We start from the raw sequence: 57671 nt of genomic DNA, 5'->3' as shown, positions 1-57671 counted from the left end.
AAGAAAAAGAATATTTGGATGCTATTCATTGGTTTGATGAATCGTTGAAACAGAATCCAAAATTTGCGGATTCTTACAATAATCGTGGTTTGGCGTACCAAAAAATTGAAAAAATAGATGGTGCTTTAAAGGATTTTGACAAAGCCATTGAAATTGACAAAAAGTATTGGGAAGCCTATTACAATCGTGCAGAGGCACTTTTTTTGAAAGGCGATTTTCAAAATGCGATGTTGGATTACGACAAATTGGCGATTCCCTTCAAAGATTCATCGTTTTATTATGTGAGTCGGGCGGATGCGAAAGTTCAGTTGGGAAATACTGCGGGTGCTACCGCCGATTATGAAAGAGCCATTTTATTAAACCCAAAAAATGCCGAGGCTTATACAAATCAAGGGTATCTTTATTTTGAAAATAAGGACTATATTTTGGCAAAAAACAACTTTCAAAAGGCGATTTCGTTGAACCCAAAACAAGATTTTGCGCTGAATAATTTAGCTTTTATTTTAAACACCGAAAAGAAATACGACGAAGCCTTCAAGTACGTAAATTTAGCTTTAGGTCAAGAACCCGCCCAACCGTTCTATTTGAATAATAAAGGCTTGATTTTACTAAATTTAGGTAAATTTGAGGAAGCTAAAGAATTAATTGAACGGTCTATCCGATTGAATGATAAAAATGGATTGGCTTATCAAAACTTAGGACTTTATTATCAGAAAAAAGGGGATAATTTAAAGGCGAAGGAAAATTTTGATATGGCGAAGGGGTTGGAGTGAGGAAAGCGTTTTTTCATTCAAAAACTGTAATTTTTAACAGTATAAAAAGTACGACAAAACTTTCGTATATTATCTTCTTGGTCCGTAGAACAACATTATCCCGTGGTTTGGTGTCCTCACCAGCCAACTTGCGAAAGCAAAAACCCGAATTTTAATATATATATATATTTAATTGATGATCAGACAGTTGTATTGCTTTCGCCAGTTGTCGAGCGTGATACTCGCCAAGGAAGCGCATATTACAGAGTTAGCGGCGTTAGCGGCAAGGCTAAAAGACAACCCTACCATAAATGGAGTACATCATAAAAGATGAAAAACTTGAATTAAAGTACCAATCAGGCAAAGGTGCTTGGACATACCATTTGCGTATCCCAAATTCAAAAAATATAGAAGGGAAATGGGGCGATATTAAAGTTTCTGGTTTCATTGATAACTTTAAAATTGAATCAAGAAACCTTGCCCCAATTAAGGGCGAAGACAAAATGCTTTCGATAAATGGTGAAATACGAAAAACAATCAATAAAAAAGGTGGCGACTTTGTTATAGTTACACTTTATTTATTATCAAACAAAGAAAGAATAACTGAAAGTCAGATTTTAGAAACCTTTAATGAATCGAATGTTTTAAAAGCCTTTGAAAAGCTGAATGAAGTAGAAAAGAGTGAAATTTTAGACAGTATAATTTCCAAAAAAAACGAAGAAAAACAGATTAAGCTAATAATAAAACATATTGATAAACTATGTAAGCAGAATGATTAAACAAACATTTTTAAAATTTTTAACTGAACTCAAAAATAATAATTCATGAGAGTGGTTTGAACAAAACAAAGTAATGTATCAAGCCTACAAGGAAGATATGATTCAGTTTAAAGAAAAATTATTGTTAGAATTAGCAGAAATCGACCTTTCAACATCGAATGCCAATTTAGTTCCTAAAAAATGTTTGACAAGAGTAAATAGGGACTTGCGATTTTCAAAAGATAAGTCACCATATAAAAACTATGTGTTAATCGTCTTTAACAAAAATGCCCCTCACGGAAATACAGCAGGATATTTTGTTCATCTTGAACCAGACAATTGTATGGTTGGTGGTGGCATTTGGCAGACAACCCCCAAATATTTAAAAAAAATAAGACAAGAAATAGATTACTCTTTCGAAGAAATTAATAAAATAGTTTCAAGTAAGCATTTTAAAGAAATATTTCCAAGCGGCTTACAGGGACAAAATAATTCTAAAAAGTTTATTGATTTTTATGACCAAAGTGAGTCAGTTGTTGAATTACTCAAAATGAAAGGTTTTTGTACCAAAGAAATAATCAGTGACAAAGTTATGACAAGCAAAAACGCTGTAAAAACCATAATAAACTCGTTGTTGTCAGTGTCTTTAATGACAATCGGAATCCATTTGTCAGTGAAGACACTGACATCAACTGAATTGAAAGGCAAATACATTGAAGTTTGATTATCCATCGAAACGAACTAACAAAAAAAGGCCGTTGAAAATAAATCAACGACCTTTTGCGAGTAGTTATAAATCAAATTTCTCGAACCTTAATTTTACGCCATTTTACTTTTATGCCTCCGCCACTGTGAATCTGCAAGGCAATTATTCCATCAACCGAACCAATTTTATCATCGGTCAGCGTAATCATTTCTTGTCCATTGAGATACGTCGTTACGTTATTTTCCAGCACTTTTATACGCATTTCATTCCATTCGCCCATTTTTAAGGCTTTGTCTTTGTCGTCCGTCGGTTTAATAATCCAACCTCGGCCGTAAGATTCATATATTCCGCCCGTCCAATGTCCTGGAGGAGCAACTTCCGACTGCCAACCCGTAATTTTTGTTCCTTCAATCGAAGAATGAAAAAATACGCCGCTATTTCCATCCGCTTCCTGTTTGAACTCCAAACTCAATTCAAAATTTTTAAATTTTTGGTCAGTCCCTAAATAGCCGTATTCTTTATCAGGCCCACTCTCGCAGATAAGTTCGCCTTTGTCCACGTACCATTTTTCGGTACCGTAGATTTTCCAACCAGTTAAATCTTTTTTATTGAATAAATTAGTCCATTTGCCATTTTTTGAAGATTGAGCAAAAGTGTTGGAGAATAGTAAAATTGAAAGGCAAAATAAAATAAGATTGGCTTTTTTCATGGATTTAAGGTTTGTTTATGAATGAATTATATTTTTAACAAATATAACGCAATAATTAGGATTTGAATGGGCCTTTAAAACGGATTCCCTGACAAAGAAGGGCAGGAAATCTTGATTCAAATGAATCCTTAATTACGATCAATAAAATCTTTGAAGGCTTTTCGGTAGGTATCGCTGATGGGTAAAAACACTTTTCCAATCTGTACTTTTTCCCGTTGAATTGCTTCGATCCATTCCAAAGCCACAATAAAAGAATTATGAATTCGGATAAATTGTTTTTCGGGCAAGGTAGATTCTAAGGACTTAATGGTTTGCAAAGAGACTACTTTTTGGTGAGGCGTATAAATAGCCACGTAATCTTTTAAACCTTCGATGTACATAATTTCGTTCAGTTTTATCTTGACTAATTTTGTACCATCTTTTACAAAAATATACGGTTGAACAGCTTCCGCAACCGGATTTACGGCAACGATTTCATGCATATTTTTTTCAGTTGAAACGCCCTGTTTTGCATTTAAACGCAACGAAGCCTTTTCGACCGATTTCAAAAACCGTTCAAATGTGATGGGTTTTAAAAGATAATCTAATACATCTAACTCATATCCTTCAATGGCGTACTCAGAATAAGCCGTTGTTAAGATAATCAGCGGTTTTTTCTGCAGAATTTTCAATAAAGTAATCCCCGTAATTTCAGGCATTTGTATGTCAGAAAACAAAATATCAACCGTATTTTCACGGAGAAATTCTAAGGCTTTTAATGGGTCAGAAAATGATTGAACCAATTGCAAGTAGGGTACTTTTTGGATGTAATTTTCCAACAAACTACGAGCCAAAGGTTCATCTTCAACGATGATGCAGGTATGAGTCATTTTCATGAATTTTATTTACGAAATATTCAATGTCAAACGAATTTTATAATCATTTTCTTCGTCAGATACCTCCAATTGATATTTATTGGCATAACTTAATGCTAATCTTCTTTTTACATTTTGTAAGCCAATGCCTGATTTTTCGTGATTTTTAGAAGCCAATTTACTGTTTTCTACCGTGAATACCAACTCATTATTTTGCACCAATAATTTTAGAGTAATATAAGCATCCGTTGAATTATTGCTTACGCCATGTTTGAAGGCATTTTCTAAAAAGGTAATCAAAATTAAAGGGACAATCTTCGCTTGATTCACGTTTCCTTCCACTTCAAAATTAATGGGAATTTCACTATTAAGTCTCAATTTTTCTAAACTGATATAATTTTCGATGTATTCAATTTCCTTACTCAATTGCACCTTGTCATGATTAGAATCGTAAATCATATAACGCATCATTTGCGATAATTTTGCAATTACTTCCGTCGTATTCGGCGAATTGGTAAAGGCCAAATAGTAGAGATTATTGAGCGTATTGAACAAAAAATGCGGATTTATCTGGGCTTTCAAAAATGTCAATTCGGCCGTTAATTTCTCATTTTCCAGTTCTTTCCTTTTGGCTTCCAAGGCTAACCAATCTTCGGCAAATTTTAACATTCCAACAAATATAGCAATAAAAAGGGTAATGGTTACGTGTTGTAAAACGAACTTAGAAGAATACAAAAACATCCTTGATTCGCTCAAATCGACATAAATATATCGTTTCAAGTAAATATGGAGCGTGACAATTACGATAAAGGGAATCGTAAATTCAAACAAGTATTTTAATATATTTTTATGGATAAGAAATCGGGGAAGTAGGTAAAAATAATTCAGATAGCTCATTGCTGCCATCATTAAAATATGCGTTGAGGCATCAAAAAACGCCCTCGAATAATTAACTTCTTCACCGTGACGAGTGAACGAGATTTGATAATAAAAGAAGGAAAAATATAAACACCAGAAAGAAAGGTGAATTAATAGTATTCTATTTTTTTGAATGAAAGATTGCATATTCTCAATTTTAAGTTTTAAGATGGGTGTTTTCAATTCAAATTTCAATAAAAAATATGGTAAATAAGTATTTATAAAAACGATAAGTCCTTAAAAAACAAAATATTAGATAAACGGGCAATAAACTTCGATACTTTGACCACAAAATCCGACAATTGCCATTTATGGTTAGTAGCAGCGACCTGTCGAGTAGTTTATCCTACTTATCTATTATGGTTTTTCCCTTAATTTTTATATAGTTGTTTTGTCACAGAAATTGTTTCTCTAAACAAGAAAGCACAATTCAAACAAACAGAAATCATGAAAAAAATTATCAAATTTACCTTATTTTTACTCCTTATGAGTAATATAGTATTCGCACAATTTGGACCGCCAATGGGTGGAGGTGGAGGCGATGGTAACGGTAGAAATAAAAATAATGCCCCACAACAGAATACACCAAACTTGGAAGGAAATGCTCCAAAAGGAAATTCAAAAATTGTAGGCTACATCATTGATTCAGCGGCAACAGTTGCGGTCGAATACGCTAATATTGCTTTGATAAATACCGATACCAAGAAACCCGTTGACGGCACGATAGCAGATGAAAAAGGGAAATTTTCGCTGACAAAAATTGCCGCCGGTAACTATAAATTGTTGATTTCGTTTATTGGTTTTGAATCGAAAACGATTGAAAATATTACCATCGAAAAAGGAAAAGATGTGGACTTAGGTGTCTTGAAAATGGCAACCTTGAACAAAATGTTGGACGGCGTTACTGTTACGGCGGAGAAGGCAATGATTGAAGAAAAAGTGGACAGATTGGTCTATAACGCTGAAAAAGATATGCTCGCCAAAGGTGGAGATGCCTCGGATGTATTGAAGAAAGTCCCCATGTTGTCGGTGGATTTAGATGGAAACGTTTCTCTAAGAGGAACCACAAATATTAAGGTGCTTATCAATAACAAACCTTCTACAATTGTGGCAAGTAGTATTGCCGATGCCTTGAAAATGATTCCTGCCGATTTGATTAAAACGGTGGAAGTGATCACTTCTCCATCAGCAAAATATGATGCAGAAGGCTCGGCTGGTATTATCAACATCATTACAAAAAAATCTACGATTGAAGGATTAACTTTGAATTTGGATTCGGGCGTTGGCCTTAGAGCTTCAAATTTGGGTTTGAACGGAAGTTATAGAAGTGGTAAATTTGGCATGACTTTAGGGGGATTTGGAAGAGCTTTTTATAACAAAGCAAATACAACTTTAGACCAAACAACCGTTAAAAATGGCGTATCATTATTGACCCAACAAAGTGCAGATGCTTATGATAATGGTTTATTTGGCAGATACAATTTAGGTTTTGATTACGAAATTTCTAAAAAACAATCTATTACTGCTTCGTTAGCCTTCGGAACTCGAAATTTTGATAGAACCCAAGACTTTGTAACAAAATCATTCGTCAATTCAGCTTTAAACAGTAGTGGATTAAGAAATGTTGATAGTAAAGACAATTCAAATTCAGTTGATGTAAATATTGATTATATTCGTACTTTTAAACCGCAACAAGAATGGTCGATTTCAACGCAATTCAGTAAAAACGTTTTGACCAATAATTTTGATGCCGATATCTTAAATACTTCCAATGAATTATTGAGTCGTCAGAAAAATATTAACGGAAATGCCAACCAAGAAGTCACCATTCAGACCGATTATCAAACACCAATCAAACAAAATCAAATGTTTGAAGTTGGTTTAAAAACCATCAACCGACAAGTAGATAGTGATTATCAATATCTTTTTGCGGGTAGCACGGGACAATTTAGTACTGATGCCAGAAATCCGGCGGGTTTATTGAATTATCGACAAAATATTTCGGCAGGATACGTATCTTATACTTATTCAACCAAAAATAAATATACATTCAAAGTTGGTACTCGTTACGAACACACTACGATTACGGCAAATGACCAAAAAAGTGATATTTCGATTCCAGATTACGGAAATTTAGTACCAAGTGTTAATGTTTCTAAGACTTTTGGAAATTCAACGATAAAGTTTGCGTACAATAACAGAATACAACGTCCTGGTTTACAACAACTTAATCCTAATTTTAACTTGGCGAACGCTCAGAATATTTCTTACGGAAACCCAAGTTTAAAGCCAGAAATTACCAATAATGTTGAACTAAGTTTGAGTACAAATATTAACAGAACTTACTTAAATTTATCATTGTTTGGTCGTGTAACCAATAACTCAATTATCCGTTTGAGTTCGCCTTCTGATACTTTAGCAGGTGCAATTGTGACGACATACCAAAACATTGGAAAGCAGCAAACTTTTGGGACAAATATTTTTGGAAATACATTTATTACGCCAAAATGGTCATTAAACGGTGGAGTTGATATTTTTTATACCTATCTGGATGGACAAACTCAAAATGCAGCAGGTACATTTTCAACGGTTAATAATGCGGGAATTGTTGTAAATGGAAGATTGATGACTCAATATTCATTCAATAAAGGTTGGGGACTTCAAGCATTTGGTGGATTCAGAGGAAATCAAGTTCAATTACAAGGAATCCAAACCAATACCGCCATGTATTCAATTGGTGTGAAAAAAGATTTTACCAATAAAAAAGGAAGTATTGGTTTAGCGGCCGAAAATTTCTTTGGCGGAATGAAAATGACTTCGACGTTGGAATCTCCAGTATTTAGTCAAGTAAGTGTGAATAACATTTACAATCAAAATCTAAAATTAACGTTTAGTTATAAAATAGGTAACATGAAATTTGTCGAGAAGAAATCAAAATCGGTTAAAAATGATGATGTGAAAGGTGGTGAATCGAATAATTAATAAAACGCTGTATAATCAATTTAATCATAATCAAATCAATAAAACAATGAAAAAAATCGCAATTTTAATCAGCATTTTAAGTATCTCTTTATCAACATTTGCTCAAAAATGGAATGCTGATAAAGCGCATTCAAAGGTAGGATTCACGGTTACGCACTTGATGTTATCGGAAGTTGATGGTAATTTCAAAAAATTTGATGCCAGCATTATGTCAGAAAAGGAAGATTTTTCAGATGCAGTTTTTGAATTTAGTGCTGATATAAACAGCGTCGAAACTGGAAATGATATGCGTAATGGTCACTTACAAAAAGAGGACATGTTTAATGTCGAGAAGTTTCCAACTATTAGTTTCAAAAGCACTTCTATCACGAAAGTAGATGCGAAGAAATTTAAATTAAATGGAAATTTGACCATGAAAGGAGTTACAAAGCCAGTGGTTCTTGATTTAGTTTTGAATGGTATTGGCAAAAATGCAAGAACTCAAAAACCAATTGCAGGATTTAAATTAACTGGAACTGTAAAAAGAACTGATTTTGGCGTGGGTGGAATGCCTTCGGCAGTTGTTAGCGAAGACATCGAAATTAGAGCGGTGGGAGAGTTTGGGAAAGAATAATTACTAAATATATTTTGCTAAAACGGTTAAAAAATTCAAAGAATTTTTTAACCGTTTTTTTGTCTACTTATTTTTAAAATGAAAAGGCTAATTTGTAGGACTTTTAGAAGATTTATTGAACTAAAATATTATTGGAAAATTAACGCTGACAAAAAAATTAAAATATTTTTTGCCCAAAAACTAACCAAATAATATTTTGTGAGCAAACATTATATTTCACAAAAGTCATATCATCAAAGCTAATAATTTTTGATACAGATATTATTTAATATTGTGATGGATGTGTACTATTTAAATTAAAAAATATAAAAATAACGTTTACTCAAAGAATCAAACCCTTGAAAAACAACAACTTAACTCCATTTAGTTCAATCATACATGATTGATACATTTTTGATTTGGCTTTACACTATATGATTATAATTGCTTATTCAGCCCGATAATTATATTAAAACCACAAAAGTAGAGGACAATATACTTGCAAAAGTCTCAATTATATACACCCCTAACTTTTAGTTTTGGTGCAATTTCTTAATTATTTTGTGATTAAAATCCAGCTTTAAAATCTTTAAAAATAATAGCATTTTGAACGCTATCCGTTTCAATTTCTAATAATTGAGGCTTAGCACTTTTTGAAACAAATTCTAACAAACTTTCCGCAAATTCTTCCTGATTTTTAGAGAAGAAATAGGTTAAACCTGCATCATTGGCTGTATTTTTAGCATTCATTGGTTGAACGGTTTCAAAATAATCAGCTAACTCTGCTTGTTTATTAGGTCCATCAATAATTCTAAAAATTCCACCACCGTGATTATTTAATAAGATAATCCTCAAATTATCAGGCAGATAACGATTCCAAAGACCATTTCTGTCATAAAAGAAAGCGACATCTCCGACCAGAAGAAATACTAATTTATCGGTAGTCAATGCTTGCCCAACGGCCGTACTCACGCATCCATCAATTCCACTAGTACCACGATTGGCAAAAACTTCAATATTTTGATTAAAATCTATACCAATATAATTAGCATAACGCACCGACATGGAATTTGCCAAATGCAATTGAGAACCCGCTGGAATTGAATCCATTAGTATTTTGATAACAGCAAATTCATTAAATTTCTCTTGGTGAATATTTTGATTAAAAAACTTCTCCAGATAAATAGTAGCTTTCCTTTCCTGATTTATCCATTCATTTTTATAATTTTCGTCTCGTTCCTCCCCTCCTGCTCGGAATTTTTCAAAATCTAAATCTTCATAAAGTTTGGTAAAAAAATCAATGGGTTTCATCGGAATAATTTTCGTCAACGATTGAAAGGTATCAATTAAATGTTCGTCTATTTGCAACTGCCAATGTTCGAGTGCTTTGTTTTTTCTTAAAAATGTTTTTAGCCCTTTAGAAATGAACGACTTACCAAAAGTTATTAATAATTCTGGACGAAATTGTTCATTTTCAGGTTTCAAGAAAATATCATGTTTTGAAATTGCCTGAAAACCCAAATTAGAAATGGTGTCACCAACGCAAACTACTCGAAATTCATCTTGGAGTTTTTGCAAAATATGCGTCAATTTATCATCCTTTTCATTTTGACCTCCAGCGATTAGAATATTATCATAATCTTGAAATTTATTCAATAATTTGTGCCATTGCGTCTTTTCTAAAGTTCTCTCGGTTTCAAGAACTTCAATAATCCTTGGATTTGAAGAAAAACTAACATTCTCATTTTCATCTGGATAAAACGGTTCTCTTAAAGGAATATTAATATGTACTGGGCCTTTTGGATATGAGTTTGCCAAATTGATAGCCTCATTTACCATTCTCTCAATATACCAAATCGCATCAGGATGTTCATAACCCGCCCCTATTTCAAAACTCTGTTTGACGTGTTTGCCAAAAATATCCGTTTGGTAAATCGTTTGCCCATCGTGTTGATGAATCCACTCTTTAGGGCGGTCTGCGGTCAGGATTATCAAAGGTACTTCTTGAAAAAAAGCTTCGGCCACCGCCGGGGCATAATTATAAGCCGCCGAACCCGAAGTGCAACAAATCGCAACGGGAGCTTTCAAATTTTGAGCCATTCCCAAAGCTATAAAAGCGGCCGATCGCTCATCTGAGACAGATTTTGCAATAATTTCTGGATGTCGAACTAAAGCAATTGTCAATGGGGCATTTCTTGAACCAGGGGAGATGATGGCATTATTTACGCCTTTTTTGGCAAGAATATTAACAAGATTAAGGATGGGTTGAAGGAGCATAATGATTAAATATTTTCAGCAAAATGTTTTTGGTTTAAGGTCAGATTAACTTTGTTCCAATCAATCGTAGTGGTTCGTGGCGATTGACGAATGGGACAATTGGGAACTTTACAATAATGACAGCATTCAGGCATACACGGGTCGGCATGAATAAAAATCTCAACGTGTGAAGGAAATTCAAGGCCTAAAATATCTTCAAATTCGTGTACCGTCTCGTGTACTTTTTCAAGCGTCCAATACTTGGGCAAAGTCAAATGACAGTCAATATGGATGTCCGAGCCATATTCTTGTATTCTCATATTATGAATATCAATCCATTCAGTTTTTTGATTCGTTTTGAGAATATCTACCACTTTTTCCAAAACCTCCTCGTTGGTTTCATCCATCAAACCACCAATGGATTTTCGGATAATTTTCACACCATTCCAAGCCATAAATACGGCAAACAGTATAGACGCAAAACCATCAATCCAATAGATATCAGTAATATATACAATTACCACCGCCGAAACCAAAATCAAACCGCTTATGGCATCTAATTTCAAATGTTGTCCATCGGCAATTAAGGTTGGGGACATTTTAATAATTCCCTGTTTTTCAAGCATATAACCCAAACCATAATTAATAATTGTCCCTAAACTAATGATGGTTAAACCGACTTTCAAATCTAAAATTGGGTGAGGGCTTAAGAGTTCTTGCGTAGCGTGAAATACAATAAAAACACTTGCTAATACAATCAAAACACCTTCTAATCCTGCCGAAAAAAACTCAATTTTCCCGTGTCCATACGGATGATTCATATCCCGTGGTTGGGAGGCTAAATAAATAGCGTAAAAGGCAAAAGCACTCGCAACAACATTGATAATTGACTCTAAGGCATCCGTCAAAATGGCACTCGAATAAGTGAGGTAATAAGCAATAAATTTTGCGATCATCAATACTAAACTGACCACAAACGAAGTTAAAATTAAACTATATTTTTTTGGGAACATGACAAAAGTTGTAATATGCTAAATGATTGATATAAGGTGGAAAGTACAATTTTATTAAGTCATGAAATTGACGTATAAAGTTCGCATGAGTAGGAAAATAATTTTGCAATGGAGACTAAAACCTTATTTCTTCAAAGTTACGAAATTCATATTTTATAATTCATACCTTGTGTTATACCTTTACAAAATGAATAAATTTGAGAATCCTTGGCAAAAAATATCGTCTCGTGAAGTTTATGATAATCCTTGGATAAACATTAGACACGAAGAAGTTATCAAACCAAATGGCGAATCGGGCATTTACGGAGTAGCCCATTTTAAACTATTGGCCGCCGCAATTGTTCCATTAGATGATTTTGGAAATATTTGGCTTGTGGGTCAATATCGCTATACTTTAAATAAATATTCATGGGAAATTCCGATGGGCGGCGGTAATTTGAACGGCAACAGCTTAGAAGCGGCCAAACGTGAATTAAAAGAGGAAACTGGTTTATCGGCTTCAAAATGGACAAGTTTAGGAATATTACATACTTCTAATTCTGTAACTGATGAAGTTGGCTATATGTTTTTAGCTGAGGATTTAACTTTGGGTGATTCAGAACCAGATGATACTGAAATTCTACAAGTAAAAAAAGTAAGTTTAATCGAAGCGATAAGAATGGTAATGGATTCAGAAATTACAGATTCTTTATCAATTGCCGCAATTTTGAAAGTTGCCAGATTAAAAAATATTTAAACCTACCATAATGTTTCAAGCTATTCTATTTGGATTTTTATACGGATTTTTTCTTTGCTTTACGTTTGGGCCTGTTTTTTTCAGACTAATCCAGACCAGTATTGACACTGGCTACAAAAGAGGAATTCTAATTGCCCTTGGGGTAACAGTTGCCGATTCTATTCTAATGTTTTGTGCTATATTTGGCACCAGTTATTTGCCGCAATTAAAGTATTTTGATGATGTAATTTCGGTGATTGGAGCAAGTATTTTATTTATTTTAGGCTTTATCAGCATTTTCAAACAAAAAGCTCAAATCATCTATCCTTCTTCAAAATTGAGTTCATTTCTCTATTATTTTACCTCTGGAATTTTCCTAAATCTTCTAAACCCTTCCAATTATTTAGCCGTTTTTGCTACGTCTGCTTATTTAGTAGCCAAAGGAATGACTTTAAATGAACGTATTATTTTCTTTTTGTTCAGTTTAATCGCCACCATGACCGCCGAATCATTAATTGCTTTTTATGCCAATAAAATGAAAAGAATTTTAACGGGAAAAGTCCTGAAAAGAATCAATCAAGTTGCGGGCGTGATTTTTATCATTTCAGGACTTTTGATACTTTATAAACAGTTTGTTAGTTAAGATTTTTGCAACAAATAATCTTCCCATTCTTTAATCAGTTTTGCATTTTTCAAAACCCTTGGGAATTTATTTTGCCCCCCAGTTTTCCCTTTTGATTCCATAAACTGATAAAAGGTTTTGGTCGGTAAAATGCTAATTTTCAATTCTTTAAGTAAATGTTTACGCTCTACTGGATAATCATCGTTAATCTCACAGAGTGTTTCATCAATGTCTCTCATCAGCATATGAGTTGCTATTTTATCGTCCGTACCAATGTACCAATGATGCCCAAATACATCCCCAAATTTTTGACCAACCACCGTAAATTCTCGAATATCGATATTGAATTTTTTACAAGCCAACTCAATCGCTTTATTCATATTATCCACCGAAAGATGTTCGCCACAAAGGCTCAAAAAATGCTTGGTTCTACCCGTAATGATAATTTGAGCTTTCTTTTTATTGGTAAATTTAATGGTATCGCCAATCAAATAACGCCAGGCACCCGAAACCGTTGAAATCAATAGTGCGTATTCAACCCCTTCTTCGATTTCATCAATCATTAAAGTCTGGGGTTTTTCAACCATCACGCCATCATCATCAAAATTCTCATCGGTAAATGGAATAAATTCAAAGAAAATACCATTGTTCAAAACCAATTCCATATCCGTATTTGGAGCAGTTTGAAAAGCCATAAACCCTTCCGATGCTAAATAAGTTTCTATGTAAGTAATCGGGCGACCTAAGAGTTTTTCAAACCCTTGTTTATAAGGTTCAAAACTAACTCCTCCGTGACAAAATATTTCAAGATTCGGCCAAATTTCGTGGATATTTTTAACGTTATATTCCTTGATAATTTTTTCCATTAAAATTTGAATCCATGCTGGCACGCCTACAATAAATCCAATATCCCAATCTTTGGCTTCTTTGGTAATTTTATCCAATTTTTCCCCCCAATCTTTAGTTTCGGCAATTTTTTTACCAGGTTTATAGAATCTTTCAAACCAAAATGGAATTTTTCCTGCGGTTATCCCACTCAAATCTCCCTCAAAATAATCACCCATGTCTTGCAATTTTGTGCTACCACCTAACATCAAATAACCCTTTTCAAATAAAGTTGGAGGGAGATTTTTATATTCAGAAAGGGCTAAAATCTGACGAATTGAAGTCCTATGAATGGCTTTAACCATATCTTTCGTCACAGGAATATGTTTTGAAGCTGCCTCAGAAGTACCCGAACTTAACGCAAAATATTTAATTGACCCCACCCAAGAAACATTTTTTTCACCTTCTAAAGTCTTGTGCCACCATTCATTATACATTTTATTGTAATCGTAAACAGGAACTTGTTTTTTGTATTTGGTATAAAATTCTTTGTCATTGGAAAACAAAGCAGCATTCATGATATCCTCAAAGCCAAATTTTTCTCCAAATTGCGTAAATCGTCCTTTATTCAGCAATTTGACGAGCGTCTTACGTTGAAGTCTCTCCAAATTTGTCTTGGGACGTTTCATAAATCCTGAAAGTCTGATTCCCCTTTTTAAAATATTTCCTACAATTGCAATTGCCATGTTTTTTGTTTTGAAATGTGAGCTATGAGCAATCAGATGTGAGCTATGAGTTTTTAGAAATCAGCATTAAATTTGAAATTAATGTTGGTCAATGCGCATAGCTCAAAACTCAATGCTATACTAAAACCAAGATTCTAAGGTTTTAACTGCTTGATAATCAGTTAAGTCAAATTTTGCGGGAACGATTGAAACATAATTTCCTTTCAACGCATCTTCATCCGTTCCACCCCCTTCATCTTCATTTTTAAGGAAACCGTCCATCCAATAATAAGGTCGGCCATAAGGATCTTTTCGTTCTTCGAAAGTTTCTTTAAAAACTGCATCCGTTTGACGGCAGATTTTTATGCCTTTGATTGGTTCTTCCGAAATTTTTGGAAAATTAACATTTAAAGCCAAGCCGTGAGGTAAGCCGTTTTCAAGTACTTTCAACGATATTATTTTGATATATTCTTTGGTATGAGAAAAGTCAGCATCGTTTGAAAAATCACTTAACGAGAAGCCAATGGCAGGAATGCCTTCGATAGCGGCCTCAATCGCTGCCGACATTGTGCCACTGTAAAGAATTGAAATAGAGGAGTTTGAGCCATGATTCACGCCTGAAACGACCAAATCAATTTTTCTACCTTTTAATAAAAAATGTTTCCCAAATTTCACACAGTCAGCAGGGGTTCCGCTGCACTTATAGGCTTCAACATTTGGAAGATAGTTTTTTACTTGGGTTACCCGTAATGGGCGGTCGAGCGTGATGGCGTGTCCCATTCCTGATTGGTGTGTATCGGGGGCAACCACGACCACTTCACCGATTTCCGACATCACTTCTGCCAATACTCTAATGCCTTTTGCGGCAATAGAATCATCGTTTGCAATTAAAATTAAAGGTTTTTGCATTCTTAAAATTATAAATTAATGGTTTCGCTTGAAACCGAAATCAAATATAGGTAGATTTACTTTTGAGACCAATTCACACAAGCATTTATGTTAAAATTCATCGGTAAACTTATCCTTAAAGTTGCGGGTTACAAAATTATTGACACCACGCCCAACGGCGTTAATTCGTATCAAAAAGCAGTCATGATTGCTGCACCACACACCTCCAATTGGGATTATGTTTATACAATGGCCGTTTTTTATACGCTCGAAATTCCGATTAAATATCTTGGAAAAGACTCATTATTCAAATTTCCGTTGGGAATTTTAGTTAGAAAATTGGGCGGAATTCCAGTTAGACGGGAACAAAAAAATAATTTGGTGAATGAAATGGCCAAATTAATTAATGATTCATCCGAGCAAATTCAACTCATCATTCCTGCCGAAGGAACTCGCTCATATTCTAAGGAATGGAAGTCTGGTTTTTATCACATTGCCAATACCGCTGGTGTACCCATTATTTTAGGTTTTCTTGATTTTGGCAAGAAAGAAGTTGGTTTCTTGGATGTATTCATGCCTACTGGCGATTACGAAAAAGATTTAATCAAGATACAGAAAAAATACGTTGGCATCACGCCAAAATACCCAAAACTGTATTCATTAAAAGATGTTAAATTTGATTAAACCATTTTAAATTTCCACTATGCAAAAGCGAAACCAAGTATTATCGTATTTAGTCTCCTTATCTGTAATAACTTATATTGACCGTACTTGTATTTCACTCGTGGCATCCGACATGAAAGCCGATTTAGGCATCGAAAATGATGCTTGGGGTTGGATTTTAAGTGCATTCGCACTTTCCTACGCTATCTTCGAACTCCCAACTGGTGCATTAGGCGACAGAATTGGACCTCGAAAAGTTTTGACAAGAGTCGTTATTTGGTGGTCGGGATTTACCGCTTTGACGGGTACAGCTACCAGTTGGCTTTATTTATTAATCGTTCGTTTTTTATTTGGTGCGGGAGAAGCAGGTGCGTATCCAAATGCCTCAATTGTGGTTTCTCGGTGGTTTCCAAAATACGAAATTGGTAAGGCCCAATCGTTTATTTGGGCCGCTGGTCGCCTTGGAGGTTCAATTGCTCCGTGGGTAATTATTCCAATATCCGCAAGTTTTGGCTGGCGATTTTCATTTTTTGCCATGGCAGGTTTTGGAATTATTTGGTCAATCATTTGGTATCAATGGTTTCGTGACTTTCCGCATGAATCAAAAGGAATTAAAAAAGAAGAATTAATTTTAATTGAAGAGAATCGTCGTTTTAAAAGCAGTAATCACCACATTCCTTGGAAGAAACTTTTGCAAAATCGTAATATGTGGGCGTTGATGATGATGTTCCATTTTTTCATGTACGGCGCTTATTTTTTTACGGGTTGGCTACCAACGTATTTAAAAGAAGGAAGACATTTTGATAAATCTCAAATGCAATTATTTGCTACACTACCCTTTGTTTTAGGAGCGATTGGCTGTTTTACGGGTGGTTTTTTAAGTGATTGGTTGTCAAAACGTTATGGCTTAAAAATTGGCAGAAGAAGCGTAGGAATTGTTGGAATGGGCGTTTCGAGCGTGATAATAACCTTGGCCGCCTCCACAAAAGATAACCAAACAGCCGCCTATTTATTGGCGATTGGCATGGGATTCAAAGACTTGACTTTACCGATTGCTTTTGCCGTTTGCATTGATATTGGCAAAAGCAAATCAGGCTTAGTTTCGGGAGCCATGAATATGGTAGGACAAATGGGAGCGGTATTTTTAGGCGTATTATTTGGGTATATCGTGCAAGCGACTCATAATTTCAACTATCCTTTATACATGATTGCCTTTTTACTTTTCTGTGGATGTTTGTTGTGGTTTGTCATTGACCCTGAGAAAGAAATTGATTTTTAAGTAAAAAGGATGTCATCTGTAATAAAGATGACATCCTTTTTACTTTTTTATGCCAATTTTTGCAACGCAAACCTAATCATGCTATCTACTTGTTTATCAGGTTGTTGCGAAAACACGTTTGTCATTCTACTCGCCACAATGGCACTAATTGAAAGTACCTCATGACCCAATATTTTTCCCATCAAATAATAACCAGCCGTCTCCATTTCTAAGTTTGTTAATCTGATACCATCTTGAGAATAGGCATTCATTTTCTGCAAAAGGTTTTCAATTTTAGGATTATATCTCAGGGTTCTGCCTTGAGGCGCATAAAACCCTGGACAAGTAACCGTGGCGCCATAAAACCAATGATCGGGCGCATTTTCCGTAAATAATTGAAATAATTTAGCACTTGATGAATTACAATACGGCATAAATTCTAAGCCAATTGCTTCTTTGATTTGTGTAGTCATTTCATTGGGCTGTGTTTCATAAAAAAAGCCTAAAGCATCAAACCCAATTCCCCATTCCGAAATCAAAAAGCTATCAATCGGAACACTCAATTGCAAACTCCCAGAAGTACCTAAACGAATGATATTCAAAGACTTATGCACGGGTTTTACTTCCAAAGTGTTAAAATCAATATTTGCCAACGCATCCAATTCATTCATTAAAATCTCCACATTATCTGTCCCAATCCCACTCGAAATGACCGACAATCTTTTTCCGTTGAGATAGCCAGTATGCGTGACAAATTCTCTTTTACTCACTTTCAACTCAATTGAATCAAAATATTGAGACACAAATTTCACACGGTCAGGGTCTCCAACGGTGATGATGGTATCTGCAATTTGTTCTGGAAGGAGATTTAAGTGATAAATCGTGCCGTCGGAATTTATAATGAGATCGGTTGGGAAAATTTTCATCGTTTATTTTATCTTTTTATTTTCTAAAATGATGGTACAAGGCGGATTTAATCCAGATAATTATAATGTGCTAAAATGAAAAATAGTAACGTTTATGAAAATGAAACCATCTTGGTACGTTGACGACTTTTAAAACCAAACGCAGGAGAATAATTATCCGAAAGTTTAGAATAATATCCTTCGGCATTATATGGTCGCTTGCGGGGATGATTTTTACAGGCATCTGAACAAGCACCATCCATCGCTTTCAAACAGCTCGGACAAATGGCTAAATGAGCGTTACACTCAGGATTGGCACAATTGACCATAAAATCAGACGTAGTTTTACAAATATGACAGGTGGAAATAACGGCAGGATTAATTTCATTCACCTCCGTAGTAACTCGGTTATCAAACACATAACATTTCCCTTCAAAATCTTCACCGCCTTGTTCCAAACCATATTTTATGATTCCTCCGTGCAATTGATATACGTTTTCAAAACCTCTTTCTAACAAGTAAGCCGAAGCTTTTTCGCATTTGATTCCACCCGTACAATAGGTAATAATTTTTTTATCTTTCAAATGTTCAATTTCTTGAATATGGTCGGGTAATTCCCGTAGATTTTCCATATCAAAAGTGATTGCGCCTTTAAACTTCCCCACGTTGTGTTCGTAATTAGAACGCATATCCACCAAAACTACATCTGGGTCATTCTGATACATTTCTTTGAAATCGGCGGGTTCTAAATGCTTTCCTGTTCGGACAAGCGGATTTACCCCCAAGTCAGAATTCACAATTTCTTCCTTCACTCGCACGTGAAGTTTCACAAAGGTGTGTGATTCATGAGATTCTACCTTGAAATCGAAATTTGTACCCGTAAAAAGTGGGTCTTTTTCGAGCCAAGTCATGTACTTCTGACAGTCCTCGATTAGTCCTGAGACGGTTCCGTTTAATCCTTCTTTGGCAATAATTATTCTGCCCAAAAGATTATTTTCGATACAAAACAAATGATGTTTTTCACGATACGCCTCCGCATTGGGGATTGGCGTATAATTGTAATAGAGAATTACGCTGTATGGCTTCATCTTCAACATGAGTAACAGAGTTTTGGGTTTAAAACTTACGGTTAGTTTTTTGTAATCAGTTAATTTCTTAACGAATAAAACTTAACAAACACAAAGTTACGAAACTTTAAAAAATTGCCAATCAACTATTTAGGAATAACAATTTACCTGTAACTTATCACCTGCAAGTGTTTGATAATCAGTGATTTCAAAATTAAATCAAATTCAGACTAATTTCTTCCACATTTTTTACGGAAATTTGCACTCAATACATCAACAATCCACTATTCAACCATTAGAAAAAAATGCACATAGCCATTACTGGAAATATCGGAGCGGGTAAAACGACATTAGCCACAAAATTAGCCGAACATTTTGGTTGGGAAGTGTTATACGAAGCTGTAGAAGGCAATCCCTACCTTCCACCCTTTTACGAAGATATGCCACGTTGGGCGTTTCATTTGCAAATGTATTTCTTGAAAAGTCGCTACGAACAAGTATTACAAATTCAAAAATCCAACCGTCGAATCATTCAAGACCGTACGATTTATGAAGATGCACATATTTTTGCGATGAATTTATTCAAATCGGGTATTATGTCAACCCATGATTATGCTACTTATAGGGGTATTTTTGACTTGATGATGCGTTCAGTAAAAGCACCCGATTTAACCATCTATTTAAAGGCAGATTTACCAAAATTATTATCCCAAATAAAAAAGCGTGGGCGTGATTTTGAGGTCAATATGTCGGAAAAATATTTAGGCGATTTAAACGAACATTACGAAGAATTTACGAGTAATTATAAAGAGGGAAAACTGTTAATTTTGGATGTAAATAATCTTGATTTTGTAAATAATCCAGCCGATTTTGCCAAAATTATTGCCAAAGTTGATAACGCTTTGTTATACGATAAACCTCTACAATTATCGTTTGAAAATTGAGAATTTTAGTCAATTTTAGTCATAAATAATAGAACTTAGCAAGGTGAAAAATTGTTGTAATTATACAAAAAAGTCCCTCCAAAATTAATTGGAAGGACTTTCGTGACGATGAGGAGATTCGAACTCCTACAGGATTGCTCCCACTACCACCTCAAAGTAGCATGTCTACCAGTTTCACCACATCGCCATTTTTGATGTTGTAAAATTAGGCAAAAAATAATTATTTGCAAAGAGATTAAAGGTTGATATTCATGATTCGATGTTAGATTTTCGTTAAAAGGGTCGTTATCAAAGACTTAAATTTTAGTTTTAGTTTTAAAAAATACATTTACATTAAAATAAAAAGAACAATGGCTTTAGAATTTGAAGGAAATTTAGTTAAAGTATTGTCCGAAGTGACAGGACAAGGGAAAAATGGTGCTTGGGTAAAGCAAGATTTTGTATTGGAAACCGAGGATCAATATCCTAAAAAAGCCTGTTTTACGGCTTGGGGCGATAAAGCCGCAGATTTGAAGACATTTTCAGTAGGCGAGAAATTAAGAGTAACCTTTAGTGTAGAATCACGTGAGTATAACGAACGTTGGTACACAGATTTAAGAGCATTTAGAATTGACCAAGTGAGCGGTGGTGCATCCTCTGCAACATCCTCTGCACCTTCACAAAACCAAGGGTCATCAGCTCCAAGACAAGCACCTCCAGTGGCAGATTTGCCATCATTTAGTGCGGACGACCAAGACTTACCATTCTAAGAATTTTGTGAAGTAAACGGGCGTATTTTGTATAGAAAATTTAATATAAAATACCTCTCAGTACAAGAAATCTCATTGAAATTGATTCAATGAGATTTCTTGTATTTCAAATATTCTACACAGTAACCGAACAAAGCCATTCTGGGCGAGAGGTTACAACTTTAGCCCGCAACTCATTCAGAATCGAGTACAAGCCAAAATAGGTACGGTTAATATAAAGTCCATGTTGCGAACCTCTGGCTACTTTTGATGTTTTCAATTCCTCCAAATTCTGCAATTTCTCAGCGTATTTATAAACACTTTCAAAATAGTCATCATCGGAAAAATCAAACTCGTCTGAAGCAAATGGTTTACCCAACAAATAAATCATTTCTCTGAATAAATCCGTAAAGAAAATGGCTTCTTTGTCGTTATCGTATTGCGTAATAAACTCTAATTTTTTGAAAATATCAACCGTTTTTTCATTATCCAACAAAGTATCAAAATTGAGCAAAGCGAAATAGTTATCGTAGAAAAAATCTGGAATGACTTTTATACAACCAAAATCAATTACGCCTAAAGTACCATCTTGTCGCATCAAAAAATTACCAGGATGCGGATCTGCGTGTACTTGTTTAAGGGTATGAATTTGAAAATCATAAAAATCCCATAAAAGTTGTCCAATGCTATTTCTGACTTCTTGAGAAGGATTTGTGGCTAAAAATTCGTTCAAATGCTGTCCTTCCAACCAATCCATTGTCAGGATTTTATCACAAGAATATTCAGGATAATATTTTGGGAAAAATAGCCCTTTGATGTGCGAACAAGCTTCCGAAATTTCAACGGAACGCTTTAATTCAAGCACGTAATCGGTTTCTTCCATAAGTTTTTCACGCACCTCGCCCATGTATCTATCCACATCTTTTTCATTCAACCCAAACATGGCAATGGCAATTGGACGAATCATGTTCAAATCACTGCCAATACTCTCAGAAACGCCTGGATATTGCACCTTAACCGCAAATTCTTTCCCATCTTTTGTGGCTTTATGAACCTGTCCGATTGAAGCGGCATTTGCGGCATTCATCCCAAAAGTATCGAACATTTCTTGGGGTGCTTTGCCAAAATATTTTTTAAATGTTTTTACTACTAAAGGGCCAGAGAGTGGGGGCGCAGAATACTGAGACATCGCAAATTTCTCACGATATGCCCGTGGAAGCATTCCTTTATCCATACTCAACATCTGAGTAACTTTGAGGGCTGAACCCTTCATTTCACTTAGGGATGAATAAATATCAGCGGCGTTGTCTTGATGTAATTCTTCCTTAGTGGTTTCAGAATCAATTATTTTTTTGACATTATATTTCAAATAATTTCCTCCAATTTTCACGCCAGTCTTGACAAACTGCATTGACCGAGCAACTTTTGATGTTGGAATTGAATTTTGTTCTTTCATTTTTGATGTATTACGAATTTCCAAATTCGTTCTTTTTGAATTATTCAAAATAATAATGAATGTCTCTGAATGGATAATTAATAAATACTGATACCTAAATCCAAATTTCAGAAAATTTTTATCTATTTTGATACATAAATTTTGCAAAATCTAAAACAGTATCAAGGGCAGACGAACCAATTAAATCAAAAGAAGTATTCACCGACTTTTCAATCATGGCATCAGTTTGTTCAAAACCTTTTGATTTGTCTTTAACAAAAAAGTCTAAAACCATTAAAAATTGTACCCAAAAAGCATCTGGATAACGTTCGTCAAAAAATTTTCGGGGTTGTACTTCTCTACTTTCCTTGCCTTCCATCACTAAATCTCGGGCATATTCTTTGAAAGAGGTCTTTAAATCGGTCATAAAAACGGGTGTTTTCATGCGTCTTTTATCAATCAATTGCCAAGTTTTTGCGGCATAACTTCTATTATTTTTAAGCGTTTCGACCCAAGTGTAGTAAAAAGCCAAGAGTTTTTCTCTTACGCTATAAGTTGCATAAACCGAATCAGCTTCAATTTTGGCGATTGTTTCTTTGAAAAAACCTAACCATATATCACTTTCTAAAAGCTCAAAAGAATTAAAATAATCGTAAAATTCGATTTCTTTCATTTTTAGCTTCTTCGTAAATGAGAAAATAGAGGTTGGAGCGGTTCCATTTTCAAGGAAGTACTCAATATAAGCTTGTTTTATTTTTTCGACTTTTTCCATGATTTCTCAATAAGCGTTGGTTACGTATTGATAACACGCATCATAAAAACAATGTTTCCTTATTACAGAATAAAAAGCATCATTAACAAAAAATACTACTCTTCTTTATCAGAAAAGTAGTATTAAAAGATTTAATAAAATTATTCAATTATTTTTCAATAACAACTCGTTGTGAAACAGTTTCAAGCCCAGCAACTACCAGTATGATGTATAATCCTGCTCTTAATTTATCGGTTTTAATGGCAAAAATACTGCTTCTTTGCGTGACATATACCTCTTCATAAATAGGAACTCCTCGCAAATCGAAAACACTAATATTGACCGTCTTTTCTCCTTTGAATAATACCCTCAAGTTTGAAAAAGCCTTGGCTGGATTTGGTTCAACCGTAACGGTAAGGTTTTCTTTTTCGACTAATGGTTCTAAAGTCAATAACAAATTTCGACGTTTTGTACTCATTAGTAAGGCAGCTCTGGTACGGCTTTTCTGATCATTGGTAAAAATATTCATGCAACGGTCGGGCGAATAATCCATGTAATCTTCAATCAAATTCGTTCTCAGAACTCCACTACAAGTAGAAGTTAGTTTATTGCAAGTTACTCCTTCATTAAGGTGTTCAATCTGCGGGGTATCGTCACAATAATCATCGCTACAAGGGATATTTTGCTCCGTTGGATGAAGTAATCCGAGCCAATGACCAATTTCATGCGTTGCGGTTCTTCCTAAGTTGTAGTTTGCTTTCAATGTACTACAACAAGTTCCAAAACTTTGGAAATCAATAATTACGCCATCAAAAATACTTTGACCAGTAATATCCGAAGGCGTAGAATCAAGTCCAATTAAATTGCTATCATAAGGAAATTCGGAATAACCAATCGTCCCATTTTTACCTCTAACTACCCAAATATTCAGGTATTTTTCAAAATTCCAGTGAATTAAATTGGCAAGAATTTGATTATCGTATTGCAAATCAAAACTTTGTTGCATCACATAAGTCCTTGTAATTCCAGTAGTTGCACTTCCATTTGGGTCTTTATTGGCTAATTCAAATTCAATTTCCATATCCGCTCCAATTGGGTTAGTATTGTAACCATTGGTACCAACTTTCCTGCGGTAATCTTCATTTAAGACGGTAATTTGCGACTTAATTTGCTCATCCGAAATATTGGAGTTATTGTCACCACCAATAAAATTTGAAGCATTATTATGCACAACATGAACAACTACAGGAATTCTATAAATTTTTGCGGTAACCCTTAAATTTTGACCTTTACTACTTTTTTGAAACTCTCTCAGTTGATATTCAAATTCGGCTTGTTGTTTTATCCAATTTGGATTATTCAATTGCTTTATTTTATTTCCAATAGAAAACCCGCAGCGTTCTTGTGCAAAACTGAAAGTTGAAAAAAGCACTAATAAAATTCCTAAATAATTTTTCATAAAATTGTAAGACGAATCTCCAGATTCGTGTAAGTTTCTTAGAAAACGAATTTGGAGATTCGCTTAACAACTATTTTTCTACTTCTGATTTTTCATAAGCCAAAATAATATCACGAACTAAACGGTGTCTAACTACGTCGGAGGCATCTAATTCTACAAATTCGATGCCTTTAATTCCGCCTAAAATTCTTCTCGCTTCTGCCAAACCTGACTTTACTTTTGTTGGTAAATCAATTTGCGTTTTATCTCCTGTAATGATTACTTTCGACTGGATTCCCATACGGGTCAAAAACATCTTCATTTGCATGGGTGTAGTGTTTTGTGCTTCATCCAACAAAATAAAAGCATTATTTAAAGTCCGTCCACGCATGTAAGCCAAAGGTGCAATCTCTATAACTCGATTCTCGATAAAATATTTCAATTTTTCGGGTTGAATCATATCATCCAAAGCATCATAAATAGGACGAAGATACGGATCAATTTTTTCTTTTAAATCACCCGGCAAGAAACCTAAGTTCTCGCCCGCTTCAACGGCTGGTCGAGTAATGATAATTTTCTTAACTTCTTTATTTTTCAAGGCTTTAACGGCAATCGCAACGGCTGTATAAGTTTTCCCCGTACCCGCTGGACCAACCGCAAAAACGATGTCATTTTTCGCCGCCGCTTCCACCATTTTTTGCTGATTGGGTGTTTTCACTTTGATTATAACACCTTTGGTTCCGTACAACAAAACGCCCTCTTCATCCTTCAAATATAGCTTTGGGTCAGCATCGGGGCTTTTATCTTGAGCAATGTAGGATTGAATTTGCTCTTTCGTAATTTTTCCCTGTTTCTGATAATGTAAAACAAGCGAGTCAAGTATTTCATTGATTTTAATAATTTCGGGCAACGACCCCCGAATCGTTATTTCATTACCACGAGAAATAATTTTACTCTGTGGGAATGCCGCAGCAACTTGTTTAATGTTGCTGTTTTCAACGCCAAGAAAGCCAACTAACTCAACGTCTTCTAAGGTGATTACTTTTTCAGTCAAATTATTATTTATTTATGTTAAAACAACTTTATAAATCTACTAAAAAAAGCATAGCATTGTTTTAGAAATACAATAAAAAAAAACAATGCCATACTTTTGTGTTGATATTCAGTTGATTATATTATTTGATAAATTATTCCAATGGGAAATTTGAAATTTATTTTGTAAAATTGTGTAAAAAACGGCTTAGGATTTTAAAATAACATAATGGAACAAAATAACCAAAATAATGGTAATTTCAAGAAAAATGGCACTTATGCTGGTGGACGAATCAACGGACAAAATCGTTGGCTTGATACAGGTTTAGGTAAAATTCCGCCACAAGCTACTGATTTGGAAGAAGCTGTTTTGGGAGCTTTGATGTTGGAACGTGATGCGCTTACAGATGTTATTGATATTCTAAAAGTTGAATCATTTTATAAAGAAGCGCACCAAAGAATTTACGGAGCAATTACTCAATTATTTGCAAATTCGGAACCAATAGATTTATTAACCGTTAAGAATCAATTAGTTACCACAGGAGAATTGGAAATGGCTGGTGGTATTCAATACCTTGCCGAACTTACCCAAAGAGTAAATTCGGCCGCAAATATTGAATTTCACGCCCGTATTGTGGTAGAACATTCTTTGAAAAGACAGCTAATAACCGTTTCTTCAGAAATACAAAAAATGGCTTACGAAGACACGACCGATGTCTTCATGTTGTTAGATAAAATTGAGCAAGAACTTTTCAGGATTTCGGAAGCAAATATTCGTAAAAATTATGCCGATATGGGGCAAATTATGCGAATGGCGTTGTTGGAATTAGAAATGAAAAAAGACCAAAAAGAAGGTCTGACGGGAGTTCCTACGGGTTTTACAGCTTTGGATAGAGTTACTTCTGGTTTTCAAAAAACGGAATTAATTATTATTGCGGCGAGGCCGGGAATGGGAAAAACCGCCTTGATTCTCTCAGCGTGCAGAAATGCCGCCGTTGACCACGGACAAGCAGTTGCTTTTTTCTCCTTAGAGATGTCCTCAATTCAGTTGGTGAATCGTTTGATTTCTGCCGAAGCTGAATTGGAATCTGATAAACTTCGTAAAGGAAATCTTCTTCCGCATGAATGGGCTCAATTACACGCAAAAATTGGTAAATTGACCAACGCACCAATTTTTATTGATGATACCCCTGCCCTATCCATTTTAGAATTAAGAGCAAAATCTCGTCGATTGAAAGCCCAACATGATGTTCAGATGATTGTGATTGACTATTTACAATTAATGTCTGGAGATTCGGGTGGAAAAGGAATAGGTAATCGTGAGCAAGAAATTGCCAATATATCGAGGTCTTTAAAACAACTCGCCAAGGAATTAAACGTACCCGTAATTGCGCTTTCACAGTTAAGTAGAGCGGTTGAAACTCGTGGCGGCGATAAGAAGCCTCAACTTTCTGATTTACGTGAATCAGGCTCAATTGAGCAAGATGCAGATATGGTAATGTTTATTTATCGACCTGATTATTACGGAATCACCCAAGATGAAGCAGGAAATTCGGTAGCAGGGATTGGGGAATTGATTATCGCTAAAAACCGTGCAGGATCTTTGGATACGGTTCAATTAAGATTTATTGGTAAATACACAAAATATTGCGATTTGGATGCGGGAGATTATGGTGGTTATGGAGGAGATTCATTGCAATCATTCACCCAAATTGAAAGTCCAATGACAGATTTTGAAAATGGCGGAGCAAAGACAATGGGAAGTAAAATCAACAATTTACCACCTTCTCCACAGCAGAATCAAAATCCTTTTGGTAATACTCAACCAAATCAAGATGTACCGTTTTAATGGCGATGTTTGCTGTTCGTTATTCGACTTTAGTTGATTGTTAGCCAAATCAATACAAGAAAAAAGGGTCAAATCCAAAGTGGACTTGACCCTTTTTTGTTTCCCGAACATCAAATAACAAAAATTGAAAATCAACGAGGGCTCAATCTAAAACTAACCGTTCCGGTTGAAATATCTGGTTTATCACCATCTGAAGTTGGTTTGAATTTTGTCCGCTGAACGGCTCTTTTGTATTGTTGAGCAATAGCTGGGCTGACAGTACTTTCAATCTGAGTTATCAGTACGACATCTCCGTTTGAATCAACTTTAATTTTAAATCTAATTATTCCCGTTTCATTTGAATCATCATAAACTATTGGTTTACTCACCCAAGTCCAGCCAGTAAGACTAAAGGAAGGTTTATTACCACCAGAACCATCTCCACCTGGTCCACCGCCTTTACCTGAACCTCCGCCAGCTCCATCCCCGGGTGATTTTTTCTCATAAGTCCCTCCTTTTACAACATTTCCATCAGGTTGTCCTTGATTGCCTTTTCCTCCTCCAGTTCCATCAGATGCACCTCCAGCATTAGGATTTGTACTATTAGTACCATTTGAATTTGTCTTTCCTTTTTTTGCAGGAAATAATCCGTCATTATTTACTTTAGGTTGTTCTACCGCTTTTGGCGCTGGTGTTGGGGGAGTTTCAATTGGTTTTGGACTTGGCTTTGGCGTAACCTTTGCGGGTGGTGTTTCCTTCACAACCACTGGGCTTTTTACTTTACTTGTGATAACAGGAGTTTCTTTAACAGGCTTTGGCTTAACCGATTTTACTTTTACAATCTCTGGAACAGCGACTTTTTTATTAACTTTTTTTACCTCAACAACCTCAGCTGGTTTTGACTCTATTTCTTTTTTTGAAGGGTTTGCATGATTTTTTGTAAATACATTCCCACTTCCTTTTTTATCAGTACCAAAGTTTACCACAAATCCACCTCCACCTGCTTCTACAACTTTTTTATTTTCCTCAGCCGTCCAAATGACAACGTACCAAAACAGAAAAAACATGAGTGAATACAACGCAAAAGTTATAAAAAAGGCAATTTGGCGATTTTTAGATTCTTCTTCTTCTATTTGATAAGCTGTCATAGTATGAGGAAATAAGGATTATTAGGACAAAACGTTAGTAAGTTTCAATCCCAAAGAAAATTCTTACCGTCGTGTTAATTTTATTTTTTATATATCCAAGTTGTTTGATTTAAGGCTTCTGCAACTTTTCTGGCTTCTTGGTCAGCAATTGATTCACTATTAAAAGCTCCTGCTGAAACTTTTATCAGCTTTTCATTTCGTGTTGGATAAATGATTGCGGCATTTTCAAATCCACTATTTTTTAGGGCTTTTAGCAATCTTTTGGCATTTTGCTTACTGCCAAAACTTCCTGTGATTATAAAAAAACGATTTTCAGATTCATTTATTGCACTTTTTAATGGCTCAATTGGTGCAGATTTCGTTTCAACGACTGGTTTGATTTCAAATCCCGCAACAACTTTGGCAGTCGCTACTAATACCTCTTCTTTCACAAGTGGCTTCAGTACGGGCTGAACCAATGATTGAGATTGAAATGGATTTAAAGAACTTAAATTTGATTTTTGATTATCGTACAAGTAAATCGCAGATACCAATAAAACGGAACAAAATATGCCATAAACATATGGTAATACTCTACTAAAACGGCCTTTTTTATGAGAAAAAACATCTTCGTCTTCCAAAACCTCCGCCGTTGGTTCACGGTCATCAGTAGAAAATACTTGCTGAATTGTATGATTTGAAACACCATTTGGTTTTGAAACTACTTGAAGTTCATTTTGAAGTGGTACTGGTTTTTTCAAAAATACATTTTCCATACCAAAACTATCACTATAAAAATTATTAGTAAATTTTGGTTGGAACTGAATTTTATCTTCTTCATTTTGACTAAATATACCTAATCCTTCAATAGAATAGGTATGATCGAAACGCAAATATCTTCGAGTATCCTCAACAAATGCTTTAACTTTCACATTTGCTTGAGAAACAGAAATATTTTCCTCCTTAGCGATATAATTGGACAACAATCCATCATCATTTTTCAACAAAGCATTAAACGCCAACCACTTTTGAGGTGGAGTAATAAATCTTTTTGGTGAATTAATTTTCGCACAGTCAAAGTTGGTTACAAATCCGCCGAAATCGGGGATAACAACACAGTCTTGCTCAAAAAGCAGTTCCTTGATATGGTTTTGTACAGTTGTCATAGTTTTATATCTTTGATAAATTATCCTCACTTAGCTTTGAGAAATAAACTAACAAACTTTATTTTCTGAAATCTCAACGCTCATTACTGAATACTTAAAGCTACTTTAACACGAATTTAAAAAGAATATGACAAACCTCCAAGAAAATTCACGCCTTGTGTCGGGTAATACAAATAACGTTGGTAGTTTTTATTAAAAATATTGTTGGCTGATACAAAAACATTGAAATGGTCAGAAATTAGATACGTGAATTTAAAATTGAGATCAACGATTGGGTCTAATTTTATTTCTTTATCCGTTTGGAAGTTTTTCCCTTTGATTCCAGATAAAAAATACAAATCGGAACTAACCAACAATTTTTGCTTGATGGTGAATGTATTATTCCAAGTCGCTGAGAAAGTTGGTCGGTGATAAGCAGTTTTTAAATTCCCTAAACCACTAAAAACATTAACATCCACTTTTAAATTTGTACGAAACATATCAGGAATTTGGTAGCTTGCTTGCACCAAAAAATTGGTTACTTTCACCGTAGTAGAATCATCGGAATATAAGGCTTCAAAACGAGTACTATCGCTTCTGGAATTATTAAATACAAAAAAATCTTTGTAGTTAGCATAACTTATCTTCGCTTCTAAATCAAGTCCATTTTGAAGAGAAGCCTTTCCTCCCGCATAAAAATCGGCGGTTTTTCTGGTATTTCTTAATTCTACAAAACGATTAAGCCATTGATTTTCCTGCAAAAATGAGGTTAAATTATTGGCATAAACATCTCCGTCATATCCCACAAAAATCTTAACTCCTTGCATTATCTGTGCGTCCAATTTAACGATGGGATATAAATAGCTACTATTGAAAGTATTTTTCTCACGGTCATTAATTACGTTCAATCCAGCAGTTATCGTAAATCTATCTGTTTTATATTGGAAGGTAGGTTTTAGTTTATAAAGATTTCTATATAAAGTCAAAGAATCTTGTCTTTGAGCCAAAACAATTGTTCCATCTAAACCTGCGGTAAGTTCGTCTGTTATCGCAAAAACGGCATTTCCAGTTCCTTTCCAAACCAATTCATTGGCTTTCAAATGGGTAAATAAATAGGATAAATTAGATTTGAATTGATAATCAATTTTTGAATCTTTACTGTTATTACTGATGGCACCAATAAAATTGAATTTATTCCAAGAATTAAAAATTTGAGATTCTGGAAAATCATAATTTTTTGGTGTAAATCCATAAAAGTCAAATCCTCTGCGTTCCCAGCTAAGTGCGCCTTCCAACTTGACTGCATCAAAAGCAGTTCGGCTATGAATTTTCACTAAATTCTGCGAGCTTCCAGAATAATTTGCTCCAACTGGACCTAATCTGAAATTATTGTGCTTGATATAAATTCCATGATAATTATCTTCTCCCAACGGAATTCCGGCGTGAGCTTCCAAAAAAGTATGACCATAATTACCCACGCCCGCCCGAATGATATTATTGTATTTAGCTGCCTTTGAATCAGTTTTATCATTACCATCTTGTGGCATTGAAACCGTTGGACTAAACTCGGGGGTTTGAACGGGTAGCTTTCGTTCCAAAAATTCGTAACGAATTGGTTTACGGGCATCATCGCCAACATTCGTCGGAATTTTCTCAAAAATTCGATTCGCTTGTGGCAATGATACTTTGGTATCTTTATAAATCTCAATATCATCGGTTTTCACTTCACCTTGAGATTTTTGGGCATTCGCTTTCAATAATGGCAAACAAGCCACTATCAAGGTATTTATGAATATTTTATAATTACGATTTTGCATAATTTAGATTTTGTAAGGACTAAAATTAGACCACAGATGAACCCGCAATGGAATTGGGATTTAACAGATTTACATGGCTAAAATTATAAGAATAAATCGGCGTAAATCTGTTAAATCCGTTTTATCCGTGGTCTAATTTTATTTTATTGATAACCTTCGACAATTTTCTACTTCTTTTCAAGCAATTTTATTTTCGTTTTTGCTTCAGCTACGATGTCTTTATCGGATAAATTGTCAATCAATGAATTCAAGGTTGCTTTTGCTTGAAAGACATTATCAAGACCCACGAAATCATCGGCTAATAATAAATACGCTCTTCCAATAATTTTATCGGCCGCATCAGAAAACTCATTTCTAAATTTGGCAATAATCATATCCGAAGATTCTTTGTATTTTTTCTGATTATACAGCATCTGAGCAATTAAATATTGAGCCTCCGCACCAAAATCATCTTTTGCCAAAGCAATCGTTTGATTAAATGCCTCAGTTGCCTTTGGATAATCATTTTTTGCCATGTAAATTTTACCCAAGTAAAGATTTGCCTTACTTTTTGCGCCTAACACAACATCGCCTGAATTAGAAACTTCTCTGGCAAAATATAAAGTTGAATCAGATTTAGTAGTTTGATAATACGATTCCATCAAGGCAATCAAGGCCGTTTGTTGGTCTTTTTTATCCGTTGCACTCACCAATAAATTTCTATAGTTTGTGATAGCTCCTTTAAAATTTCCAGCGGCATATTCAATTTCAGCTGCTCTGAAAATGGCTTTATTTAAGGCTTTATATTTTCTATCTCTAATTACAATATAATACCAACTGAGGGCTTCTTGCTTGTTTCCTGATTTGAAATAGGCTTCTGCAATCAAATATTTAGCTTCGTAAGATTCAATACTGGTTGGGTTTTTACGCACATAATCCGTGAGCGCAACCGTTGCTTTATCATATTTTTCACTGTAAAACAATCCTTTTGCCGATTCATATTCTAAGCCGACCACTGAATTATCCAAGGGATTCGCTCGTTGATAATCATTCAGGATTTGCGTAAATTCTTCTGGACGGCTTACGTCATTTAATTCTTCTTGAATACCCGCCAACGCATCTTTACTTTGTGGTGCAGTAGAATGATTTTTCAAAATATTTTTAAAATCAGCAATTGCCCCTTCATGATTGGTTGTGTTTTGGAAGGCTCCCGCTCTTTTCAATAAAGCTGCGGGCACCAAGACGCTCTGAGGTTTATCGTTCAACAATTTAGTAAATCCCGTAATGGCAGGAATATATCTACCTGCCGTAAAATCCAGATTAGCCTCCTGATAGATGGCATTATCTACATAAAGCGATTGAGGAAAATCACTTTGAACCTTCTGAAAAGCTAACCTTGCTCCTGCTTCATCGCCTTTCAGCACCATTACTAAGCCTTTTTGATAATTGGCATAATCTCGGTCGGCTCCTTTACCAGTGATAGCTTGGTCGTAATATTTTAGGGCGGCATCATAACTTTTAGCCGCAAAATAGGTATCTCCCAATCGAATAACGGCATCTTGGTACGACTGTGAATCGCCCGACGCTTTCATTCTGTCGGCATATTCACGAAATAATTTATTCGCTTTATCGTACTCTTTGGTATTATAGTAAGAATACGCTAAAGAATATCGGCTTTTACTTTGTAACTCATATAAATTGGGCGTTGTATTATCGACCGAAGCGATAATTGACTTATACATCGGAATGGCTTCATTGTATTTTTTATCGGCAGAAAGAGCTTCCGCTTTCCAAAAATTAGCTGAATATTTGGCTTCAGCATTTACGGGAGTCGTTAACGATTTATCAAAATAAGGAATCGCATCAAGGTATCTTTCATCGTTATACATCTTCACGGCTTGATTATAGGCAATTCTTTGGTATGCAGTATTCGTTCGGGTCGAACGCCGAGGTAATCCTTCAATATATGCCAATGCCGCTTGATAATTATTGGAAGCTAAATAGGCCTCACTCACTAATTCATTGGCTTCATCCTCGTATTTTGTATTTGGATATCTTTTCAAAAACTCCTCCAAAGCTTTAATTGCTTCATTTCCACGATTTAAATCCAATAAAACTTTGGCGTGATTGAAGTCTGCATCTTCCGTTACCGATTTATTATAATTACTCTTGCGAGCTTGGTCAAAGGCTCCCAAAGCATAATTTGGATTGTTGGCTTTCAAATAACAAACTCCCAAAATAAAGGAAGCATATTGTCCCAAAGTATCACGAACCGCCGCAACATTTTTGAGTTGTTCAGTCGCAGGAGCAAATTGGTCGGTTTTATACAAACTGTAACCGTAACGGTAAGCAACGGCTGGCAACATTCCTTGCGATTTGTAATTTTTATAAATCGTATAATATGAAGCTGCTTTTTCGTAATTGGCTTGTTGAAAATAAACTTCGGCAGTTAATAAAGCAACATCCTCCAATTTTCGACCAGAATTTTTCTCTCGTAAAAGTGGCTCAGTATACGCCAACATTTCTGCAAATTTTCCTTGTCGATAATAACTATGAGCCAACCAACCAGGAATTTCAGAACGGTATTCGGCTGATTGCTCCGCTTTTTTGAAATCAGGAATTGCTTCTTTGTATTTTCCCACACGGAAGTTTATGATACCAGCATAATAGGAGGATGAAATCGCATTTTCGCTCGTGCCATCTTTCAATTCATCGAAAATGACTAAAGCTTCGGAATAATCTTGTAGGGAAAAATGAGAAATAGCGAGACGATATTGGGCATCCTCATCCGATTTTGGGCTCTTTTTGAGGTAATCAATCGCTCGTGCATAATCGCCTTGTTCAAAGAAATAATTCCCTATTTCTTTATATAAATTGCCCGCAACAGGATGTTCTGGGTAATTTCTAACAAAACGGTTAGCCAATAATTCGGTTTCTGAATACCCTAAATATAAACTACACATCACCACATAATATTCAGCCCAAACTTTATTTCCGTCTTCTTTTTCAAGAAGCGTTTTATCATAATCAAGAAATAAGTTAAATTCTGCACGAGCAGCTTCATAATTTCTCGACTCATAATGTTCTTGACCATTCCTAAAATGAATAGAAGCGTCCGTATAATTGAGTGTACTTTGAGCCAAAAGCGTAGTTTGGGGAACAAAGGTCAGGAGAATAAAGCATAAGGAAACTAACGACGAGATTTTGTTCATTAGGAAATTGATTTTAAGGGTCTTTTTCAACCACATAGAAAAGAGATGTAACATAGTTAACCAAGAAAGGAAAAACTAAAATTCATTTCTGATACTGTTACAAATCAAGTTTAGGGTTGGTAAAAAAGAAAAATGTTAAACAAGTAAGGAATATTAGTCTTTTGCAGTTGGCTATTTGCCAACACCTTTTAGTAATTAATCAAAATTCAATTTGTATTTTTGCCAACGGCTAATTATAAATTGCCAAAAACTATAACAAAAACGTTCATTACAAACATTAAATTATGAAAAAAATATCATTTTTCGCTATCTATCTGATTTTTAGCCACTTCTCGTGGGGTCAATCCTCCGCAAATCACCCTAAGATTGAGTATTTTCTTTCAATGGAACAACCCCAAACGCATTATTTTGATGTTGTAATGAAATTATCCAATTTTGATGCCAAAACGAAGCAACAAGGGTTCATAGACCTCAAAATGGCCGTTTGGACTCCAGGTTCATACCTAATTCGAGAATATGCCAAAAACGTGGAAAGCGTTTCTATAACCAGTGGAAACTCTACCTTGAAGTCCGACAAAATTAATAAAAATACTTGGCGTGTCCGACTTTTATCAGCTTCAAATGAGGCAACGGTAAAATATAAAGTGTATGCCAATGAGCTTTCCGTAAGAACTTCATTCATTGACGATTCGCACGGATATCTAAATCCTGCCAGTGTTATGATGTACGTAAATGAATGGAAACAAGTTCCTTCTACCGTAAACGTTAAACCATATAAAAACTGGAACACGGTGTCAACGGGTTTAAAAGCATTAGGAAATAACACTTTTGAAGCGGAGAATTTAGACATTTTAATTGACTCTCCCATCGAAATTGGTACGCAAAAAATTCTCTCATTCGATTTAAAAGGTATTCCGCACAAAATTGCTATGTATGGTGACGTTAAAATGGACGAAGCCAAAGTTACTGCTGATTTTAAGAAAGTTTGTGAAACTGCCATGTCCGTCGTGGGCGAACATCCATGCAAAGATTATACTTTTTTGATTCATAATCTTGCCCAAGGAGGTGGTGGATTAGAACATTTGAATTCTACCACTTGCCAAACTTCTAGGTCTTCTTACGTTGACGAAAAAAGATATCAAGGGTTTATGAGTTTGATTGCGCACGAATATTTTCACCTTTGGAATGTAAAAAGAATTCGTCCAAAAGCACTTGGGCCATTTGATTACGAAAATGAAAATTACACGCATTTGCTTTGGTTTTCGGAAGGTTGTACAAGTTTTTACCAGAATTATATTCTTCGTAGAGCGAATATGATGACACCCGAAGAATATTTAACGGCTTACGGAAATGAAATAAATACAATTGAAAATCAGCCAGGAAATAAGGTTCAGTCTGCCACCGAATCCAGTTGGGATGCTTGGATCAAATATTATCGTCCAAACGAAAATTCACGGAATAGCACCGTTTCTTATTATGACAAAGGTGCCGTTTTGGGCGGTATTTTAAACCTTGCCATTATCAAAGAAACCAAAGGTGCAAAGAATTTAGATGATGTTATGAAAACTCTCTATCAGGAATTTTACAAAAAACAAGGTCGTGGTTTTACGGATGAAGAATTTCAAAAAACCGTAGAATCAGTGGCTGGAAAACCAATGGCAGATTTCTTCCAAAAGTATATTTTTGGCACGGAAACCATTCCGTATAATACGTTTTTCGAAACTGTTGGATTACAATTGAAAGATAAAAATGCCGAAAAGTCAGAGCCGTTTTTAGGGGCAGAGTTTAGAGGAGGAGGATTAAAAATTACCAGTTTATTGCGTGATTCACCTGCTTATAACGACGGTCTTAATGTAGGAGATGATATTTTACAAGTGGACGGTTCAAAGCCTGAAGATTTACTAAAAATTATTTCTTCAAAGAAAGTGGGCGATGTAATTGAAGTAAAAGTTAAAAGAGATGGCTTAGAGAAAAAGTACAATATTACTTTACAAAGAAACCCTGTACAAAATTTTGTATTGGAACCGTTGGGAAATCCAACAAAGAACCAATTGGAAATGTATAAAAAGTGGTTGTATTTATAATAAGTTACTGGTAAGTTGTTATTAGTTATTAGTTTTCAATAATACAAGAATTTGAAAGCCAATAACTAATAACCATTAACTGATAACTAAATCTACTTCGCTCCAAAAACTCTTTTCAAAATATCAGAAACCCTCGCCGCAGGATTATCTCTAATTTTTTGTTCTTCCTGAGCCACCAATAAAAACAAACCGTCAATTGCTTTTTGGGTTGCATATTGTTGTAAATCTGGATTTACTTTTTGCGAAAAAGGAATCCTATTGTACGTCGTGGCAATATCGCCGTACAATTTCGTTGCTCCAGTTGAATTGATTGCCTCTTGCATAACGGGTGCAAAAGCATTTGTTAAAGCCACAGACGAAGTTCTTTTCAAATATTCAGTCGCTGCGTCTTTGTCTCCCTGCAAAATTCCCAAAGCATCTTGAATAGACATTTTTGTAATGGCATCCACAAAAATTGGCACCGCTTTTTCAGCCGCTTTTTCAGCACCACGATTCAAAGAAGTAATAAATTTATCACACTCGTTCCCCAAACCAATACTGCGAAGTTTTTGCTCAACCTTTTGTGCCTCTGGTGGAAAAAGTAATTTAATAGTTTGATTTCCTAAAAAGCCGTCCACGGCGGATGCTTGTGATGAACTATTTTTGATACCTACGGTTAATGCTTCTTTCAATCCACGACCAATTTCTTCCGTTGTTAGAGGCCCAGAAGCAGTTCCGCTTAAAACATCATTCGCTTGTTTTAAAATGTTACCAAAGTTTTGTGATTGACAGCTGCTTACTGAAATCATCATGGCTACTGCCAAAAGTAATTTTCTCATTTTTTTTAGTGATTTTAAAAAGTTTTAAATTTGTCACGGAAATTTTATCAAAATGTCATTTGCCTTAAAACGTAAAAACGCTTCAAATTGTGTAATTTTGAGTAAAATTAATCAAATAGTGATGAGCAAAGAGCGTTGAGCCTCGAAATTAAAGCAAATTATATTTCAAATGTTTCAAACTAAATTCCTTAAAAGCTCATTTCTTAAAGCTCAAAGCCACAAAAAATGATAAAAGCGGAGATAATTACCATCGGAGATGAGATCCTTTATGGACAAATTACAGACACAAACACACAATGGATTAGTGCTGAATTGGATAAAATTGGCATCAAAACTATTCGTAAATCTTCAGTTGGTGATACCGAAGAAGCTATTTTAGCGATATTTGAAGAGTCATCCAAAAGAGCGGATATCGTCATTGTTACGGGTGGTTTGGGACCCACAAAAGATGACATCACTAAGAAAACTTTTTGTAAATATTTTAATGCTGAATTAATTGACCATCCTCAGGCACAAATTGATGTTACCGCCTATTTCAAAAAAAGAGGTTACATACTGTCTGGAACTAATAAAAGTCAATATGAATTACCTTCCAATGCAACCTACATAAAGAATACCATGGGAACTGCCCCAGGTATGTGGTTTGAACATAATGCTGTTATTTATGTTTCTTTGCCAGGCGTGCCTTACGAAATGAAAGGGTTGATGACGCTTTCAATCTTACCAAAATTGCAGATGCATTTTAAAACTCCCGTGATTTTTCATAAAGTAATCCGGACCATTGGTATCGGAGAATCTACTTTGGCAGAAATGATTGATGTTTGGGAAGATGCTTTGCCTACAAATGTTAAATTGGCGTATTTGCCTTCAATGGGAAGTGTAAAACTTCGACTCACAGGTTTTGGGGAAGACCTAAAAATCATCGAAAATGAGGTGGAAGCTCAGTTTCAGCGAATTTTTCCTACTATTCAAGAATTTGTTTACGGCTACGGAGATGATGAATTAGAAAATGCAGTAGGAAGATTATTAATTCAAAATCAACAAACAGTAGCCGTTGCAGAAAGTTGTACGGGTGGATATTTAGGGCATCAATTCACGAAGGTTTCGGGCAGTTCCGCTTACTTTATGGGTGGAATTTTGGCATACGATAATGCGGTGAAAATAAATCAATTGGGCGTCAAAGAAGAAACGTTAACTTCTTTCGGAGCAGTTTCAGAACAAACAGCCATTGAGATGTGTGAAAATATTCGTAAAATTATGGGAACAACTTATGGATTGGCGACGACAGGCATTGCAGGCCCAAACGGAGGCTCTCCAGAAAAACCCGTTGGAACGATCTGGATTGCCATTGCATCCGAAAACAAAACCATGACAAAAAAATTAACTTTGGGCGGTTTTCGAGAACAAAATATTCATTTAACAGCCATCAACATACTGAATTTATTAAGAAAAATATGTCTCTAATAGAAATTATTATGCCCAAAATGGGCGAGAGTATTATGGAAGCCACGGTTTTGAAGTGGTTGAAAAAAGTGGGCGACAAAGTAGAAACCGATGAATATTTATTGGAAGTAGCCACGGATAAAATTGACACTGAAGTCCCTTCATCTCACGCTGGAATTCTCACCGAAATACTCGTTCCCGAAGGAGAAGTTGCGGAAATTGGAAAACCAATTTGTGTTATTCAAACGGATGGTGAGGAACAAAACAGTTCACCCAAATTAGAAGAAAATTCTACCAAATTATCGACAGAAATTCTTGAAATTCAGTCCTTAACAGGCATTAATCTTGAACCAATTTCTCCCTTAATTACCTCAAATACAGTAGGTTCAAGATTCTATTCACCTTTAGTTTTGAGTATTTGTAAAGAAGAAAAAATTTCGTCTTCAGAATTAGAATCAATTGCAGGAACTGGTGCAGAAGGGCGTATAACGAAACTTGACATTTTTGCCTTTTTAGAAAGTAGAAGCAAAGTAATTTCAACAATCTCAAAACCAGGAGTCAAAGCTAAACCAATAATAATCTCAGGAAATGATGAGATTATTCAAATGGATAGAATGCGAAGAATGATTGCCGATAGAATGGTTGAATCGGTTCGTATTGCACCTCATGTTACTTCTTTCGTGGAAACTGATATGACAAACGTAGCGATTTGGCGAAATAACAATAAGGATTCTTTCAAAAAACAGTACGGAGAAAATATTACTTATACGCCAATTTTGGTAGAAGCCATTGCTAAAGCCATTAGAGATTTCCCTCAAATAAATGCTTCGGTGGATGGCGACAAAATTATTGTAAAAGCCAAAATCAATATTGGTATGGCGGTGGCTTTGCCGAGCGGAAATTTGATTGTTCCCGTAATTCATAATGCAGACCAATACGATTTGATTGGCTTGACCAAGAAAATCAATGATTTGACAAAACGGGCCAGAGAGAATAAACTCAGACCAGAAGATTTGGAAGGCGGTACGTATTCATTTTCAAATATTGGCACTTTTGGTAATATCATGGGTACGCCAATCATCATGCAACCACAAGTCGCCATCATGGCTTTTGGAGCAATCCAGAAAAAGCCTGCCGTTATTGAAACGCCCCAAGGTGATTTATTGGGCATTAGACAAAAAATGTTTATTTCTCATTCTTATGATCACCGTGTGGTTGATGGTTCTTTGGGTGGGCAATTTGTGAAACGGGTTTCCGATTATTTGGAAGGATTTGAGATAGACAGAGAATTATAAAAGGTTTATCATGACAAAAGCCCCAGAGAAATTTTATTTGGGGCTTTTGTCAAAAAACTTAATCGAAAATCTAAAACTCAGCATTAGCTGGTTTGCTCAAATTTGGTTTAATAATTCTCATCCAAGTAAGCATTTTGATAATTGGATAAGTTGGGTCAATTTCGTACCATTTTGAAGCAAAATTCATGCTATTTGGTAATTTGTGATGATTATTCTGAAATAATTCACCCATCATTAAAAAATCAAAAATCAATGAATTTTTCGATTTATCGTTGTTATCATGGTTTTGATAACCATATTTATGTCCCGACCAATTGACGATGGCACCGTGAAGAGGCCCCATTAAAAAATGAATTGGCAATAAGAAAAAGAATGCCCAATGCATATCGAAATATACAAACGCCACAATGTACATCGCTACGTAAGCAATTCCCCAACCTAAACGAGAAATCCAATGATGCCCCATTTTTTCGATGGTCTTTGAAAAGGGAAAGTTATGGTCAAATCGTTCTTCGACTTTAGTTTTATTATTCAAAAGTGCATTGTAAATATTTTTTGTCTTCCACATCATCAAAAACACATTGTCAGAAAAATGAGGCGAGTGTGGGTCTTTTTCAGTATCACTAAAAGCGTGGTGCATGCGGTGCAAAATTGCATACGCTCGGGGACTCAAGTAAGACGAACCTTGCGAGACATAAGTAAGAAAATAAAAGAACTTTTCCCAAAACTTATTCATCGTAAACATTTTGTGAGCCGAATAACGATGTAAAAAAAATGTTTGACTGAATAAAGATAAATACCAGTGGAAAATGAAGGCGGGCAATACCAATTGCATGTTGTTGATTGTTTTGTTTAATGTACTATTTAATGACTATTTGTGATGCTTAAAGGTTCATAAAATACAAATATACTGACAAATGAAGGTTTTAATCTATTGTTAATGCATAAGAAACCAGATTTGCTCCCATTTGAAGTGCTTTTTGACGAACAATATCAGGGTCGTTGTACACCGATTGGTCTTCCCAACCGTTTCCTAAATCGCATTCATAACTGTAAAAACAAACTAAACGACCTTGATAAATGAGTCCAAAACCTTGCGGCGGCTTGTTATCGTGTTCGTGAATTTTAGGTAAACCATTCGCAAATTTAAACTTCTGACGATAAATTGGATGATTAAAAGGCAGTTCAATGAAACTTAATTCTGGAAAAACTTTTTTCATTTCTCTTCTCAAATATTTATCCAAGCCATAATTATCATCGGCGTGCAAAAAACCGCCACTTATCAAATATTTACGAATATTTAATGCTTCCGATTCGGTAAAAACAATATTCCCGTGACCCGTTAAATGAACGAATGGATACGTAAAAAGCTCAGGACTTGACGGTTCAACAATGTCTTCTTCGGGAGAAATATTTGTCCGTAAGTTGCTGTTACAGAACTTAATAAGGTTTCCCAAAGATGTTTTATTGCAATACCAATCTCCTCCGCCACCATATTTCATTTTGGCGATTTTGAAAGAGCTTTGAGCTGTGAGCTGTAAACTGTGAGCAATGAGCAACGAGCAAATCGCAATGAATAATGAGGTTGATTTTATTAACTTAAACATAAATTTTATTTTCTCAATGCTCAAAGCTCAATGCTCAAAGCTGATTAACGATATTTAATGCATTACAAGCCACTAATCCAGCGGTTTCTGTTCTCAAACGACTTTCTCCTAAAGTTACTGGAACAAAGCCTTTTTCGAGTGCTTGATTTATTTCTTCTGGTGAAAAATCTCCTTCCGGACCAATTAGAATAGCATATTTTGATTTTGGTTTGGCAATTTGTTGAATTAATTTCCGATCACCTTCTTCCAAATGAGCAATCATATTTTGTGAATCCGGATAATCTTTTTTCAAAAATTCCTTCCACGAAATCATTTCATTGATTTTCGGGAGAAATGCTTTCAAAGACTGTTTCATCGCTCCAACGGCAATTCTTTCCGTCCGAATCGTTTTAATTTCTTTCCTTTCAGAATAACGAGTTTGGATAAAAGAAATTTCATTGATTCCAACTTCAACGCATTTTTCAACCATCCATTCAATCCTATCCAAATTTTTTGTTGGGGCAATTATCAAATGAATATAATAATCTCGAAGCCCAAAATTTTGCGTTTCTTCAACGATTTTTATCTCACATTTTTTATCATGTGGTACTTTGATTTGACATTTATAAAAACCGCCTTTCCCGTCCACCACGTAAAGCAAATCTCCTGCAGTAAGCCTTAAAACCTTCACTGCATGACGAGATTCTTCTTCGTTGAGGCGTAAGGTTACTTTTATATTTGGTTCGTAAAAAATATTCATAAATTAATTTTCATACCTAATTTTACTATTCTTCAAGCATTTCATTGCCAGCGTAATTCCAGAAATTGTCAAAGGAAACATTCGATTTTCGGTCCAATCTCGGATAATTTTTATGCTTTGCGTATATTGCCAATAGCCTGAATTTGTGGGATTTAGCCAAACCAAATTCGGAAAATGCTCACTTATTTTGTGCAACCAATTCAATCCAGATTCTTCGTTGTAATGTTCAATACTTCCTCGGGCAGATGTTAATTCATACGTTGCCATTGAAGCATCTCCTACCACAATTATTTTCCAATCTTGGTTATATTTATGCAAAATTTCCCACGTTGAAATGCGTTCTCCCCTCCGCTCATTATCTTTCCAAAGCGTTTCGTAAATACAATTATGAAAATATAAATGCTCAATATTTTTGAATTGATATTTTGCTGCTGAAAACAACTCCGAGCATAATTCAATGTATTCATCCATCGAACCGCCAACATCTAAAAGCAATAAAACTTTTACTTTATTCTTCTTGGAAGCTTGCATTTTTATATCCAACAATCCTGCATTGCGTGAAGTTTCCTGAATCGTTCCGTCTAAATCTAATTCATCTTCCACGCCTTCACGGGTAAGAATCCGTAAGCGACGCAAGGCCATTTTGATATTTCGGGTATTGAGTTCGAGGTCGTCATCGTAATTTTGAAATTCTCTATCCTCCCAAACTTTCACGGCACTTCGCTGTCCGCCCGATTCATTATTGCCAATTTTTATGCCTTCGGGATTATAACCACCGTTCCCAAAAGGAGAAGTACCGCCCGTGCCAATCCATTTATTCCCCCCTTCGTGACGTTCTTTTTGTTCTTCAAATAATTCCTTCAAACGGTCTAATAATTTCTCTAAACCGCCCATTGCCTGTATTTTGGCTTTTTCTTCTTCCGAAAACTCTTTTTCTAATTTATTTTTGAGCCAATCTTCTGGAATTAAAGCAAATAATTCTGCCCCAATTTTGGAAACATCCTTGAAATATTGCCCGAATAAGACATCAAAACGGTCTAAGAATATTTCATTTTTAACGAAAATGGTTTTACTCAGATAATAAAAATCAGTTGTATCATATTCCACAATGTCTTTATCCAATGCTTCCAAAAGCGTCAGATATTCCGTGATGGTAACAGGAAGTTTATTTTGTTTGAGATATAAAAAGAAGTCAAGAAACATCAATAAGGTCGTTTAGTTTTATTCCTCAAAGCCTCATACAAACCTGTATCTTGCTCGTTTTTCAGCAATGCTCCAATGAAGGGTGGGACTTCGGTATTGGTCTTAAAATCTTCTAATAAATCTCCCGAAACTTTGCCTACCAACAACAATTTTATCCAATCAATCAATTCAGAAGTAGAAGGTTTTTTCTTTAAAGCTTTTACGTCTCTTATTCCATAAAATACTGACAATGAATTCGTTAAAAGTTTTTCTTCAAGTGTTGGATAATGAACATCCACGATTTGTTTCATCGTTTCACGGTCGGGAAAGGAAATATAATGGAAGAAGCAACGACGTAGAAAAGCATCTGGCAATTCTTTTTCGTTGTTGGAAGTAATGATGATAATTGGTCGATGTTTGGCTTTAATTACTCTTTTTAGCTCGTAACAATAAAATTCCATTTTATCCAATTCATTCAATAAATCATTGGGGAATTCAATGTCGGCTTTATCTATTTCATCAATCAAAAGTACCACTTGCTCATCCGCCTCAAAAGCTTCCCAAAGTTTTCCTTTTTTGATATAATGTTCCAGATTATTAATGTCACCATCACCCAATTGCGAATCCCGCAGACGAGCCACCGCATCATACTCATACAAACCTTGTTGTGCAAAAGTAGTGGATTTAATATTCCAAGAATAAAGTGGTTTCCCGAGTGCTGAGGCAACCTCATACGCCAAAAGCGTTTTGCCAGTTCCAGGTTCTCCTTTGATTAAAAGCGGCTTTTGAAGGGATACGGCAGCATTTACTGCAACTTGTAATGCTCTCGTGGCAACGTAATTTTCTGTTCCTTGAAATGAAGACATATTAGTTTGATGAAGTGGGAAAATTGTATTAGCACACGGATTAAACGGATTAGACACGGATTATTCTAATTTTATATCCGTGTCTAATCCGTTTAATCCGTCTGCCATTTTGCATAAATCAATCTTCATACTCCGATTTAAACGAATACATCGTTGTATCCAATTTAATTGTCCCTGCTAAATACTCGTCAACGAATTTTGTTACAACTGCATCATCAACTTCATCTACATTTAAACAAACATCCAAACCAATTCCAAATTCAAATTTTTCGTCCACTTCCAAATGTTCCGAAAGTTTAACTTCTTCGTTTTCTTCAATTTCTTCAATTAATTCAGTGATATATAATTCCACTTCTTCGTCAATATCTTCATTCGACTCATACGTTTCATCACGAATTTCCATTGGCACGTAAAGCGGATATGTCTTTAATGCTTTTCTTTCGGCTGTTTCGTAAACGATGCTATTAAAATGCAATCTTAAAGAATAAATAACAGCATCAAAAATCACTTCTTGACCTTTATAATTTCCAACAAATTGGATGTGAACAAACTCCTCAACATTGTCTGGTTCATCGCCAAGTTCATCTTCAAAATATACAAATTTCTTTCCATCGGCTTTACATTCCGATTTCAGTTGTTCAATTTCCTTTGGGTCAAGTCCTGGGTTATCTTTTAATAGCATTTTTTATTGTGTTTGATTTGACTGTAAAGTTAAGAAATTTAAAATGGACAATTAAAGTTAGACCACGGATTTTACGGATTGAATGGATTTACACTGATTTATTTTAACAATATCTCTGAGTATAAAAGCATTTAAAGAAACACCAGTTTTTAATTTAAAAAAATAAAAATCTGTGTAAATCTTGTCTAATCACTAAAATCTGTGGTCTAAAATATCCTATTTTATTAGCAATAATTCTCGATATTTTGGTAATGGCCATTCGTCGTCGTCAACGATTAATTCTAATTTATCGACACAGTAACGAATTTCCTCAAAATAATCCTTGATTTTTGTACTATATAATCGACCTCTTTCTACCAAATCTTCAACATTATTAGCTTCTTTACGAGCTTCGGTCATTTCCTCCACCAAATTATTAATTTTGGAAGTATAAATTGAAATCTTTTTGATAATTTCTACCGTTGGAGAAAAATATTGTGGGTCGATGCCAATCTCTTTTTGTCCACGAACATTATCTACCAATAAAGTTTGATATTTTAAGGATGTTGACATGATGTGATTGATGGCTAAATCACCAATTACCCGAGATTCTATCTGGATTTTTTTGATATAATTCTCCATTTCAATCTCATAACGAGCGTGCATTTCAATTTCTGTAAAAATGCCATATTTTAAGAATAAATCAATGACTGGTTTATCCAAATACTTAGCTAAAGCTTCTGGAGTGGTTTTCAAGTTAGATAATCCACGGCTTTTCGCTTCTTCAACCCAAGCTTCAGAATAACCGTTTCCTTCAAAAAGAATCTTTTTAGAATGGGTAACATATCCTTTCAAAACCTCAACGATAGCCAATTCTTTTTTAATGCCTTTCTCAATATAAACATCAACTTCTTCTCGGAACTTGAAAAGTTGATTTGCCACGATTGTATTTAAGATTGTCATGGGCGTAGCAGAATTTGCCGAAGAACCTACTGCTCTAAACTCAAATTTATTACCCGTAAAAGCAAATGGTGAAGTCCGATTGCGGTCGGTATTATCCAATAAAAGGGCTGGAATTTTATTTATTCCTAATCTTAAATAAACATTATCACCTTTTTCTAATTTAATATCGTTCATTTCTGAAAGATTTTCTAAATCATTCAACACTCGAGTCATTTCTGAACCGATGAAAATAGAAACGATGGCAGGCGGTGCTTCATTGGCACCTAAACGATGTTCATTTCCTGCAGTGGCAATTGAGGCACGCAATAAGTCTGCGTAGTCATGAACCGCTTTGATGGTGTTGACAAAAAATGTTAGGAAACGTAAATTTTCTTTTGGTTTTGAAGAAGGGCCTAACAAATTAATACCCGTATCCGTTGCCAAAGCCCAGTTATTATGTTTTCCCGAACCATTGATTCCTGCAAATGGCTTTTCGTGAAAAAGCACTCTCATTTTGTGCTTTGAGGCAACTTTATTCATTAAATCCATTAAAAGCGCATTATGATCACAAGCTAAATTGGCTTCTTCGTAGGTTGGGGCAACTTCAAATTGTGCGGGGGCAACTTCATTATGACGAGTTCGAACGGGCATTCCTAATTTTAACGCCTCAATTTCAAAATCAACCATAAATGCATTTACTCGAGAGGGAATCGAACCAAAATAATGATCTTCCAATTGTTGACCTTTGGCGGGCGAATGTCCGAAAACGGTCCGACCCGACATCAATAAATCTGGACGTGCATTGTATAATGCTTCATCTACCAAAAAATATTCCTGTTCAGCGCCCAACGTTGCCGTTACTTTCGACACCTCACGACTGAAATATTCATTCATTACTTTAGTAGCTGCTTTATCAATCAATTCACCAGATTTTAAAAGTGGCGTTTTGTAATCCAACGCTTCCCCAGTATAAGACACAAATACTGAAGGAATACAAAGTGTTGCGGTTCCTGCGGTGTTTTCCATGATAAAAGCAGGCGATGATGGATCCCAAGCGGTATAGCCACGGGCTTCAAACGTAGAACGAATACCTCCATTTGGGAAAGAAGAAGCATCAGGTTCTTGCTGCACAAGTGATGAACCTTTAAACTTCTCCATTGCCTTTCCTTTGTTGGTAATGTCAAAAAATGCGTCGTGTTTTTCGGCCGTAGTTCCAGTAAGCGGTTGAAACCAGTGCGTATAATGAGTGGCACCTTTAGATAATGCCCATGACTTCATGGCGGCAGCAACTTCGTCGGCGGCCTCTCGGTCAATTTTTTTACCATCCTCAATGGCATTTGTAATCTTTGCGTAGGCTTCAGGACTCAATAATGAACGCATTACTTCGTCGTTGAAGGTGTTACTTCCATAATAATCTGTAACTTTTTCAGTCGGAATTTTCACATGAATCGGTTGTCGAGACTGTGCTAATTCAAGGGCTTTAAATCTTGCAATCGCCATATATTTTTTTTCTAATTTTTATTCTTTTTAAAACTGTTCGATAAAAGTAAGATAAAATTTATTTTTTCTTGTTTTTATCGCTCAAAAATTTGCGGAATATATAAATGAGCAGAAGATTGAATTTTTATTTGATTAAAAAAAAACTGAAAATTAATATTTTATTTACGAAAAAACCTTCTGTGGGAGCTACGATAAAACGTTGGATTATAAGTAAATTATCTCACCAAAAATCCTCTTAAAATTACAATTTTGGTTTTGATTCAACTATCCAAGAAAAAATTTAATTATTCTAAGAAATATACATTTAATTCTGCAAAAGCTTTTTTATTCAAAATAATATACTGTATATTTGAATATAGCAAAATATAAAAGACTAATATTGACATAATTCAAAATTGAAAAAAGGTGAATAGTTTAAAAAAAATAGTAATAAATGCTTAGGTTTAAAAAAATCATAATTATTTAATATTTGTTGTGTTTTTTCAATTTTCAAGTTTACTTTTGTATTAGAAATTTAGAAAAATAACCAAATAAATTAAAAACCCATTTCAAAGTCATGGCAAAAGCTAAACTTGAATACATTTGGCTCGATGGTTACAAACCAACTCAAAGCCTTCGTAGCAAAACTAAAGTTGAAAGCAATTTTAGCGGAAAATTAGAAGACTGTGATATCTGGTCTTTTGATGGTTCTTCAACCCAACAAGCTCCAGGTGGTTCTTCTGACTGTCAGTTAAAGCCTGTTTATATTTGTCCAGATCCAGAACGTTCACTCTTAGGCACTCCTGCTTATCTAATCATGTGTGAAGTGTTGGATTCTGAAGGTAATGCTCACGAATCTAACGGTCGTGCTACGATTGAAGATGATGACAATGATTTCTGGTTTGGTTTTGAACAAGAATATTTTTTGTATGATTTGAAAACAAATCTTCCAATTGGTTTTCCAGCAAATGGCTTTCCAGCGCCACAAGGTCAGTATTACTGTTCAGTAGGTGCAAAAAATGCTTATGGTCGTCATATTATTGAGGAACACATGGAATATTGTTTGCAAGCTGGTTTAAATCTTGAAGGTGTTAATGCTGAGGTTGCTGCTGGTCAGTGGGAATTTCAATGTTTCGCCAAAGGTGCAAAACAAGCAGGTGATGAAATCTGGATTGCTCGTTATTTATTAGAAAGAACTTGTGAGAAATACGGTATCTGGGTAAATTATCACTGCAAGCCATTGGGAGATACTGATTGGAATGGTTCAGGAATGCACGCAAACTTCTCGAATACTGCTTTGAGAACGGCTGGAAATAAAGAAACTTACGACATTATCTGTCAAGCATTTGCTCCTTATGTGAAAGAACACATTGAAGTTTACGGTGCTGATAATCATTTACGCTTAACTGGAAAACACGAAACACAATCAATTGATCAATTCTCTTATGGAGTTTCTGACCGTGGTGCTTCAATTCGTATTCCGATTGCGGCAGTTCAAAAAGGATGGAAAGGATGGTTAGAAGATCGTCGTCCAAACTCAGCGGCTGATCCATATAAAGTGGCTGCTCGTATCATCAAAACGGTTAAAACTGCTAAGGTTTAATCTATTGCGGTGCAAAATATTAAAAAGCTCGTTCTTAACAGGACGAGCTTTTTTTGTGGTCTTTGATTCCTTCCGTATCTTTGCACCATGAAAAAAGTAGCATTTTATACATTAGGCTGTAAATTAAACTATTCTGAGACTTCAACCATTTCCAGAATGTTTGAGTCTAAGGGTTATGAAAAGGTAGAATTCAACCAAAAACCCGATATTTTTATTGTCAATACCTGTTCAGTAACAGAGAATGCTGATAAAAAATGCAAAAAAATTGTCAGGGAAGCCAATAAAATAAATCCCGATGGCTATGTGGCCATTATTGGCTGTTACGCCCAACTCAAACCCCAAGAAATAGCCGAAATTGAAGGCGTTGATGCGGTTTTGGGGGCAGCTGAAAAATTTCAATTAATTGATTTATTGGATGGTTTTGTGAAAGAGCCTTCGCAAAAAACGGCTAAAATTTATAATCAAAACATTGAGGAAGCCATCGATTATCATACTTCCTATTCACTTAACGACCGTACTCGAACCTTCCTAAAAGTACAAGACGGATGCGATTATCCTTGTGCCTATTGTACAATTCCCTTGGCACGTGGGGCAAGTCGATCGGATACGATTGAAAATGTCATAAAAGCAGCTCAAGAAATTGCAGCAAGTGGCGTTAAAGAAATCGTTTTAACGGGCGTAAATATTGGCGATTTTGGCTTGAGAAATGGAAAACGAGAAGAGACATTTTTAGATTTAGTAAAAGCGTTGGACGAAGTAGAAGGCATTGAAAGATTCAGAATTTCATCCATCGAACCCAATCTTTTGACTGATGAAACCATTGATTTTGTCGCACAATCAAAGCGTTTTGTACCACATTTTCATATACCCTTACAATCAGGTTCAAACAAGGTTTTGGGTTTGATGAAACGTCGTTATAAAAGAGAGTTATACGTCGACCGAGTAACTAAAATCAAGGAATTAATGCCGCATTGTTGTATTGGTGTGGATGTAATTGTGGGTCATGCAGGCGAAACGGACGAAGATTTTTTAGAAACTTATAATTTTCTTCACGAATTAAACATAAGCTATTTACACGTTTTTACTTATTCTGAAAGAGAAAATACTGCTGCTTTATTAATTAAGCCAGTCGTTCCACAACACAAACGGGCTGAACGGTCAAAAATGTTACATATATTATCGGATAAAAAACGGAGATATTTTTACGAACAACAAGTTGGCAAAGATTTCACAGTACTTTTTGAAGAAGATGTTGAAAATGGAATGATGCAAGGTTTTACGGAGAATTACGTTCGAGTAACGGCAAAATATGACCCACTTTTGATTAATGAGACCAAATTAGTTTCGCTTATTTCAATTAATGAAAATATGTTGGTAGAAGTTTCAGAAGTTGATGTGTTTGAAGTGCATTGATTTTAATTTACTATTAACGAAGGCTGGGTTTAAAACCCAGCCTTCGTTCTATTTGATTAAGCTAACTACCTATTTAACAGGCATCAATCGAAATACCATTCCAGGGTTTTCAATTCCTACGTACAAATATCCATCCGTTCCCATCTCGATATTTCTCATACGTCCAATATTAACTAATAGTTTTTCATGTCCCGTAATTTTATTGCCTCTCATGATGCTACGATCTAAATAATTAAATCGTAACGAGCCAATCAAAATACTATTTTTCCAAGCTGGATATTTATCACTATTCACAAAAGCCATTCCGCTTGGCGCAATTGAAGGCGTAAAATACGTCTCAGGTTGTTCCATTCCTTCTTTTTTACTAATATCAGTAATTGGTTTCCCGTCATAGTTAATACCGTAAGAAATTACAGGCCAACCAAAATTTGCTCCTTTTTTAATAACATTTATTTCATCGCCTCCACGTGGACCATGTTCGTTTTCCCAAATTTCACCCGTTGTTGGATTCAAAGCCAAACCTTGTGGATTTCTGTGTCCATAACTATAAATGCTTTCTTTACTTTTCCCCTTCCCAACAAAAGGATTATCTTTTGGAATTGAGCCATCATCATTCAATCTATGAATCTTTCCATTATCATTTTCGGTGCTTTGGGGGAAGTCTTTTTCCATACCTCTTTCGCCTACCGAAAAGTACAAATACCCTTTTTTATCAAATTTAATTCTCGAACCAAAATGGTGTTTTGTTTTCGTGTATGGAGAGGCTTCAAAGATTTCTTGTACTTCGGTTAATTCATTATTTTTAATTTTTCCTCTTACGATTGCCGTAGTCGTTAATTTCTCATTATTCTCTTCTTTAAATTTAGAATATGATAGATAAATCCAACCATTTTCGGCATATTTTGGGTGTAATTCAATATCCAACAATCCCCCTTGACCTTCTGCAAGCACTTTTGGCGCATTTTTGATAATGGTTTTATTTCGTTTTGAATCAACTAAGTATAAAACCCCTACCCGATCCGTAATCAAAAAATTACCATCGGGTAATTGGGCAAAACCCCATGGACTCTCAAATCCTGTGGCAATTGTATCCAAAGTAACCGTCATATTTTCCGATTTAAAAATATTTGAAGTCGGCTTATTCGATACTTTATATTCGTTCACTTTTCCGATGTATTTGGTAATTTCATCGGCTAATAAATTAATATCTTTTGCATTCACAACTCCTTTCCAAGCGGGCATTCCCAAGTCGGTATATCCGTTGGTGATACTCGTCACTAACTGCTCTTTTGAGGTACCATGTTTCCATGATCTATCCACAAAAGCCTCTATTTTTTCACCGTGACAACCCGAACAATATTGAGTAAAAACTTTTTCTGATTCAGTTACAGGGGGGGTAGAAACGATGGGCTTTGACAATTGAATAAAACTGGCACATAATATGCCAAGCGATGAAATAAAAACAATGGATTTTGTCATGATTTTGGAACGAAAGAATGTTGATTTTTAAATTGAATAATAAATTTACTAATTGATTTTGAGTGTACACATCAGAGATTCAGAAATTCTCAAATTTTATAGCGCAGAAAAAAGGCTGTTCCAAGTGGATCAGCCTTTTCTTATAACAAAACAAAACCACAAGAATTCACCTGTGGTTTTGCAAAAATAGGGAATAAATATTTAAGAACTGGAATAAATAAGTTTTCCACCAACCTTTAAACCGTACAATTCATGTCAAGATTCGTTTTCGTTTTCTCCAAAAATTGAGATACATTCACCGCTTATAAGATGGTCTTGAGTCTATAAAAAGCCAAATTTTAAATTTCACTTTATCCGCAAAAAACACTATCTTGAGTTAGTATTCCAACCAAAATTTATCCACATGAAGAAAACCCTTATACTTATCACCCTTTTACTGTTTTCATTAGGTATTTATGCCAAAAAAAAAACAGCAAAAGAGACTAAATCCGTTCCTAATCAATTACTGACGGATCAAAAATTAGAAAGCCTACGAAAAGAAATGTTAGAAGAGATTGATAAAAAAGCGCTATTTACTGCTCAACTCAACGACCAACTTTTTAGTTATGCCGAATTAGGTTTTCAAGAATTTGAAACCTATAAATTATTAACCACACTGCTTGAAAAAGAAGGATTTACCATCGAAAAAGGACTTTCTGGCATCCCAACGGCTTGGATGGCAAAATGGGGAAGTGGAAAACCCGTGATTGCCATTGGTTCAGACATTGACTGCATTCCAAAAGCATCCCAAAAACCAGGCGTTGCCTATCATGACCCAATTGTAGAAGGCGCTCCAGGTCACGGGGAAGGGCATAATTCGGGTCAGGCTTTGAATATCACGGCTGTTTTGACTTTGAAGAAAATAATGGAACGGGAACATATTTCTGGCACACTTTTACTTTGGCCCGGAGTTGCGGAGGAATTGGTCGGTGCGAAGGCGTATTACGTACGTGATGGACATTTTAAAGATGTTGACGCTTGCATTTTTACCCATGTAAATAGCAATCTTTCTGTAAAATGGGGCGATGTTGGATACAACGGCTTAGTCTCTGTAAAATTTAATTTTGAAGGTGAAGCCGCCCATGCCGCCATGAATCCGTGGAGAGGCAAATCTGCATTGGATGCGGTAGAATTAATGAATGTGGGTTGGAATTATAAACGAGAACACCTTGCCATTACCCAACGCTCGCACTATGTCATCACAAACGGGGGCGACCAACCGAACGTTGTGCCTTCAAAAGCGCAGGTTTGGTATTATTTCAGAGAAAGAACGTATCCAAAAATCAAAGAATTATTTGAATTCGGAAAGAAAATCGCCGAGGGTGCCGCCATGATGACGGATACTAAAGTGACCCATGAAGTAGTCGGTTGTGCATGGCCCGGACATTTCAATAAACCAATGGCAGAAAATGCCTTTGAACACATTAAGAGAGTGGGTTTACCAGTGTGGTCGGCGGAAGACCAATTGTTAGCAACGTCTACTCAAAAAGAACTAAATTCTCCGAAAAAGAATGGATTAGCCATGAAAATTGATTCCACCACTGAGCCAGAAGCGATAAAATTAGGCGGTGGCTCGGACGATATTGCGGATATTTCTTGGACATTACCAACCATTGTTTTGGGCTATCCTTCCAACATTCCAGGCTTGCCCGGGCATCATTGGGCAAATGCTATTTCGATGGCAACGCCCATTGCTCACAAAGGTTGTACGGCGGGTGCAAAAGTGGAAGCGTTGACTTTGTTAGATTTATTCGTAAAACCAGATTTGCTGACGAATGCTTGGAAATATTACCGTGAAGAGCAAACGGCAACCGAAAAATACGAGCCATTGATTGCGCCAAGCGACAAACCAGCCATTTCGATTAACAAAGAGGTGATGGAAAAATTTAAACCCGAACTCCAAAAGTTTTATTATGACCCAACGAAATATAAAAGTTATATGGAGCAATTGGGGATTAAGTATCCAACGGTAAGAGGGAATTAGGAGGGAATTTTTATGCTGAACGAAATAAGATGAATTTCGTTCAGCATATTACAATCAGTTCAACTTATAAACCACCCCGTTCATCGCCTTCAATTCCTCTAAAAACTCATTACTCGGTGAGATTTTATTCTTTCTTGACATCATCGTTACTTCTACTTTTTCTTCGGCATCATACACTAAAACTGATAAATTACAAGTTCCTTGATGTTTGGAAACGAGCGCATTTAATTGATTAATCGACTGACTATTAATCATTTGTAAACCAATCGTAATTCTTAATTCCTTAGAAAATTGATTTCTGATTTCGGATAAAAGTCTGACACTTACAGGTTTAAATTCCCATTCATCTGGTCGTCCCCATTTAGATTTTATTACGCCTTTGATGTATAGAAAACGGTCGGGAGCAATGTATTTTGAGAGATTTACAAAGTCTTCGCCAAACAAGGCAAATTCGTAGCTACCGATATAATCTTCTAAAGTGAAAAGCATAAAAGGATTACCATTTTTCGAGAATCTTTCAATACATTTTGTCACAATTCCACCCACGGCAACTTCTTTTCCTCTGAAAATTGGCTCCATTACACGGTCAAGTGTGCAAGAACAAAAACTGTCTAATTCTAAACGATATTCGTCCAAAGGATGCCCAGAAATATAAATTCCAACCACTTCTTTCTCGAATTTCAACTTTTCCATTTGTCCCCATTTCTCAATTTGGGGAATTCTTGGCGTTGCTATGGCTCCTCCTCCTCCGTCCATCGCACCAAATAATGACCCTTGAGCTGAATTGGCATCTTCCACGGCTTTATTGGCAAACCGAATCAATTTTTCAATAAAATTCGCCCCTTCTGAATCCTCAAAATAAATGGCACGGTGCAATCCTTGGGCTTCTTCAAAACAGTCAAAACCGCCACCATACGCCAAACTTTCGATGGTTTTCTTATTCACCGTTCTTAAATTAACCCTTTTCACAAAATCAAAAATATCTTTGTAAGGGCCATTTTTGTCTCTTTCCTCAATAATACTATCCACGGCCGCATCGCCAGTTCCTTTAATCGCTGCCAAACCAAACCGTATTTCACCCTTTTTATTTACGGCAAACGAACGGTAAGATTCATTAATATCGGGTCCCAAAACGGGCAATCCCATGCGGCGACATTCTTCCATGAAAAAGGTAATTTTTTCAATTTGTCCCAAAGAATTTGACATCACCGCCGCCATATATTCTGAAGGATAATGTGCCTTCAAATACCCCGTTTGGTACGCCACCAACGCATAACAAGTCGAGTGAGATTTATTGAAAGCGTATTGCGCAAATGCCTCCCAATCCGTCCAAACTTTATTCAGTTTATCCTCTGGGTGTCCTTTCGCTTTTGCGCCTTCCACAAACTTACTTTTCATCTTATCGAGCGTATATCTATCCTTTTTCCCCATCGCCTTTCTCAGTACGTCAGCATCCCCTTTCGAGAATCCTGCGATACTTTGAGACAGCAACATCACCTGCTCTTGATAAACCGTAATCCCATAAGTATCAGACAGATACTCCTCCATAATCGGCAAATCGTAAGAAATTTCTTCCCTTCCGTGTTTACGTGCAATGAAGTTAGGAATGTAGGCAATTGGGCCGGGACGATACAGGGCATTCATCGCAATCAAATCCGAAAACTGATCGGGTTTCAAATCCAAAAGGTGTTTCTGCATACCGCCCGATTCAAACTGAAAAGTGGCATTTGTTTCGCCTCTTTGGTATAACTCGTAAGTCTTTTTATCGTCTAAAGGAATGTTATCAATATCAATCGAAATACCATGATTTTGCTTAATTAAACGGAGAGATTCCTTTAAAATTGAGAGGGTTTTTAGCCCCAAAAAGTCCATTTTAATTACGCCCGCATCCTCAATAATATTTCCGCCAAATTGCGTAATTAACAAGTTTACTTCTTTCGAGGTATAAACTGGCAAAATCTCGGTTAAATCCTTCGGCGCAATGATAATCCCAGCCGCATGAATACCAGTTCCACGAACTGACCCTTCCAAAATCAACGCTTCTTCTAAAACCCTTGAACGCAAAGAGCCTTCTCTTCTAATATCTCGAAGTTTTTTGATATTTTCTAAATCCTCCGCCTGAAATGATTCTTTTTCCGACAATGAATTTGCCCCTGTCATGGGTGCATTCATTACCCGATTTAGGTTCGTTCCAGGTTTATCAGGCACTAATTTTACTAACTCATTGGCTTCGCTTAAATGTAACTCCATTACACGAGAAACGTCTTTTATCGACATTTTTGCCGCCATCGTGCCATACGTAACAATATGAGCAACCTGTTGTTTTCCGTACTTATTAACCACATAATCAATCACTTTCTGACGACCATCATCATCAAAATCTGTATCAATATCGGGCATTGATTTACGGTCAGGATTCAAAAAACGCTCGAAAAGCAGTTTATATTTAATCGGGTCAATATTGGTAATTCCGATGCAATACGCCACTACCGAACCAGCGGCAGACCCACGCCCAGGCCCAACAAAAACACCCAAATCTCGTCCTGCTTGAATAAAATCCCCCACGATTAGAAAGTATCCCGCAAAACCCATGGTTTTAATCACATGAAGCTCAAAATCAATGCGTTCTTTTACTTCCACCGAATCCCAATTATCACCGTAGCGCTTTCTCGCACCGTCACGAGTGATACTTTCGAGGTAATCATCTTGCGTTGCGAAAGTCGTTGGAATCACGAAATTGGGCAACATAATATCTTGCTTCAAACGCAAAGTGTCAATTTTACCAACAATCTCATTGGTATTATCAATGGCTTCTGGAACGTGATTCCAGAGTTTAGTCATTTCAGAAGTATTTTTGAAATAAAATTGGTCATTATAAAAAGCAAATCGCTTCCCTTTTGTCGATGAGCCAGGGTCATCATCAATATCTTTAAACGTTGGTGTAGCCTGTTTTTCGCCCGTATTAATACACAAAAGAATATCATGGGCGTTTGAATCTTTCTGGTCGAGATAATGGGAATCATTTGAAGCAATAACTTTCACGTTATATTTCTTGGCAAATTTCAACAAAACCTCATTACAACGCAATTGGTCAGGAATTTCATGATTTTGAACTTCCACGTAATAATCTTCCCCAAACACATCCAACCACCATTTGAATTCCTTTTCAGCTTCTGCTTCTCCGTGTCTCAAAATGGCTTGCGGAACGGAAGCACCCAAACAACAAGTGGTGGCTATCAGTCCTTTATGATACTTTAAGACTAATTCTTTGTCAATTCTGGGATATTTTCCATAAAGACCTTCGATATAACCCAAGGAACACATTTTTACCAAATTAGCGTAGCCTTCCGCATTTTTAGCGAGCATCAATTGGTGAAATCGTTTATCTTTTTG

General features: G+C 35.6%; 44 protein-coding genes, 1 tRNA gene and 1 pseudogene (1 of these 46 running past the window's edge). 18 read left to right on the top strand and 28 right to left on the bottom strand.

The features are described 5' to 3' along the window. The 3 genes and pseudogenes from AC1W31_RS05410 to AC1W31_RS05400 form a co-directional block, all read left to right on the top strand. Nucleotides 1-773 carry the 3' portion of a tetratricopeptide repeat protein gene (locus AC1W31_RS05410; protein WP_481733390.1) on the top strand. 115 nt of this gene lie to the left of the window's left edge, so only the last 773 of its 888 coding nucleotides appear in the window; its start codon lies off the left edge, out of view; it ends in the stop codon at nucleotides 771-773. 290 nt (nucleotides 774-1063) lie between these two features. Then, nucleotides 1064-1531, top strand: a complete 468-nt coding sequence (locus AC1W31_RS05405; protein ID WP_481733389.1) for a DUF1905 domain-containing protein — start codon at nucleotides 1064-1066, stop codon at nucleotides 1529-1531. 61 nt (nucleotides 1532-1592) lie between these two features. Then, nucleotides 1593-2234: pseudogene (locus AC1W31_RS05400) on the top strand (DUF2461 domain-containing protein); the annotation flags it as partial. Between the two features lie 73 nt (nucleotides 2235-2307). Here AC1W31_RS05400 and AC1W31_RS05395 read toward each other — a convergent pair. The 3 genes from AC1W31_RS05395 to AC1W31_RS05385 all read right to left on the bottom strand — a co-directional run bounded on the left by AC1W31_RS05395 (nucleotide 2308) and on the right by AC1W31_RS05385 (nucleotide 4844). Beyond that, the gene (locus tag AC1W31_RS05395; RefSeq protein WP_481733388.1) at nucleotides 2308-2925 is read right to left on the bottom strand and encodes a 3-keto-disaccharide hydrolase; all 618 of its coding nucleotides are present in this window, start codon (nucleotides 2923-2925) and stop codon (nucleotides 2308-2310) included. A gap of 128 nt (nucleotides 2926-3053) precedes the next feature. Then, nucleotides 3054-3794 carry a LytR/AlgR family response regulator transcription factor gene (locus tag AC1W31_RS05390; RefSeq protein WP_481733387.1) on the bottom strand — a complete coding sequence of 247 codons (741 nt, stop codon included), beginning with the start codon at nucleotides 3792-3794 and terminating at the stop codon, nucleotides 3054-3056. A 15-nt stretch (nucleotides 3795-3809) separates the two neighbouring features. Next, complete coding sequence (locus tag AC1W31_RS05385) at nucleotides 3810-4844, bottom strand: sensor histidine kinase (RefSeq protein WP_481733386.1); 1035 nt, start codon at nucleotides 4842-4844, stop codon at nucleotides 3810-3812. Nucleotides 4845-5144: 300 nt separating this feature from the next. Here AC1W31_RS05385 and AC1W31_RS05380 point away from each other — a divergent pair, with 300 nt between their 5' ends. Next, complete coding sequence (locus tag AC1W31_RS05380; RefSeq protein WP_481733385.1) at nucleotides 5145-7679, top strand: TonB-dependent receptor; 2535 nt, start codon at nucleotides 5145-5147, stop codon at nucleotides 7677-7679. A gap of 46 nt (nucleotides 7680-7725) precedes the next feature. Next, nucleotides 7726-8292 (top strand): YceI family protein, encoded by a 567-nt coding sequence (locus AC1W31_RS05375; protein ID WP_481733384.1) that lies wholly within the window; start codon nucleotides 7726-7728, stop codon nucleotides 8290-8292. A 546-nt stretch (nucleotides 8293-8838) separates the two neighbouring features. Here the strand turns inward: AC1W31_RS05375 and menD are convergent. Together menD and AC1W31_RS05365 are read right to left on the bottom strand one after the other, a co-directional pair. Further along, nucleotides 8839-10548 carry a 2-succinyl-5-enolpyruvyl-6-hydroxy-3-cyclohexene-1-carboxylic-acid synthase gene (menD, locus tag AC1W31_RS05370; RefSeq protein ID WP_481733383.1) on the bottom strand — a complete coding sequence of 570 codons (1710 nt, stop codon included), beginning with the start codon at nucleotides 10546-10548 and terminating at the stop codon, nucleotides 8839-8841. A gap of 5 nt (nucleotides 10549-10553) precedes the next feature. After that, nucleotides 10554-11540: a cation diffusion facilitator family transporter gene (locus AC1W31_RS05365; protein WP_481733382.1), complete on the bottom strand. Its 987-nt coding sequence runs from the start codon at nucleotides 11538-11540 to the stop codon at nucleotides 10554-10556. Nucleotides 11541-11727: 187 nt separating this feature from the next. Between AC1W31_RS05365 and AC1W31_RS05360 the strand changes: the two genes are divergently transcribed. Continuing rightward, entirely contained in the window at nucleotides 11728-12276 is a 549-nt protein-coding gene (locus AC1W31_RS05360) for an NUDIX domain-containing protein (protein ID WP_481733381.1), read from the top strand. A gap of 10 nt (nucleotides 12277-12286) precedes the next feature. Then, on the top strand, nucleotides 12287-12898 hold the full coding sequence (locus AC1W31_RS05355; protein ID WP_481733380.1) for a LysE family translocator: 612 nt from the start codon (nucleotides 12287-12289) through the stop codon (nucleotides 12896-12898). On the opposite strand, the gene AC1W31_RS05350 is transcribed toward AC1W31_RS05355, so the two are convergent. Next, nucleotides 12895-14442 (bottom strand): GH3 family acyl-acid amido synthetase, encoded by a 1548-nt coding sequence (locus tag AC1W31_RS05350; RefSeq protein WP_481733412.1) that lies wholly within the window; start codon nucleotides 14440-14442, stop codon nucleotides 12895-12897. The two genes, AC1W31_RS05355 and AC1W31_RS05350, sit on opposite strands and share 4 nt — an antisense overlap. A gap of 126 nt (nucleotides 14443-14568) precedes the next feature. Beyond that, nucleotides 14569-15336: a 5'/3'-nucleotidase SurE gene (gene surE / locus AC1W31_RS05345; protein WP_481733379.1), complete on the bottom strand. Its 768-nt coding sequence runs from the start codon at nucleotides 15334-15336 to the stop codon at nucleotides 14569-14571. 87 nt (nucleotides 15337-15423) lie between these two features. Here surE and AC1W31_RS05340 point away from each other — a divergent pair, with 87 nt between their 5' ends. Both AC1W31_RS05340 and AC1W31_RS05335 read left to right on the top strand, forming a co-directional pair. Then, nucleotides 15424-15999, top strand: coding sequence for a 1-acyl-sn-glycerol-3-phosphate acyltransferase (locus AC1W31_RS05340; RefSeq protein ID WP_481733378.1), 576 nt, complete (start codon nucleotides 15424-15426; stop codon nucleotides 15997-15999). A 19-nt stretch (nucleotides 16000-16018) separates the two neighbouring features. Next, nucleotides 16019-17257 carry an MFS transporter gene (locus AC1W31_RS05335; RefSeq protein ID WP_481733377.1) on the top strand — a complete coding sequence of 413 codons (1239 nt, stop codon included), beginning with the start codon at nucleotides 16019-16021 and terminating at the stop codon, nucleotides 17255-17257. 47 nt (nucleotides 17258-17304) lie between these two features. On the opposite strand, the gene AC1W31_RS05330 is transcribed toward AC1W31_RS05335, so the two are convergent. Both AC1W31_RS05330 and trhO read right to left on the bottom strand, forming a co-directional pair. After that, nucleotides 17305-18162, bottom strand: a complete 858-nt coding sequence (locus AC1W31_RS05330; RefSeq protein ID WP_481733376.1) for a nucleoside phosphorylase — start codon at nucleotides 18160-18162, stop codon at nucleotides 17305-17307. 92 nt (nucleotides 18163-18254) lie between these two features. Beyond that, a complete protein-coding gene (gene trhO, locus AC1W31_RS05325; RefSeq protein WP_481733411.1) occupies nucleotides 18255-19229 on the bottom strand; it encodes an oxygen-dependent tRNA uridine(34) hydroxylase TrhO in 975 nt (324 codons plus the stop codon). A gap of 284 nt (nucleotides 19230-19513) precedes the next feature. On the opposite strand from trhO, the gene AC1W31_RS05320 reads away from it, so the two are divergent. Further along, nucleotides 19514-20152: a deoxynucleoside kinase gene (locus AC1W31_RS05320; protein WP_481733375.1), complete on the top strand. Its 639-nt coding sequence runs from the start codon at nucleotides 19514-19516 to the stop codon at nucleotides 20150-20152. Nucleotides 20153-20255: 103 nt separating this feature from the next. Here the strand turns inward: AC1W31_RS05320 and AC1W31_RS05315 are convergent. Further along, a tRNA-Leu gene (locus AC1W31_RS05315) sits at nucleotides 20256-20339 on the bottom strand. Between the two features lie 163 nt (nucleotides 20340-20502). Between AC1W31_RS05315 and AC1W31_RS05310 the strand changes: the two genes are divergently transcribed. Continuing rightward, on the top strand, nucleotides 20503-20901 hold the full coding sequence (locus tag AC1W31_RS05310; protein ID WP_481733374.1) for a DUF3127 domain-containing protein: 399 nt from the start codon (nucleotides 20503-20505) through the stop codon (nucleotides 20899-20901). Between the two features lie 115 nt (nucleotides 20902-21016). Here the strand turns inward: AC1W31_RS05310 and AC1W31_RS05305 are convergent, their stop codons facing one another. From AC1W31_RS05305 to AC1W31_RS05290, 4 genes are all read right to left on the bottom strand, one after another. After that, nucleotides 21017-22336 (bottom strand): ABC1 kinase family protein, encoded by a 1320-nt coding sequence (locus AC1W31_RS05305; RefSeq protein WP_481733373.1) that lies wholly within the window; start codon nucleotides 22334-22336, stop codon nucleotides 21017-21019. Nucleotides 22337-22454: 118 nt separating this feature from the next. Then, nucleotides 22455-23087, bottom strand: a complete 633-nt coding sequence (locus AC1W31_RS05300; RefSeq protein ID WP_481733372.1) for a TetR family transcriptional regulator C-terminal domain-containing protein — start codon at nucleotides 23085-23087, stop codon at nucleotides 22455-22457. A 148-nt stretch (nucleotides 23088-23235) separates the two neighbouring features. Continuing rightward, the gene (locus AC1W31_RS05295) at nucleotides 23236-24525 is read right to left on the bottom strand and encodes a M43 family zinc metalloprotease (RefSeq protein ID WP_481733371.1); all 1290 of its coding nucleotides are present in this window, start codon (nucleotides 24523-24525) and stop codon (nucleotides 23236-23238) included. A gap of 70 nt (nucleotides 24526-24595) precedes the next feature. Further along, nucleotides 24596-25558, bottom strand: coding sequence for a PhoH family protein (locus AC1W31_RS05290; RefSeq protein ID WP_481733370.1), 963 nt, complete (start codon nucleotides 25556-25558; stop codon nucleotides 24596-24598). A 207-nt stretch (nucleotides 25559-25765) separates the two neighbouring features. Between AC1W31_RS05290 and dnaB the strand changes: the two genes are divergently transcribed. Beyond that, nucleotides 25766-27385, top strand: coding sequence for a replicative DNA helicase (gene dnaB / locus AC1W31_RS05285; RefSeq protein WP_481733369.1), 1620 nt, complete (start codon nucleotides 25766-25768; stop codon nucleotides 27383-27385). A 131-nt stretch (nucleotides 27386-27516) separates the two neighbouring features. On the opposite strand, the gene AC1W31_RS05280 is transcribed toward dnaB, so the two are convergent. The 4 genes from AC1W31_RS05280 to AC1W31_RS05265 all read right to left on the bottom strand — a co-directional run bounded on the left by AC1W31_RS05280 (nucleotide 27517) and on the right by AC1W31_RS05265 (nucleotide 34644). Further along, nucleotides 27517-28512, bottom strand: a complete 996-nt coding sequence (locus AC1W31_RS05280; protein WP_481733368.1) for a hypothetical protein — start codon at nucleotides 28510-28512, stop codon at nucleotides 27517-27519. 80 nt (nucleotides 28513-28592) lie between these two features. After that, on the bottom strand, nucleotides 28593-29657 hold the full coding sequence (locus tag AC1W31_RS05275) for an HU domain-containing protein (RefSeq protein ID WP_481733367.1): 1065 nt from the start codon (nucleotides 29655-29657) through the stop codon (nucleotides 28593-28595). Nucleotides 29658-29773: 116 nt separating this feature from the next. Then, a complete protein-coding gene (locus AC1W31_RS05270; RefSeq protein ID WP_481733366.1) occupies nucleotides 29774-31453 on the bottom strand; it encodes a TonB-dependent receptor in 1680 nt (559 codons plus the stop codon). Nucleotides 31454-31620: 167 nt separating this feature from the next. Beyond that, nucleotides 31621-34644, bottom strand: a complete 3024-nt coding sequence (locus tag AC1W31_RS05265) for a tetratricopeptide repeat protein (protein ID WP_481733365.1) — start codon at nucleotides 34642-34644, stop codon at nucleotides 31621-31623. Nucleotides 34645-34928: 284 nt separating this feature from the next. On the opposite strand from AC1W31_RS05265, the gene AC1W31_RS05260 reads away from it, so the two are divergent. After that, entirely contained in the window at nucleotides 34929-36728 is a 1800-nt protein-coding gene (locus AC1W31_RS05260) for a M61 family metallopeptidase (protein WP_481733364.1), read from the top strand. Between the two features lie 92 nt (nucleotides 36729-36820). Here AC1W31_RS05260 and AC1W31_RS05255 read toward each other — a convergent pair whose 3' ends face one another. Further along, complete coding sequence (locus AC1W31_RS05255) at nucleotides 36821-37546, bottom strand: DUF4197 domain-containing protein (RefSeq protein ID WP_481733363.1); 726 nt, start codon at nucleotides 37544-37546, stop codon at nucleotides 36821-36823. A 225-nt stretch (nucleotides 37547-37771) separates the two neighbouring features. Here AC1W31_RS05255 and AC1W31_RS05250 point away from each other — a divergent pair, with 225 nt between their 5' ends. Both AC1W31_RS05250 and AC1W31_RS05245 read left to right on the top strand, forming a co-directional pair. Next, nucleotides 37772-39010 carry a competence/damage-inducible protein A gene (locus tag AC1W31_RS05250; RefSeq protein ID WP_481733362.1) on the top strand — a complete coding sequence of 413 codons (1239 nt, stop codon included), beginning with the start codon at nucleotides 37772-37774 and terminating at the stop codon, nucleotides 39008-39010. Further along, nucleotides 39001-40284 carry a dihydrolipoamide acetyltransferase family protein gene (locus AC1W31_RS05245; RefSeq protein ID WP_481733361.1) on the top strand — a complete coding sequence of 428 codons (1284 nt, stop codon included), beginning with the start codon at nucleotides 39001-39003 and terminating at the stop codon, nucleotides 40282-40284. The genes AC1W31_RS05250 and AC1W31_RS05245 overlap by 10 nt, the downstream gene beginning before the upstream one ends. 70 nt (nucleotides 40285-40354) lie before the next feature. Here AC1W31_RS05245 and AC1W31_RS05240 read toward each other — a convergent pair whose 3' ends face one another. The 7 genes from AC1W31_RS05240 to AC1W31_RS05210 form a co-directional block, all read right to left on the bottom strand. Further along, on the bottom strand, nucleotides 40355-41119 hold the full coding sequence (locus AC1W31_RS05240; protein WP_481733360.1) for an acyl-CoA desaturase: 765 nt from the start codon (nucleotides 41117-41119) through the stop codon (nucleotides 40355-40357). 91 nt (nucleotides 41120-41210) lie between these two features. Beyond that, on the bottom strand, nucleotides 41211-41891 hold the full coding sequence (locus AC1W31_RS05235; RefSeq protein ID WP_481733359.1) for a DUF4159 domain-containing protein: 681 nt from the start codon (nucleotides 41889-41891) through the stop codon (nucleotides 41211-41213). Nucleotides 41892-41925: 34 nt separating this feature from the next. Then, nucleotides 41926-42630 (bottom strand): 16S rRNA (uracil(1498)-N(3))-methyltransferase, encoded by a 705-nt coding sequence (locus AC1W31_RS05230; protein ID WP_481733358.1) that lies wholly within the window; start codon nucleotides 42628-42630, stop codon nucleotides 41926-41928. A 3-nt stretch (nucleotides 42631-42633) separates the two neighbouring features. Further along, nucleotides 42634-43833, bottom strand: a complete 1200-nt coding sequence (locus AC1W31_RS05225) for a vWA domain-containing protein (RefSeq protein ID WP_481733357.1) — start codon at nucleotides 43831-43833, stop codon at nucleotides 42634-42636. Then, the gene (locus AC1W31_RS05220; RefSeq protein WP_481733356.1) at nucleotides 43833-44678 is read right to left on the bottom strand and encodes an AAA family ATPase; all 846 of its coding nucleotides are present in this window, start codon (nucleotides 44676-44678) and stop codon (nucleotides 43833-43835) included. Before AC1W31_RS05220 ends, AC1W31_RS05225 begins: the two co-directional genes overlap by 1 nt. A gap of 118 nt (nucleotides 44679-44796) precedes the next feature. After that, entirely contained in the window at nucleotides 44797-45360 is a 564-nt protein-coding gene (locus AC1W31_RS05215) for a hypothetical protein (protein ID WP_481733355.1), read from the bottom strand. 216 nt (nucleotides 45361-45576) lie between these two features. Next, nucleotides 45577-47781 carry a glutamine synthetase III family protein gene (locus AC1W31_RS05210; protein WP_481733354.1) on the bottom strand — a complete coding sequence of 735 codons (2205 nt, stop codon included), beginning with the start codon at nucleotides 47779-47781 and terminating at the stop codon, nucleotides 45577-45579. Between the two features lie 556 nt (nucleotides 47782-48337). On the opposite strand from AC1W31_RS05210, the gene AC1W31_RS05205 reads away from it, so the two are divergent. Both AC1W31_RS05205 and mtaB read left to right on the top strand, forming a co-directional pair. Continuing rightward, nucleotides 48338-49363, top strand: coding sequence for a glutamine synthetase beta-grasp domain-containing protein (locus tag AC1W31_RS05205; RefSeq protein WP_481733353.1), 1026 nt, complete (start codon nucleotides 48338-48340; stop codon nucleotides 49361-49363). An 87-nt stretch (nucleotides 49364-49450) separates the two neighbouring features. After that, nucleotides 49451-50776, top strand: coding sequence for a tRNA (N(6)-L-threonylcarbamoyladenosine(37)-C(2))-methylthiotransferase MtaB (mtaB, locus tag AC1W31_RS05200; protein WP_481733352.1), 1326 nt, complete (start codon nucleotides 49451-49453; stop codon nucleotides 50774-50776). A 69-nt stretch (nucleotides 50777-50845) separates the two neighbouring features. Here mtaB and AC1W31_RS05195 read toward each other — a convergent pair whose 3' ends face one another. Beyond that, nucleotides 50846-52255, bottom strand: a complete 1410-nt coding sequence (locus tag AC1W31_RS05195; RefSeq protein ID WP_481733351.1) for a PQQ-dependent sugar dehydrogenase — start codon at nucleotides 52253-52255, stop codon at nucleotides 50846-50848. A gap of 403 nt (nucleotides 52256-52658) precedes the next feature. Here AC1W31_RS05195 and AC1W31_RS05190 point away from each other — a divergent pair, with 403 nt between their 5' ends. Continuing rightward, on the top strand, nucleotides 52659-54278 hold the full coding sequence (locus tag AC1W31_RS05190; RefSeq protein ID WP_481733350.1) for an amidohydrolase: 1620 nt from the start codon (nucleotides 52659-52661) through the stop codon (nucleotides 54276-54278). 54 nt (nucleotides 54279-54332) lie between these two features. On the opposite strand, the gene dnaE is transcribed toward AC1W31_RS05190, so the two are convergent. Then, nucleotides 54333-57671 (bottom strand): DNA polymerase III subunit alpha (gene dnaE / locus AC1W31_RS05185; RefSeq protein WP_481733349.1); only part of this gene is annotated, 3339 nt, incomplete at its 5' end.

It is taken from the genome of Arcicella sp. (assembly GCF_964672035.1).
The sequence above is the reverse complement of the archived record's forward strand: the minus strand, read 5'-3'. Positions and strand labels throughout refer to the sequence as shown.

Coding starts and splice junctions, on each gene's coding strand:
- AC1W31_RS05340 (WP_481733378.1), top strand. CDS start 15,424: ATGTTAAAATTCATCGGTAAACTTATCCTTAAAGTTGCGGGTTACAAA.
- AC1W31_RS05280 (WP_481733368.1), bottom strand. CDS start 28,512: ATGACAGCTTATCAAATAGAAGAAGAAGAATCTAAAAATCGCCAAATT.
- AC1W31_RS05375 (WP_481733384.1), top strand. CDS start 7,726: ATGAAAAAAATCGCAATTTTAATCAGCATTTTAAGTATCTCTTTATCA.
- AC1W31_RS05270 (WP_481733366.1), bottom strand. CDS start 31,453: ATGCAAAATCGTAATTATAAAATATTCATAAATACCTTGATAGTGGCT.
- AC1W31_RS05360 (WP_481733381.1), top strand. CDS start 11,728: ATGAATAAATTTGAGAATCCTTGGCAAAAAATATCGTCTCGTGAAGTT.
- AC1W31_RS05310 (WP_481733374.1), top strand. CDS start 20,503: ATGGCTTTAGAATTTGAAGGAAATTTAGTTAAAGTATTGTCCGAAGTG.
- AC1W31_RS05215 (WP_481733355.1), bottom strand. CDS start 45,360: ATGCTATTAAAAGATAACCCAGGACTTGACCCAAAGGAAATTGAACAA.
- menD (WP_481733383.1), bottom strand. CDS start 10,548: ATGCTCCTTCAACCCATCCTTAATCTTGTTAATATTCTTGCCAAAAAA.
- AC1W31_RS05300 (WP_481733372.1), bottom strand. CDS start 23,087: ATGGAAAAAGTCGAAAAAATAAAACAAGCTTATATTGAGTACTTCCTT.
- AC1W31_RS05250 (WP_481733362.1), top strand. CDS start 37,772: ATGATAAAAGCGGAGATAATTACCATCGGAGATGAGATCCTTTATGGA.
- AC1W31_RS05195 (WP_481733351.1), bottom strand. CDS start 52,255: ATGACAAAATCCATTGTTTTTATTTCATCGCTTGGCATATTATGTGCC.
- AC1W31_RS05405 (WP_481733389.1), top strand. CDS start 1,064: ATGGAGTACATCATAAAAGATGAAAAACTTGAATTAAAGTACCAATCA.
- AC1W31_RS05365 (WP_481733382.1), bottom strand. CDS start 11,540: ATGTTCCCAAAAAAATATAGTTTAATTTTAACTTCGTTTGTGGTCAGT.
- AC1W31_RS05395 (WP_481733388.1), bottom strand. CDS start 2,925: ATGAAAAAAGCCAATCTTATTTTATTTTGCCTTTCAATTTTACTATTC.
- AC1W31_RS05320 (WP_481733375.1), top strand. CDS start 19,514: ATGCACATAGCCATTACTGGAAATATCGGAGCGGGTAAAACGACATTA.
- trhO (WP_481733411.1), bottom strand. CDS start 19,229: ATGAAGCCATACAGCGTAATTCTCTATTACAATTATACGCCAATCCCC.
- AC1W31_RS05355 (WP_481733380.1), top strand. CDS start 12,287: ATGTTTCAAGCTATTCTATTTGGATTTTTATACGGATTTTTTCTTTGC.
- AC1W31_RS05190 (WP_481733350.1), top strand. CDS start 52,659: ATGAAGAAAACCCTTATACTTATCACCCTTTTACTGTTTTCATTAGGT.
- AC1W31_RS05380 (WP_481733385.1), top strand. CDS start 5,145: ATGAAAAAAATTATCAAATTTACCTTATTTTTACTCCTTATGAGTAAT.
- AC1W31_RS05335 (WP_481733377.1), top strand. CDS start 16,019: ATGCAAAAGCGAAACCAAGTATTATCGTATTTAGTCTCCTTATCTGTA.
- AC1W31_RS05255 (WP_481733363.1), bottom strand. CDS start 37,546: ATGAGAAAATTACTTTTGGCAGTAGCCATGATGATTTCAGTAAGCAGC.
- dnaB (WP_481733369.1), top strand. CDS start 25,766: ATGGAACAAAATAACCAAAATAATGGTAATTTCAAGAAAAATGGCACT.
- surE (WP_481733379.1), bottom strand. CDS start 15,336: ATGCAAAAACCTTTAATTTTAATTGCAAACGATGATTCTATTGCCGCA.
- AC1W31_RS05305 (WP_481733373.1), bottom strand. CDS start 22,336: ATGAAAGAACAAAATTCAATTCCAACATCAAAAGTTGCTCGGTCAATG.
- AC1W31_RS05225 (WP_481733357.1), bottom strand. CDS start 43,833: ATGTTTCTTGACTTCTTTTTATATCTCAAACAAAATAAACTTCCTGTT.
- AC1W31_RS05275 (WP_481733367.1), bottom strand. CDS start 29,657: ATGACAACTGTACAAAACCATATCAAGGAACTGCTTTTTGAGCAAGAC.
- AC1W31_RS05265 (WP_481733365.1), bottom strand. CDS start 34,644: ATGAACAAAATCTCGTCGTTAGTTTCCTTATGCTTTATTCTCCTGACC.
- AC1W31_RS05330 (WP_481733376.1), bottom strand. CDS start 18,162: ATGAAAATTTTCCCAACCGATCTCATTATAAATTCCGACGGCACGATT.
- AC1W31_RS05385 (WP_481733386.1), bottom strand. CDS start 4,844: ATGCAATCTTTCATTCAAAAAAATAGAATACTATTAATTCACCTTTCT.
- AC1W31_RS05230 (WP_481733358.1), bottom strand. CDS start 42,630: ATGAATATTTTTTACGAACCAAATATAAAAGTAACCTTACGCCTCAAC.
- mtaB (WP_481733352.1), top strand. CDS start 49,451: ATGAAAAAAGTAGCATTTTATACATTAGGCTGTAAATTAAACTATTCT.
- AC1W31_RS05240 (WP_481733360.1), bottom strand. CDS start 41,119: ATGCAATTGGTATTGCCCGCCTTCATTTTCCACTGGTATTTATCTTTA.
- AC1W31_RS05210 (WP_481733354.1), bottom strand. CDS start 47,781: ATGGCGATTGCAAGATTTAAAGCCCTTGAATTAGCACAGTCTCGACAA.
- AC1W31_RS05245 (WP_481733361.1), top strand. CDS start 39,001: ATGTCTCTAATAGAAATTATTATGCCCAAAATGGGCGAGAGTATTATG.
- AC1W31_RS05205 (WP_481733353.1), top strand. CDS start 48,338: ATGGCAAAAGCTAAACTTGAATACATTTGGCTCGATGGTTACAAACCA.
- AC1W31_RS05295 (WP_481733371.1), bottom strand. CDS start 24,525: ATGAAAAATTATTTAGGAATTTTATTAGTGCTTTTTTCAACTTTCAGT.
- AC1W31_RS05235 (WP_481733359.1), bottom strand. CDS start 41,891: ATGTTTAAGTTAATAAAATCAACCTCATTATTCATTGCGATTTGCTCG.
- AC1W31_RS05390 (WP_481733387.1), bottom strand. CDS start 3,794: ATGACTCATACCTGCATCATCGTTGAAGATGAACCTTTGGCTCGTAGT.
- AC1W31_RS05260 (WP_481733364.1), top strand. CDS start 34,929: ATGAAAAAAATATCATTTTTCGCTATCTATCTGATTTTTAGCCACTTC.
- AC1W31_RS05220 (WP_481733356.1), bottom strand. CDS start 44,678: ATGTCTTCATTTCAAGGAACAGAAAATTACGTTGCCACGAGAGCATTA.